This window comes from Nocardioides sp. NPDC006273 (genome assembly GCF_040613495.1).
Lineage (GTDB): Bacteria > Actinomycetota > Actinomycetes > Propionibacteriales > Nocardioidaceae > Nocardioides.
Window position 1 is genome coordinate 1 of sequence record NZ_JBEXSD010000047.1, and the last position, 47,656, is coordinate 47,656.

The window sequence follows — 47,656 nt, forward strand, 5'->3', positions numbered from 1 at the left end:
GCACGCCAGTTCTGGCGCCTCTTCGGAATCTGGCTGCTGGCCAGCATCATCGTCGCGGGCGTCTCGGCCCGCGCCCGGCGGCCGGGTGCTCAGCGCCGGGTCAGGCGGTATCCGCCGTGGTGGAGGACACCGTCATCGAACTCACCGAACGCCCAGAACCCGAGGTCGTCCAAATACTCGATGTGGTTGCCGGTGATCCAGTAGCGGCCTTGGTAGGCGTGCGGACGGCCGTCGCGCGTCTCGTCGTAGCGCCCGTCGGCAAGCAGTTCCTGGTGCAGGAAGCCGGTGTCGTCGATCCACATGCCCACCCAGGGGTGCTCGGTGTCGCCGGCCGCCTCGGTCGCGGGTGCCGCCTCGCCGAGCGGTGCGCCGTTCCACACCGTGACCTTCCCGTCGATCAGCACGATGTCCCGGTGTGAGGGACGGTTGATGACAGGCCCTGCCGGAACACCGGGAGCGTCGGCGATCCGGAAGATCGCAAGGTCGGCGGCCACACCCGAGGTGAGGGTGCCCGGCCCGGTCCCGGCCGGTGCGCCGAAGTCGGGGCGGGCCGGCATGACGACGCACCCCGAGCAGTCGACCACGAGCATGTTGTCGTCCTCGGCGGCGGTGAGCAGACCCGGCCCGACACCGACGATCCGCGAGCCGCCGAGCAGCACGTCAGCCTGCTCCCAGTCGCCCATCATCGGGTTCCGAGAGATGACGGCGCCCCCGCTGAGCAGGATCGGCTGCGGCTCTGAGGTGGTGGCTCGGATGACGGCCTCGAGAGTCGCGCCATCGCGTCCGTTGTCGTTCGACATTGGGGTTCTCGCATTCTGGTCTTCGACCCCCCACGGTCGGGGAGTCATCTGCGATCAGCCTCGTGCGGATGTCGGCGTCGGGGGAGACCGCGGCTGTCCCGGGACTGGGGCTCGTAGGTGTCGCACACCCGCCCATCCCGACCGGGTCGCCTTCCTGGACCAGGTCTGGACCGTGGGAGCCGACGGTGACGCCGTGTTCGTCGAGACTCGTGGGGCCATCACGTCGTCGGAGGAGGAGCTGGACTACCGCAGCCGAGCGCCTGAAGTCGGCACGGCTCCGGGAGCATCGCCGGGCCGGTCAGGGGTACCGGTCGGATCATGAGTGGAGAACAGCTTCAGCCAGAGGACACCCTCGACGACCGTGGCGTGGACGACGTCCTGGACGAGGGCTATTCGCCGCCCGAGCGGCCCCGGGGGGTCACCGCGAAGGGTGTCACGCCTCGAGAGGAGATCGAGGGCGAGACCATCGATGAGCGACTCGCTCAGGAGGAGCCCGAGGTCTGGGAGGACGCGGAGGCGGAAGCCGATGCCGACATCCTGGACGGACCGGTGTCCGGAGAGGTGGGGGAGGCCCGGTCCGGTCGGCTCACCAGCCCCGACATGGGTATGGGCGAGGACGACGAGAGTCAGCTCATCGGACACGACGAGGGGATCGACGGAGCCGGCGCGTCTGCCGAGGAGGCGGCCGTGCACGTCGTCGTGGATGACGTCGTCGTTGAAGACGTCGACTGAGCAGGTGCCTTCACGGGTACTGGTGCAGAGCTGGATCCCTTTCAAACGTAGAGGAGAGCTGTTGTGTCCGAAGACGTGACCGACCTGATCATGCAGGACCATCGGGAGGTGGAGAGTCTGTTCGAGAAGCTTCAGCGCGAGCCGGAGGTACGTGCCGGGCTGACCCCCGTCCTGGTGACGCTCCTGGCCGCCCACAGCCGGGCCGAGGAGGCCGAGGTCTACCCGGCCGCCCGCGACGAGGCGGGTGAGAAGGACGATGTCGCGCACAGTCAGGAGGAGCACCTGCTGGCCGATCGCCTCCTCGGCGAGCTCTCCGAGTGCGATCCCTTCTCAGTGGCCTACGAGAACAAGCTGACCGAGGTCGTCGACGCGGTGAGCCACCATGTCAAGGAAGAGGAGGAGACCGTGCTCCCGGGTCTTCGCGACCGCCTCGACCACGAGCGTCGCGCCGAGCTGGGCAAGGCTTTCCTGAGCAGCCGTCAGGAGCACCTCGGCGAGATGCCGCAGGACATCACCCGCGACGAGATGCGCCGTCAAGCCGCCAATGCGGACATCCCGGTCGGCGACAAGGACAAGCAGGCCCTACGCGAGGAGCTGGACCAGCACGCCGACAGCTGATCGTTCCCAGGGTCAGCCGACCGGCGGCCCGACGACGAGGGCGACGACCGTCAGCCCGGCGACGCTCGCCAGGCCCGCGGCCAGGCCGCGCGCCGGGTTGTGGAGCAGCCAGGCCAGCGGACGCTCGAGCGGGCGGGCCGGCGACTCGTCGAGCAGTCGCCACCTCGGGGCGAGCAGGCCGCGGCGCGCCGCGTAGCGCTCGAACCAGAGGGTGAGGAACGGCGGGATCGAGGACGCGAGACCAGCGATGAGTCGACCGGTCGACCATCGCTGGTCGATCGCGACCACGGTCGTGGTCACGCAGTAGGCGATGAACACGATCCCGTGCAGCATGCCGAAGACGCTGACCCCCAGCTCCGTGGTCTCGGTGACGTACTTCAGGAACATGCCGCCGAGCAGTCCGGCCCAGGTCACCGCCTCGGCGGTGGCTACGATCCGATAGAAGCGTGACGGCGAGCTGAGGAGTGGGGACACGCGGCAAGTTTATTCGCGCCGGTGCCCAGGGCATCAATCGAGTCGCCAGGGGTACCGATCTCGACATGACGAACGACAAGCTGCACTACACGATCCCTGGCCTGGACGAGGACGCCGCCCGGAAGACCATCGACCTGCTGCAGTCTCGCCTTCACGCCACCAACGACCTCCAGCTCACCCTCAAGCACGTGCACTGGAACGTCGTGGGCCCGCACTTCATCGCCGTGCACCAGATGATCGACCCCCAGGTCGAGGCGGTACGCGGGATGGCCGACGCCCTCGCCGAGCGCATCGCGACCCTCGGTGGCGCCCCGCGAGGCACCCCGGGTGCGCTCGTCGAGGAGCGCACGTGGAACGACTACAGCATCGGCAGGGCCACCACCCAGGAGCATCTCGCCGCGCTCGACGTCACCTACCAGGGCGTGATCGTCTCCTACCGAGAGGCGATCAAGACCCTCGAGGACCTCGACGTCGTGACCCAGGACGTCTTGATCGGCCAGGTCGAGCAGCTCGAGCTCTTCCACTGGTTCGTCCGCGCTCACCTGGAGGACCAGGGCGGCCAGCTGCAGACCAGCGGCGAGTCCACGGAGGCGGGCGCGGCACGCGCCGCCCACGACTGAGGGCGCTACCCGGGGCTCGGCGGGGAGTCAGCGGTCCTGCGCCAGCAGACGCAGGACCGCACGCTCCGCCGCGGCCTGACGCGCCTGCGGGTCGTCGCTCGCTCCTCTGCGTACCTGGATCGTCCGCCCCTGCTCGTGCAGTTCGAGCACGCGCGGGTCGACGTAGGAGCTTCGGGCCACCGCGGGAGTGTTGCCGAGGTACTCCGCGACCTCCTTGATCGCGACGACCTGCTGCTTGCGGCGGGATCTGGCCGTCGGGGTCGCCCGCTTCGCGGCTTCCGGGTCCTCGGACAGCGCGAGTGCGGCTAGCACGGTGGCGTGCCACGTGCGGAAGTCCTTCGCCGACACCTCCAAGCCGCTCACCTCGCGCATGTAGTCATTGACCAAAGCCGGGGTCAGCCGCTGCCACCGCCGACCCTGCTGGTAGGCGAGGATCTCATCGAAGCCGGCACGGCGGCGGCGCAGCTGGGCGATCGCCTCCACCGAGAGCGGGTCGTCGATGGTGATGGTGTGGTGGACACCGGACTTCCCGGTGAAGTCGAAGACGTAGGAGTCGCCTCGCCTGCGTACGTGGCGACGCCCCAGCGTCGTCAGGCCGAAGCCGCCGTTGTCGTCGGCGTAGGCGTCGCTGCCGATCCGGAAGCACCCCAGGTCCAGCAGCCGCAGCGCGAGTGCGGACGCCCGGTCGAGGCTCATCCCGGTGGTGGCGAGGTCCCGTTCCGTCCGCCGGCGTACGCGGGGGAGGACGGCGCCGAGCTCCAGCACCCGGTCGAACTTCTCCTGGTCGCGTTTGGCCCGCCAGTCGGGGTGGTAGAGGTACTGCCGGCGTCCGGCCGCGTCGGTCCCGACGGCCTGGAGGTGCCCGTTCTCGCGGGGACAGATCCAGACGTCCTCCCAGGCCGGCGGGATGGCGAGGGCGCGGACGCGTTCGATCGCATCATCAGACAACCGGGTGCCGGACTCGTCGAGGTACACGAAGCCCCGGCCCGCCCGGCGGCGGGTCCATCCCGGCTCCTCCGCCGAGACCCGACGAAGCCGAACCACCTCAGGCGCCCGTCAGTCGGTGGCCTCGTCGCCGTCACGCGCGGCCGCGGCCAGCAGTCGGTGCGTACCGTCACACCACGGCTTGACCGCCGACCGGCCGCACATGCAGACAGCGCTGACCGGCCGGACCGTGTGGTGGATCTTCCCGTCGGCGTCCTGGATCTCGTGCTTCCCACGCAGCAGCATCGGCCCCGCCGGGCACATCACGATCGAAGCGTGCTCGAAGTCCGTCATGACACATCCCATCGGATGAGCATCGCCTGGGCGTAGCGTGCCTCCAGATCGAGACAGGTGAAGGCGCCGAGGAGCAGATGGTCACGCTCGAACGGCTCCTCGTCCAAGAAGGCTCCGCAGACGTCGCGCACGGCGACCTGCTCGTGGGCGGCGTCGGCCTCGACGTGCTCGTCGTAGTAGGCAGCCATCTCCGCCGGGAAGTCCAGGCGACGCAACCCCTGGGCCAGCTGACGTGAGGGCACCGAGCTCGTCGACTCGAACGCGGCGAAGTGGCCGAGGGCTGCTGCCCGGAGCCGACGGTGCAGTCCGAACAGTGACAGCGCGTTGTTCATCGCGAGGATCTCGACCGGCGCCTCGTCGACGTAGCAGGCGTGATCGGAACGAAGCCCGGCCGCCTCCAGGCCTCGACGGAACAGATGGTGATGCAGCCGGTTGGGGTCCCCGTCGCCGTACTCGTCGAACAGGATCTCCATCAACGGGGCCTTGGCCCGGGTCTCGAGCCGGGGGACGACCCAGCTGGTGGGGTCGGCCTCCTTGAGGTGGTAGAGGGAGCGGTGCTGAAGGAGCTCGAGCACCTGCTCCCGGTCGGCCCGGCGCTGTACGAACCGCGCCAACGAGGGCCCGTCGTGCTTGTCTACCAGGTCGGTCAGGCCCAGCTCGCCGTCCTCACGCAAGGGGCTCTGCTCCCAGCGCCGACGTAGCTCGGCCTCGAACGACCTCTCCAGACCACGGCGCACACGCAGCAGGTCCGGGTCCCACTCCAGGTCGGGATCGACTTCGTCGAAACCGCGGTAGTGGAGCTCATAGAGAGCCCACAGCGCGATCTGCGCGTCCTCTTCGGACTCCGGAGCCGACTCCAGGCCCTCGGCCGCGCCGCTCTGCAGCGCGGTGAAAACTGCAGCACTCAACGTGCCGCGCGACTTCGGCAGCATCTCCACCCACCTTCCCCTCAGGCCGTTCGGTACCCGGCGTCCGCGCCGGCTATGCTCGCCGCCCGGGTGAGGTGGACGAGCACTCCTTCTCCCGGCGAGTCACGGACCTCCTGGATCGACAGACCGCTGCGCTGGACCATGTCCGACAGGCGATCGGCCTGCTCGGTCGTGCCGAGCTGGAGGACGGCCGAGCCGCCGGGGGAGAGGTGTCGGGCGATCGCCGCCAGGCACGTCTCGGCGACGAGCATCCCGTCCGCCCCGCCATCGATGGCCGTTCGTGGGTCCTCGGGGTAGCGCTCGACCTGCGCCGTCGGGACCCACGGCGGATCGGCTATCACCAGGCAGTAGCGCTCGTCCGGGTCGAGCGCGTTCTCGATGCTGCCCTCGCGTACCTCGACCAGATGGCTCAACCCGGCGCGGTCGGCGTTGGCCCGGTTGAACGCGCATGCGGCCGGGTTCGCGTCGACGCACACCAGTGGGCGCCCGGCCATCGCGGCCGCGAGCAGGCCGATCTGGCCGGCGCCGGAGCAGAGCTCGAGCATCGGCCCGTCCGGCAGGGCAGCCGACAGCTCGGCCGCCCATTCGGACTGACGGACGGTCCAGGTACGCGGGGTGAGCACGCGGTCGTCGTAGTCGATGTCGAGATGGCCGAAACGGATCATGACGGCGGGTACCTCCTGTAGGTTCGGGATCGAGGGTCAGGAGAGCTCGGCCATCCGGACGACGGCGCCGGGGAGCTCGCCCTCCTCGGCGAGGATCCTGCGCTGGGTCGAGGAGCCGGTGCCGCGGGTGAAGATCCGATCGATGCCGGTCTCGACCCGGGCGAGGTCCCCGGTCTCACGCAACGCCGGGGCGATGTGCTCGACCAGGCTCTCGACCACCTCACGAGCAGGCCGCGGCCGGTGGGTCCGCGGGTCGAGGAGATCACCGGTGATCCCGTGCTTGCCCGCCTGCCACATGGCCAGGCGGAGCACCGCGACCGAGACCGGATCGGCGGGCTGACCCTGAGCCCACTCCTTGGCCGCGGTATCGACCAGCGCCCGCGCCAGCGCCGCGATGAGGACGGTGTCGCGAGGGTCCAGACAGACGTCGGCGACCCGTACCTCGAGGGTCGGGTAGTGCCGGGACGGGCGGGCATCGAAGTAGGCCATCCCCTCGTCCAGCGGAACTCCGGTATCGACGAGCTGCCGCAGGTGGTCGAGGTAGGCCTGGCCGCTGCCGAAGATCTCGGTCGGTCCAGTGGTCGGCCAACGTGACATCGCCTGGGACCGGTAGCTCTGGTAGCCCGAGTCCTCGCCGTGCCAGAACGGTGAGTTGGCGCTCACCGCGAGCAGCACGGGCAGCCAGGTGCGGATTCGGTCGAGGGCCCCCACCGCCTCGTCGTCGGAGTCGACCGAGACGTGCACGTGGCAGCCACAGGTGAGCTGCTCGCTGGCAGTCAGCCCGAACTGCTCGGTGATCGCCGCGTAGCGCTCGTCGTCGAAGGTCTGGGGGCGCGCCGGCAGCGGGGTAGTGCCGCTGGCCAGGATCAGCGCGCCCACCTCGGCCGCGGCGGCGCGGGTCTTGTCGCGCCACTGCCGCAGATCCATCTCGAGCAACCCGAGATGCTCCTCTGGAGGAGTGTCGGTCTCGATCTGCTGCTCCTGCAGCTCCGGTCCCACCGAACCGCCGGCCTCGCCGGCATCGACCTCGGTGTCACCCCTCCGCCGGGCCACCCGCAACACCTCGCTGGCCACCGATCGCGGGACGCCGGTCTGGGCGTCGACGAGGAGGAGCTCCTCCTCGACTCCGACTGTCCGGACCTGGTCATGGGTACTGCTCGAAGAGCGTGTATCCACCGCTCGCACCTTTCTCTGGAAGGAGTAACCAGACGATGTGTCGTCTTTTCGGATACGTGTCCGACTCGCCCTGTGCCGTCGCCGATCTGCTGGGAGAGGAGGGGCTGGACGCGTTCACCTCGCTCACCGCCGTACATTCCGACGGTTGGGGGATGGCGTGGCACACGCCCGAGGGCACGTGCACGACGAGCTCGCCGCGGTCGGCGGATGTTGACCCGACCTACCGCAGGCTTGTCGCGGCCCCGCTCTCTCACGCCGGCTTCGTGCACCTGCGCTGGGCGACCGGTGGGCTCGACGTACGTCCGGAGAACACCCACCCCTTCTTGACCGACGGGGCCGCGTTCGCGCACAACGGCCACGTCTCCCCGATCGCCGATCTCGAGGCGCTGCTCACCCCGGAGTCCCGGGCGAGGCTGCGGGGCGACACCGACAGCGAGCGTTACTTCCATTTCGTGCACCAGAACGTAGAGGAGTGCGGCGACGAGGCCGAGGGTGTCACCCGGGCGCTGGCCACGCTGGTCCAGAAGTTCCCGCGATGCAGCCTGAATGCGCTGATGCTCACCCGGACACACATGTTCGCGATCCACATCAACTCGCGCGCCGACTCCCCGCTGCGGGCGTTGCGTGAGCTCTTCGACGACGAGGGCGAGATCCCGCCGCGACACACCACGGAGTATTTCGCGATGGACTACCGCAGGACCGACCACGGTCTCGAGATCGTCTCCAGCGGACTCGGACAACCTGGATGGACCCCGGTCCCCCCGGACACCGCGGTGATGGTCGATCTGGCCACCCGGGAGGTCACCAGTTTGGATCCGATCGCGCAGCTCGGCGCCGACGCGTCCCGAGCCCAAGGCTGACGACGAGGCATCGACCGCCTTCTGCTGGGCGAGTGCGGGGGCTTCGGCCATGCCTCGCAGTACCCCATCGGGCACGGCTTCATTCCGAGAGGCGGGGTCTTTCCCAGCCAGCTGATCTTCAGGTGGTCGATCCGCCCTCGCGGTGGGCGCTGAGTCCGTTGTCGCCGGGGGAGACCGAGTCGTGGAGCCTGATCGTGTGGTCGTAATGGGTCTCGGACATGGGCAGGTAGTCGATCCGAGGCTCCGCCATCACGCCCTCGAGGCGTACCCGCAGCTCCTCTTCGGTCCGGGCCATGGCCTGGGCGTCGAGGTCGTCGGCGGTAGTGATCAGGTGCGGGCGCAGCGGATCCATGCCGGTGTACCAGAAGGTGCCGTGCAGCAGCGGCCACAGGACGTCCTCGATGTCGCCGCTGATCCCGCGGGGCCCGAGGGTCGCGGCCCGGTCACCGGCGGTGACCACGGTCAGCGCGCGTTTGCCGGCCAGGCCGCCCCTGCCGTACTTGAGCGGCTTGCCGGTCTCCGGATCCGGTACGTCGAAGGCGAACCCCGACTCGAAGACCCGATCGATCCAGCCCTTGAGAATGGCCGGCACCGAGTACCACCACAGCGGGAACTGGACGACCAGGAGATCGGCTCGTCTTAGGCGCTCCTGGTGGCGACGTACGTCGGCCTCGCCCCGCTCCACCAGGAGCGGATTGAAACCTTCACGATAGAGATCGATCTCGTCGATGCTCCAGCCAGCCGCGCCGAGCGCGCTCACGCCCACCTCCCGCAGCCGACCGTTGAGCGATGACGCGTGCGGATGTGCCCATACCCAGAGTGCGTGCATGGGCCTCTCAACGCTGCCTGACGCGGTGAGATTCCCCTCCGACGGTGGGCCGCCGATCCCGCGGCCCGAGGGCGAAGTCGAAACCTTGCTCAAATTAGCGGCCGAAGAGTGTTGACGTATGTGATTGCCATCACTAGCGTAAACCAGGCTTGAAACCTTTCAATTCGAGGAGCTGCCCATGCCGGACACACCCGCCGCACTGGAGCTGCGGGACGTGGCCAAGTCGTTCGGCCCCGTACGCGCCCTCCGGTCCGGAAGTCTCCGGGTCGACGCCGGATCCATCCACGCGCTCGTGGGGGAGAACGGTGCCGGGAAGTCGACCCTGGTGAAGATCGTCGCCGGGCTCTACCGTCGCGACGCCGGCGACTACCTGCTCGCCGGGGAGCAGGTCGACTTCCGCAACACCGCAGACGCCAAGCAGGCCGGCGTCGCGGTCATCTACCAGGAGCCGACCCTCTTCCCCGACCTCTCGGTCACCGAGAACATCTTCATGGGGCGCCAGCCGACCAACCGCTGGGGCAAGATCGACCGCGCCGCGATGCGCACCGAGGTCGTCGAGCTCTTCGCCAGGCTCGGTGTCCCGATCGAGCCCGACCGCCCGACCGAGGGCCTCTCGATCGCCGACCAGCAGCTGATCGAGATCGCCAAGGCGCTCTCGCTCGATGCCAAGGTCCTGATCATGGACGAGCCGACCGCGGCGCTGTCCGGCAACGAGGTCGACCGGCTGATGACCGTGGCCCGCACGCTGCGCGACCAGGGCTGCGCAGTCGTCTTCATCTCGCACCGGTTCGACGAGGTGTTCGCGCTGTGCGACACGATCACGGTGATGCGCGACGGCGCCTACATCTCCACCGACCCGATCTCCGAGGTCACCGAGGACGAGATCGTCCAGCGGCTGGTCGGGCGCGAGGTCTCCGACCTCTATCCGAAGCTCGAGGCCACCGTCGGCAAGCCGCTGCTCGAGGTCAAGGGCCTCACCAGCACCGGCCTGTTCCACGACATCAGTCTCACCGTCCGCGAAGGTGAGATCGTCGGCCTGGCCGGCCTCGTCGGCGCCGGACGCAGCGAGGTCGCGCAGGCGATCTTCGGTGTCGACCCCTACGACAGCGGCGAGGTCACCCTCGACGGCCGCCCGGTCCCGCCGGGCGACCCGAGACGGGCGATCGAGATGGGGCTGGCGTTCGTCCCCGAGGACCGCCGTCAGCATGGTCTCGTCCTGGAGGCGCCGATCTCGCGCAACATCACTCTGCCGACGAGCGGCCGGCTCGCCCGCACCGGGCTGATCAGCAGCGGCATCGAGAACCGTTCGGCCGCCGACTGGGCCGCCCGGCTCGAGGTCAAGGCCGCGACGCTGGACACGCTGGCCGGCACCCTCTCGGGTGGCAACCAGCAGAAGGTGGTCCTGGCCAAGTGGCTCTCGACCCAGCCGAAGGTGCTGATCATCGACGAGCCCACCCGAGGCATCGACGTCGGCACCAAGTCCGAGGTCCACCGGCTCCTGTCGACGCTGGCCCAAGAGGGCCTCGCGATCCTGATGATCTCCTCCGAGCTCCCCGAAGTGCTCGGTATGGCCGACCGCGTGATCGTCCTCAGCGAGGGCCATCAGACGGCCGAGCTGAGCCGGGATGAGGCGACCCCCGAGGCCGTCATGCGCGCGGCGACGGCCCATCACTCCACCACCCTGAACGTCAGCGAGGCATCATGACCACCACGCTCGACGCGCCTGCCCCGGCCGCGCCGCAGCCAAGCCACCGAGCAGCCAGCCGGCTGACCTGGCTCCTGAAGCAGCGCGAGACCGGCATCGCCGTCGCCTTCATCGCGCTGCTCGTGGTGACCACGGCGGTGAACCCCAACTTCCTGTTCAGCACGGACGGTTGGCGCGACCTCACCCTGACCCCCGCGATCCTGGTGTGCCTGGCGATCGGCCAGGCGATGGTGATCGTCACCCGCAACGTCGACCTCAGCGTCGGCTCGACCCTGGGCCTCACGGCCTACCTGGCCGGGCGGCTCTTCCTCGACACCGGGCTCCCGGTGATCCTGGTCGTCCTGATCGCGGTCGCCGCCGGCGCGGTGCTCGGCCTGATCAACGGGGCGCTGGTCGCCTTCGCCAAGGTGCCGGCGCTGGTCATCACCCTCGGCACGCTCTACGTCTACCGCGGGATCATGCTCGAGTGGGCCGGCAGCGACCGGATCAACGCCTCCGACATCCCGCCCGGGCTGCTCGACTTCGGCACCGGATCCTTCCTGTTCATCCCCAACCTCGCCTGGATCTCGTTCGCGCTGCTGGCCGTCGCGATCTACCTGATGCGCTCCACCCGCGTGGGCCGCGAGTTCTACGCGATCGGCTCCGACCCCGCCGCCGCCACCCTCTACGGGCTGCGTGACAAGCGCCGGGTCCTGCAGGCGTTCGCCACCTCGGGTGCGCTCGCCGGCCTCGCCGGGATCCTGTACGTCTCCCGCTACGGCACCATCAGCTCCGGTGTCGGCCAGGGCATCGAGCTCGAGGCCGTCGGCGCGGCCGTCGTGGGTGGCGTGGCCATCTTCGGCGGCAGCGGCACCGTCCTCGGGGCAGCCCTCGGGGCGTACCTCCTCGTCACCATCAACCGGGCGCTGCCGATCCTCGGCATCCCCGACTTCTGGCAGCAGGCCGTCGTCGGTGCGCTGATCATCGGCGCGATCGTCCTGGACCGCTACTTCGCCCGCCGTCAGCACGACAAGCTCCTTGCGGAGAGGGAAGAATCATGAGTGAGCGCCAGCGAACGACAATAGGCCTCAGGCCGCCACATCCGTACGCTTCGATCTCCTCAACGGAGGTGGCGGCATGAGTCTGCTCGCCGAGAAGACCGAGATGAGGACCTACGCCGCTCACGCCAAGCCGTGGTGGCAGCGCACCCTGATGACCCGGGACGCGGCGATCATCGCCCTGCTCGTGGTCGTGTGGACGTACGCCTCGATCGTGATCCTCAACTTCTCCGACCCGATCACGGTCTACTTCCTGGTCCTCGACGTCACGCCGATCCTGCTGATCGCGCTGCCGATGACGCTCATCATCATCACCGGCGAGATCGACCTCTCGGTGGCGAGCGTCGTCGGGCTCTCCAGCGTCCTGTTCGGGGTGCTGCACCGCGAGGGTGTGCCGATGGTCGCCGCGATGGTGCTCGCCCTGCTCGCCTGCGCGGTCGCGGGAGCGTTCAACGGGGTGCTCGTCACCCGCTTCGGGCTGCCGTCGCTGGCCGTCACGATCGGCACGATGGCGCTCTTCCGCGGCATCGCCGTCGGCGCGCTCGGCACCACGGCGATCACCGACTGGCCCGACTACTGGGGCGACCTCGTACAGGCTCGGATCGGCGACAGCCAGATCCCGCTGATGACGGTTCCCCTGGTCGCCCTGATCGTGGTCTTCGCCGTGGTCCTGCACTTCACGCCCTTCGGCCGCGGCATCTTCGCCGCCGGTCTCAGCAAGGACGCGGCTCGCTTCTCGGGCGTCAACGTCGACCGTACGAAGCTGATCCTGTTCACTCTCAGCGGGCTGGTCTCGGGGCTGGCGGGCATCTACTTCACGCTGCGCTACGGCAGTGCGCGTGGCGACAACGCCACCGGTCTGGAGCTCCAGGTCGTGGCGGCGGTGCTGCTCGGCGGGGTGTCCATCTTCGGCGGCCGCGGGGCCATCCCCGGGGTCATCGCCGGTGTCGTCCTGATCGGGACGATCGGCAGCGCGCTACGCCTGGACGGACTCAGCGCCAACATCATCCAGATCATCACCGGCGTACTTCTCATCGCAGCGGTCATCGCGGCCAGCGTTCTCGGTTGGACCGGTCGCATCGTCGGCACCTATCGCCAGCCCAAAGAACGTGGCGACCACAGCTCGGACGAACCATCTTCAAAGCCATCCTTATAGAAACTGGAGTGAGAGACATGACCAGCAAGTTCCGACGCGCAGGCAGTGCTGTCGCCATCGTTGCGGCCCTCGGCCTCGCCCTGTCCGCCTGTGGCGGCGGGAGCGACACCGGCAGCGATGGAGAGGGTGGCGACACCAGCAGCATCACCTTCATCCCCAAGAACCTCGGCAACCCCTACTTCGACGCCTCCGACACCGGTGGAAAGAAGGCCGCCGACGAGATCGGCACCACGTGGAAGCAGGTGGGCCCCACCGAGTCGACTCCCGACTCCCAGGTCAGCTTCATCAACACCGCGACCCAGCAGCGCGCCGGCGCCCTCGTGGTCTCGGCCAACGACCCGACCGCCATCGGTGACGCGCTCGAGGAGGCCCGCAACGCCGGCACCAAGGTCGTCACGATGGACTCCGACACCGAGCCGCAGTTCCGTGACATCTTCGTCAGCCAAGCCGACGCCGCCGGCATCGCCAAGAGCCAGGTCGACCTGATCGCCGAGCAGATCGGTGGAAAGGGCGAGATCGCGGTCCTCTCCGCGGCGGCCAACGCCACCAACCAGAACGAGTGGATCAAGCTGATGGAGGAGGAGCTGGCCGCCAACCACCCCGACATCAAGCTCGTCCAGACCGTCTACGGGGACGACGACGACCAGAAGTCGTTCGACAAGACCGCCGGTCTGCTGCAGTCCCACCCGAACCTCAAGGGCATCATCAGCCCGACCACGGTGGGCATCGCTGCGGCCGCGCGCTACCTGTCCGACTCGCAGTACAAGGGCAAGGTCGCGCTGACCGGTCTCGGCACCCCGAACCAGATGCGGGAGTACATCAAGGACGGCACCGTCAAGGCCTTCGCGCTGTGGAACCCCGAGCAGCTCGGCTACCTGTCCGCGTTCGCCGCCGACGCGCTCGCCTCGGGTGACATCGAGGGCAAGGAGGGCGACACCTTCGAGGCCGGTGACCTGGGTGAATACACCGTAGGTGCCGACGGCGTCGTCGTCTTGGGTGAGCCGACAGTCTTCGACGCGTCGAACATCGACGACTTCGACTTCTGAGCGATCCCACCACGTGTAACACGCTGTTCGTAGGTCTACTCGCCCGTTATAACGACCGGATAGTCCTACGAACGACGTGTTACACGCAGGTGCCGCCGAGCTGTGAGAGCAGCTCGGCGGCGCTTCTCTCACAGATGAGGCAGCACGAGGTCGCGGTAGCGCTGCACCATCGTGGCGAGCACCTCGTCGGGGTCGCCGGCCCAGATCGCCTCGTTGAAGATCTCGACCTCGACGTCGCCGGTGTAGCCGGTCGCGGCGACCATCCGGGTGATCGGTGCGAAGTCGATGACCCCGTCGCCCATCATCCCGCGCGCCAGCAGCGCGTCGGAGGGGATCGGCAGGTTGAAGTCGCAGACCTGGTACGCCGCGACCCGGCCCTCCGCGCCGGCCCGCTCGATCTGGGTCGCGAGGTCGGGGTCCCAGAAGACGTGGAAGGTGTCGACGACGACCGCGACCGCGTCGACCGGGTGCGGTGCGGCCAGATCGAGCGCCTGACCGAGGGTCGAGATGACTGCCCGGTCGGCGACGTACATCGGGTGCAGCGCCTCCAGGACGAGCTTCACGCCGTGCTCGCGGGCGTAGGGGGCCAGCTCCGCGAGCCGCTCGGCGACCCGCTCCCGGGCACCGGCCAGATCCACCTCGCCATCGGGGAGGCCACCGACCACCATCACCAGCGCGTCGGTGCCCAGCGTGGCGGCCTCGTCGACCGCCCGCTTGTTGTCCTCGAGGGCGCCGGCGATCCCGGCCTCGTCGGAGGCAGTCAGGAAGCCGCCGCGGCAGAGCGAGGAGACGCGCAGCCCGGCGACGCGTACGAGCTTGGCGGCCTTCTCCACCCCGGCCTCGTGCACGCGGTCACGCCACAGCCCCAGGGCGGGGATGCCGGCACGAGCCGCACCGTCGACGGCCTCGCCGAGGGTCCAGGAGTTGGTGGTCTTGGTGTTGAGCGAGAGGCGTTCCAACCCGGTGATGCTGTCGGTCACTGGTCGACTCCTTGCACGGTGAGGAAGGCGCGCATGCGTGCGGCCGCGAGGTCCGGGCTGGTCAGCAGGCCGGCCGCGTCGGCCAGCCGGAAGACCTCGGCCAGATGGGGCACCGAGCGACCGGCGTGGAGGCCGCCGGCCATCGAGAACCCGGGCTGGTGGCCGTTGAGCCAGGACAGGAACGCGATCCCGGTCTTGTAGTAGTAGGTCGGCGCCTCGAAGATCTTCCGGCCGAGCGCCTGGGTGCTCTCCAGCAGCTCGCGCGCGCCCTCGGGATCTCCGTCGTCGAGCGCCTGCAGCGCGGCCGAGGCGGCCGGGTAGATGGCGGCGAAGATGCCGAGCAGCGCGTGCGAGAACTCGCCCTCCCGGGTTCCCTCGCCGACGATCAGCTCGGGATAGTTGAAGTCGTCTCCCGTGTAGAGCCGTACGCCGCCGGGCAGCGCCCGGCGCAGCCCGACCTCGTGCTCGGCGTCGAGGAGCGAGACCTTGACCCCGTCCACCTTGCGGGCGCGGGCGCGGATGACGTCGAGGAAGGTCTCGGTCGCCTCCGCGACCGAGGAGGAGCCCCAGTAGCCCGCCAGCGCCGGGTCGAACATGTCGCCCAGCCAGTGCAGGATCACCGGGCTCTCGGCCTCGTCGAGAATGGTCGCGTAGACCTCGGCATAGTCCTCGGCATGCCGGGCGACCCGGGCGAGTGCGCGCGAGGCCATCACGATCGTGGTCGCGCCGGTGTCGGCGACGACCTTCATCTGCTCCCGGTAGGCGTCGATGACGGTGGCCAGACCGGCCCTGCCCTCGGGGACGGCGTCGAGGGTGAGCTGGTCGGTGCCGGCGCCGCAGGCGATCGACCCGCCGACGGTGGCCGCCTCGGTGGCCGAGCGGCGGATCAGCTCGGCCGCGGCGGTCCAGTCGAGCCCCATCCCGCGCTGCGCGGTGTCCATCGCCTCGGCGACGCCGAGACCGTAGGACCACAGCTCGTGCCGGTAGGCCAGGGTGCGGTCCCAGTCGATGTCCGCGGGGGCGCCGGGCACGTTCTCCGCCAGCGTGCGGGGGACGACGTGGGCGGCGGCGTAGGCGGTTCGGGAGGTGAACGGCGCCCTCGGCTTCGTCCACTCCCTGGGGGCCGCGAGCGTGTGGAGCTCGGTGCCGCCGTCGGGCAGGGGGAGGCGTACGGAGATCACAGCTGGATCTCTCCCAGCTCGATCCGGCGACCCTCGGCCGAGGAGGTGAGACCGGCCTCGGCGAGCCTCACGCCGCGGACGCCGGCCATGAAGTCGTAGGGGTGGTCGCCGTCGCCCTCGACGTAGCGGATGAACTGCTCCCACTGGGCCTTGAAGCCGTTGTCGAAGGGCTGGTTGTCGGGCACCTCGTTCCACAGCTCCCGGAACTGGATCGACTCGACCAGGTCGGGGTTCCAGACCGGCTTCGGGGTCAGGTTGCGGTCCTGGGTCACGCAGTGGTGCAGGCCGGCGACGGCGGAGCCGTGGGTGCCGTCGACGTGGAACTCCACCAGCTCGCCGCGGTTGACCCGGGTCGCCCACGAGGAGTTGATCTGCGCGACGATCCCGCCCTCGAGCTCGAAGATGCCGTACGCGGAGTCGTCGGCGGTGGCGGCGTACGCGTTGCCCTTCTCGTCCCAGCGCTCGGGGATGTGGGTGACGACCTTGGCGGTGACGGCCTCGACCTCGCCGAAGAGGTTCTCCAGGACGTAGTTCCAGTGGGGGAACATGTCGGTGGTGATGCCGCCGCCGTCCTCTTTGCGGTAGTTCCAGCTCGGCCGCTGCGAGGGCTGCAGGTCGCCCTCGAAGACCCAGTAGCCGAACTCGCCGCGCACGCTGAGGATACGGCCGAAGAACCCCGACTCGACCAGACGGCGGAGCTTGAGCAGGCCCGGGAGGTAGAGCTTGTCGTGGACGACGCCGCTCTTCACGCCCGCGTCGGCCGCCAGGCGGGCCAGGCGCAGCGAGCCCTCGACGTCGTCGGCGATCGGCTTCTCGGTGTAGACGTGCTTGCCGGCCGCGACCGCCTTGGTGATGGCGGACTCGCGGACGCCGGTCAGCTGGGAGTCGAAGTAGACGGTGTCCTCGGCGTTGGCGAGGGCCTCGTCGAGGTCGGTGGTCCAACGGTCCAGGCCATGCTCCTTGGCGATGTCCTGGAGCTTCTCGGCATTGCGCCCGACGAGGATCGGGTCGGGCTGGACACGGGTGCCGTCGGAGAGCTCGACGCCGCCCTGCTCCTGGATCGCCAGGATGCTGCGCACCAGGTGCTGGCGGTAGCCCATGCGTCCGGTGACGCCGTTCATGATGATGCCGAGCCGTCGTGTGGCCATGTGAGGGTTCCTCGTCTGCTGGAGAGCCATGGGGAAAGCGCTTTCCAATACGGTAGGACAGATGTGACGCCCGTCGCAAGAGCGTGTTCCGCCATGCCGGGCCTCAAGTCGATCGAGTCGGCACGTTCTGACCCGGAATCTGGCCGAGTCGTCGCATCCTGACCGAGAAATCTGCCGAGTCGGCTCGTTATGACGCGCCGACTCGGCGCGATATCTCGTCAGTTGCGCCGACTCGGCGCCGATTCTTGGGACGGTTGCGCCGAGTCGAGCTGGTGTCAGACGCGCGGGGGAGTGCTCTCCCGCAGCACGACCTCGCCGTGGACGGACCGCTTGCGAAGCTCCGCCGAGGGCTCGCCGAGGACGAGCTCGAGCGCCAGCCGGCCGATGTCGGCCAGTGGAAGACGTACGGTGGTCAGCCCCGGGGTCACGTCGCGCAGCGTGGCGATGTCGTCGAAGCCGGCGACGGCCAGCTCGGGTCCCACCTCGATACCGGCCTGTCGGCACGCGGCCAGGGCACCGAGCGCCATGAGGTCGTTGACCGCGAAGACGCAGTCCACCTCTGAGGCGTTGTTCCGGCCGTTCTCGAGCAGCCGGGTCATCGCCCGGCGTCCGCCGTCACGGCTGAACTCGTCGGAGACGTACGCCGGCGCCGAGCCGGTCGCCTCCAGCCACCCTTCCGCGAAGCCGGCGTGACGTTCGGCCGAGACCAGCAGGTCCTCGGGTCCGGTGAGCACAGCGGCGCGGCGGTAGCCGAGGCCGGCCAGGCGCTCGGCCAGCGCCTTGGCGCCGCCGTGGTTGTCGATCACCACGGTGTCGACCGGCAGACGCGGCTGGCTGATCGCGGCCACCCGGCCGCCACCGTCCAGGTAGGACGTCAGCAGGTCGGCGACCTCGCTGGTGTGGCGTACGCCGGCCGTATCGCTTCCCGACAGCACGATCGCGCGGCTGCGCTGGCGCCGCAGCGCGGCCAGGAACTTCTGTTCGCGCTCGGGCTGGCCGCCGGTGTTGCAGAGCATCACCAGCAGGCCGTGCTTCTCGGCCTCGTCGGCCAGGCCGCCGGCGATGGTGGAGAAGTAGGGGTCGGAGATGTCCTTCACCAGGAGGCCGACGGTCTCGGTCGAGCCGCGTGCCATCGCCTGGGCGTTGGCGTTCGGCGTGTAGCCGAGCTTGTCCGCCGCCGCCAGGACGCGCTCCTGCAGCTCGGGGCGCACCACCCGGTCGCTCCCGTTCAGCGCGCGTGACGCGGTGGCCAGCGAGACCCCTGCTTCGCGGGCGACGTCGCTCAGCGTCGCTGCGCGTTCTCCGGCCAACTGACCCTCCTTCGGCTTCCGCTCCTGGAGCCTAAGGCATCCACTGAAGACGTACGCCCGCTCCTGCTCCGGCCGACTCGGCGCATCTGTCCCGCAGTGCCCCGTCCACTCGGCGCGTCTGTCCCAAGTTCTCGAGACAGTTGCGCCGAGTCGGCGGTCAGCGGCGTCCCAGGGTGGAGGCGCGGGCGACGAGCTCGGGGGTGAAGACGACCTGCTCGTGCTGGTGGGCGGGGTTGCCGACCTCGTCGAGCAGCAGCTCGGCAGCTCGCCGGCCGAGGTCGTGACGGGGCTGACGCACGGAGGTGAGCGGCACGGCCGCGGCGGCGGCGAACTCGATGTCGTCGTAGCCGACGATCGCGAGGTCGCCGGGCACGGTCCGGCCGCTGGAGATCGTCTGCTGGAGCAGCCCGAGCGCGATCAGGTCGTTGGCGCAGAACGCAGCGGTGGGACGGCGTCGCGCGGGCAGTCCGACGAGCCGCTCTCCGGCGGCACGACCGCTGGCGACGGTGGGGGCCTCGCAGGAGAGCGTCACCAGGTCCTCGGGAGGGAGTCCGGCCTCGGCCCAGGCCTGCCGGGCGCCCTCACCACGGTCGCGGACCTGTCCGATCGACTCCGGCCCACCGACGTACGCCACCCGTCGGTGTCCGACCTCGATGAGGTGCTCGACGGCGAGCCGCCCGCCGAGAACGTCGTCGACGGCGACGGAGCAGAAGGAGGAGCCCGCACGTGTGCGGTCGACGATGACGACCGGGGTGCCGCGCTCGATCAGCTGGTCGATCTGCGGATCGTCGGGGTCGACAGGGGTGATCAAGATGCCCTGGACGCGCTGCTGCTGCAAATGGGCCAGGTGGGCGCCCTCGCGGGCCGAGCGGCCATCGCTGTTGCAGAGGAACAGCGAGAGCCCGGCCGTCTCGGCGGCCAGCTCGATGCCACGTGCCACGTCGGTGAAGAACGGGTTGCCGGCGTCGAGCATGACGTAGGCCAGCGAATGGGTGCTGCCGGTGCGCAACGACCGGGCGGACTCGTTGCGCACGAATCCGAGGTCTGCCATCGCACGCTCCACCCGCTCGCGCGTGGTTCGACTGACCCGATCGGGGCGGTTGAGCACGTTGGACACGGTGCCGAGGGAGACGCCGGCGGTGGCCGCGACATCCTTGACCGAGGCGCTGCGAGATGAGCCCGCAGCCGGGGTGATCGCCACCTGGGCTCCTTCCTGAAACGTTCAATCGCAGCATAGAGCCTGGCTGGCACTGTGACGAGGAAGCGCGGCATGCCGATTGACCAATTTTGGCATGCTCACTAGCGTCCGTTCCTAAATCGTTTCATCGGAGGTCGTCATGGAGCGCGTCTGCTTCCAGCTGCAGGTCAAGCCCGAGCGCATCGAGGAGTACAAGCAGCGCCATGCGGCCGTCTGGCCGGACATGCTGCGAGCGCTCGCGGAGACCGGGTGGCACAACTACTCGCTGTTCCTCCGCCCCGACGGGCTGCTCATCGGCTATGTCGAGACGCCCTCCATCGAGGCCGCCCGGACCGGGATGGCGGCGACCGAGGTCAATGCCCGCTGGCAGGCGGAGATGGCGGAGTTCTTCGAGAATCTCGACGGTGTCGCGCCCGACGAGGGCTTCCTGCGCCTCGAGGAGATCTTCCACCTCGAGGACCAGCTCGGCCGCTGACGCCGAAGCGTCGGTTCTCGAGCCCGAGGAGTCAGTTCTTCACGCCGAGGGGTCAGTTTCTGACCTCGAGGTCTCGAACCCCGTACGTGGAATGGGCTCGTGGCCAGCAACTGACGTCTCGCGGCCAGCAGCTGACCTCTCGCGCGGTGGGCGATGAAACGCAACGAACCCCGCTGTCCTCTTGACGCACGTGACGTGCGCCACTAACGTCGGATCCGCGCTTTGAAACCTTTCAACCGCACACCAGAGAGGCTCACCGATGACGACGTTCGACCAGATCTCGGGCGACCTGGCCGCTCTCGAGATCGAGGTCCCCTCATGGGCCTACGGAAACTCGGGGACCCGGTTCAAGGTCTTCGGCACCCCCGGAACTCCGCGCACCCCTGAGGAGAAGGTCGCCGACGCGGCCGCCGTGCACCGTTTCACCGGTCTGGCACCGAGCGTGGCGCTGCACATCCCATGGGACCGGGTCGATGACTACGCGGCGCTGCGTAGCTTTGCCGAGGACCAGGGGATCGCGCTCGGCACGATCAACTCCAACACCTTCCAGGACGACGACTACAAGCTCGGTGCGCTGACCCACACCGACGCGAAGATCCGGCAGAAGGCGATCGACCATCACTTCGAGTGCATCGAGGTGATGGACGCGACGGGCTCGCGCGACCTGAAGATCTGGCTCGCCGAGGGGTCCAACTACCCGGGACAGGCCGACATGCGCGGCCGCCAGGACCGGCTCGCCGAGTCGTTGGCGACCATCTATGAGCGCATCGGTGCGGACCAGCGCCTGGTGCTGGAGTACAAGTTCTTCGAGCCGGCGTTCTACCACACCGACGTCCCGGACTGGGGCACGTCGTTCGCCCAGGTCAGCGCGCTCGGTGAGCGCGCGGTGGTCTGCCTCGACACCGGCCACCACGCACCCGGCACCAACATCGAGTTCATCGTGATGCAGCTGCTGCGGCTCGGGAAGCTCGGCTCCTTCGACTTCAACAGCCGCTTCTACGCCGACGACGACCTGATCGTCGGGGCGGCCGACCCGTTCCAGCTCTTCCGGATCATCGTCGAGGTGGTCCGTGGGGGCGGTTTCAAACCGGTGAAGGATGGCGGCGTCGCCTTCATGCTCGACCAGTGCCACAACATCGAGAAGAAGATCCCGGGCCAGATCCGGTCGGTGCTCAACGTCCAAGAGATGTCCGCGCGGGCGCTCCTGCTCGACACCGATGCTCTCGCCGAGGCACAGAAGGACGGCGACGTACTCCTGGCCAACGAGATCTTCATGGACGCCTTCTACACAGACGTACGCGCCGACCTCGGCGGGTGGCGTGAGGACCGTGGCCTGGCCGCGGACCCGATGCGCGCCTACCTCGCCAGCGGCTACCAGGAACAGATCGAGACCGCCCGAGTCGGCGGCACACAGGCAGGATGGCAGTGAACAAGGACATGGGGACCACCGCAGAAGAACTGATCGCGCGCTCGAACCGGCTCGGCGCCGACCCCAAGAACACCAACTACGCCGGCGGCAACACCTCCGCCAAGGGCACCGCGACCGACCCCGTGACGGGGGAGGACGTCGAGCTGCTCTGGGTGAAGGGCTCGGGCGGTGACCTGGGAACGCTCAAGGAGAGCGGCCTCGCCGTCCTCCGCCTCGACCGGATGCGTGCCCTCGTCGACGTCTACCCGGGCGTCGAGCGCGAGGACGAGATGGTCGCCGCGTTCGACTACTGCCTGCACGGCAAGGGCGGCGCGGCGCCGTCGATCGACACCGCGATGCACGGGCTCGTGGAAGCCGCCCACGTCGACCACCTCCACCCCGACAGCGGCATCGCCATCGCGACCGCCGCCGACGGCGAGAACCTCACCAAGGAGATCTTCGGCGACCAGGTCGTCTGGGTGCCCTGGCGCCGCCCCGGTTTCCAGCTCGGCCTCGACATCGCCGAGATCAAGGCGAAGAACAGCCAAGCCGTCGGCTGCGTCCTCGGCGGTCACGGCATCACCGCGTGGGGCGACACCTCCGAGGAGGCCGAGAAGAACTCGCTCTGGATCATCGACACGGCCGCCGCCTACATCGAGAAGCACAGCAGGGCGGAGCCGTTCGGTCCCGCCCTCGACGGCTATCAGCCCCTGCCGGAGGGGGAGCGGCGTACGAAGGCAGCTGCTCTCGCTCCCACGATCCGTGGCATCGCATCCGCGGACCAGCCGATGGTCGGCCACTTCGACGACTCCGAGGTGGTCCTCGACTTCCTCGCGAGCGAGGACCACCCGCGCTTGGCCGAGCTCGGCACTTCCTGCCCCGACCACTTCCTGCGCACCAAGGTCAAGCCGTTGGTCCTCGACCTCCCGGCCACGGCCTCCGTCGAGGAGAGCATCGCCAGGCTGAAGGAGCTCGCGGTCGGCTACCGCGAGGACTACCAGGCCTACTACGACCGGCACGCGGACGAGGCCAGCCCCGCGATCCGCGGCAAGGACCCGCTCATCGTCCTGGTGCCCGGAGTCGGGATGTTCTCCTTCGGGAAGAACAAGCAGACCGCGCGCGTGGCGGGGGAGTTCTACCTCAACGCGATCAACGTGATGCGCGGTGCTGAGGGGCTCTCGACGTACGCCCCGATCGAGGAGTCGGAGAAGTTCCGGATCGAGTACTGGGCGCTCGAGGAGGCCAAGCTTCAGCGGATGCCGGCGCCCAAGCCGCTCGCGACCCGGGTCGCCCTGGTCACCGGCGCGGCCTCTGGCATCGGCAAGGCGACCGCGAAGCGGCTCGCCGCCGAGGGCGCCTGCGTCGTGATCGCCGACCTCGACCTCGCCAAGGCCGAGGCGACCGCAGCCGAGATCGGCGGCCCTGACGTCGCCGTCGGTCTCGCCGCCGACGTCTCCGACGAGGCGGCCGTGCAGGCGATGTTCGACGCGGCGGTGCTCGCCTTCGGCGGCGTCGACCTGGTCGTCAACAACGCCGGCCTGTCGCTGTCCAAGTCCCTGCTGGAGACCACCGAGCGCGACTGGGACCTCCAGCACGACGTGATGGCCAAGGGCTCGTTCCTGGTCTCCAAGGCGGCTGCGAAGGTGCTGATCGAGCAGGAGATGGGCGGCGACATCGTCTACATCTCCTCGAAGAACTCGCTCTTCGCCGGCCCCAACAACGTCGCGTACGGCGCTGCCAAGGCCGACCAGGCACACCAGGTCCGCCTGCTGGCCGCCGAGCTCGGTGCGTACGGGATCAAGGTCAACGGCATCAACCCCGACGGTGTGGTCCAGGGATCCGGCATCTTCGCCGGCGGCTGGGGCGCCAAGCGGGCCGAGGTCTACGGGGTCCCGGAGGAGGAGCTCGGCAAGTTCTACGCCCAGCGCACCCTGCTCAAGCGCGAGGTGCTGCCGGAGAACATCGCCAACGCCGTCTTCGTGCTCTGCGGCCCCGACCTGACCCACACCACCGGACTGCATGTGCCCGTCGACGCAGGCGTGGCCGCCGCCTTCTTGCGATGAGCCCTGTTGTCAGGGTCGCGGCGGTCGACCTGGGTGCCACCTCCGGCCGGGTGATGTCCGGCCGGATCGGTGGCGGCCGGGTCGAGATCGACGAGATGCACCGCTTCCCCAACGGGGCGGTACGTGTGCGCGGCTCGCTCTTCTGGGACGTGCTCGGCATCCACCGCGAGGTGCTCACCGGCATCCGTGAGGTGGCCGGGACCGGGCCGCTGCACGGCATCGGGATCGACTCCTGGGCCATCGACCACGGGCTGCTGGACCACGACGGCCAGCTCCTCGGCCAGGTCTTCAGCCACCGCGACACCCGCGTCGAGGGGGTCGCGGAGAAGGTCCTCGCCCAGATCGGCGCGGCCACGCTCTACGGCACCACCGGCATCCAGCAGCTCCCGTTCAACACGCTCTACCAGCTGGTGGCGGCCCGCGGCACCGCCGCCCTCGCCGCCGCCGAGACGATGCTGCTGCTGCCGGACCTGCTCGGCTACTGGCTCACCGGTGCGATCGGCGCGGAGCGCACCAACGCCTCGACCACCCAGCTCTACGACGTCCGTCAGGGCACTTGGGCGGTCGACCTGTGCCGGGAGCTCGGGCTTCCCGAGGGGGTCCTCCCGCCCCTTCGGGACCCGGGCTCTCTCCTCGGCCCGCTGCTGCCAGATGTCGCCCAGGACCTGGGCGTCTCCGCCGACGTGCCCGTGGTCGCGGTGGGCTCGCACGACACCGCCTCGGCGGTCGTCGGCGTCCCCGCCGAGGCCCGCGACTTCGCCTACATCTCGTCCGGGACCTGGTCGCTGGTCGGCCTCGAGCTCGACCGGCCGGTGCTGACCGAGGAGGCCCGGCTCGCCGACTTCACCAACGAGGTCGGCATCGACAAGACCATCCGGTTCCTCAAGAACGTGATGGGCCTGTGGGTCCTGTCCGAGTCGCTGCGCGCCTGGAGCGAGCGGCGCTACCAGGCCGCCGAGCTGGACCCGCTGCTCGCTGCCGCGGCCGAGCTCGAGCCGCTGCGTACGGTGGTCGACATCAACGACCCGCGGCTGCTCTCGCCGGGCACGTCCGCGGACCCGATGCCGGAGCGGATCGCCGCGCTGGCCGCGGAGTCCGGGGAGGCGATCCCGCACTCGCCGGCCGCGATCACCCGCTGCATCCTCGACAGTCTCGCCGTCGCGTACCGACGCCACGTCCGCACCGCGGCCGCCCTCGCGGGCACCTCGCCCGAGGTCGTCCACGTCGTCGGCGGCGGCTCGCAGAACGAGCTGCTCTGCCAGCTCACCGCCGACGCCTGCGGTCTGCCGGTCCTCGCCGGGCCGGTCGAGGCGGCCGCGCTCGGCAACGTCCTGGTCCAGGGCCGCGTCCTCGGGGCCGACCTGCCCGACCTGCCCGCGATGCGCGACCTCGTCCGCCGCTCCTACGACGTACGCCGCTTCGAGCCGCGCGACGGCCTCGACTGGGCCGCCGCCGAGGCCCGGCTGCCGTCCTGACCATCGTCCGAAACCGCCCGGAAGGCCCCCACATGACCGACTCGCTCCCCGACCCCCGGCTCGACCGGCGTACGTTGTTCGGCGCTGCCGCGGCGACGCTCGGCGCCGCCACCGTCCTCGGCAGCCCTTTCGTGGTCTCCGCGGCGGCCGCCCCCGGCTCGGCCGGCCTGCCGGACCAGCTCGTCAAGGCGTTCCGCCGACCGGGCACGGCCACCGCGGCGGGCTTCCGCTGGTGGTGGCCGCACGGCCTCGTCGACCCGGCCGAGATCGTCCGTGAGGTCGACCAGGTCGCCGACGCCGGATTCGGGGTCCTCGAGATCGCCGACGTCACGCACAGCCTCCGCGCCCGCGGCATCGACATCGACGTCGCGACGCACGGGTGGGGGACCGCTCCGTGGGTGGCCGGCGTCAAGGCCGCCCTCGCGCAGGCGGCCAGGCGGGACGTCCGTGTCGACGTGACGGTCGGTCCCTCGTGGCCGGCGGCGGTCCCGACGATCACGCCGGACGACGAGGCGGCCTGCACCGAGCTGGTGCACGGGCAGGCGACGGTCACCGCCGGGTCGACCTACGACGACGCCCTGCCCGAGCCCGTCGTGGAGGCGGCGGCCGGAGCGACCCGCGCGGAGCTGGTGACCGTCCAGGCGCACCGGGTCACGGGCTACGTACGCGACCGCAACAACAACATCACCAGCGCGATCCTCGACCCGACCTCCCACCGCGACCTCAGCGCAGACGTCGAGGGCGAGCACCTCACCTGGACCGCTCCGGCAGACCCGGCCGGTGCCACCTGGGTGCTGCTGGCGACCTGGCAGCGCGGCTCGGGCCAGGAGCCCGAGGCGGGTCCGCACACCTCGCCCCGCTCCTACGTCGTCGACCATTTCAGCCGCCGGGGTGCCCAGAAGGTCATCGACCTGTGGCACGACCGGGTGCTCGACGGTGAGCTGCGTACGCTGCTGCGCGCCGCGGGCGGCTACCTCTTCGAGGACTCCCTCGAGATCGAGACCGAGGCGACGGTCTGGACCCGGGACCTGCTCGACGAGTTCCAGGCGAAGCACGGCTACGACCTGCGGCCGTGGCTGCCGTACGTGCTCGAGAAGGACGAGAAGTACCAGTTCTCGATCGCGGCGGCTGACCCCGCCACGGCCGACACCCTGCGGACCAACGAGGTCCGCGACGACTTCAACATCGTGCTCTCCGACCTCTACCGCGACCAGCACCTGCGCCCGATGCAGGAGTTCGCCAAGACGCTCGGCATGGGCATCCGGATCCAGCCCTACGGCCTGGAGACCGACACCATGCAGCACTCCGCGGTGGTCGACGTGCCGGAGACGGAGTCGCTCGGCTTCAAGAACCTCGACGACTACCGGGTGATGGCCGCTGGCCGCGACCTGGCCGGCCACAAGGTCCTGTCCTGCGAGGCGATCTGCTACAACGGCGCCGCCTACAACACGACCTGGGGCGCGAACAGCACGAGCCCGACCGCGCAGAACCAGGCGCTCTTCACGATCAACAGCATCTTCGCCGCCGGCGTGAACCAGCTGATGATCCACGGCTTCCCCTACGCGAAGGCGCCCGACGTCACCTGGCCCGGCTTCGCCGCCTTCTCGCCGTACTACAACAACGCCATCGGCTTCGGTGAGGCGTGGGGCCCGCGCACGCCGCAGTGGCAGCACGTCCCGGGCATCGCCGCCTACCTCGCCCGTACGCAGCTGGTGCTCCAGACCGGCGCCCCGAAGTACGACATCGCGTTCTGGGGCCACAAGGGCTGGGCCTCGACCGGCGTAGGCCCGCATTGGATCACCAACAACGGCACCAAGCTCGGCTGGTCGCACTCCTTCGTCAGTGCCTCGCTGCTCGCGCTCGACGGCGTCGACGTCGCGAACGGCCGGTTGGCACCCCAGGGTCCGGCCTACAAGGCCGTCGTCGTCGGCCCGGACAAGCTGCGCAGCAACGCGTTCACGATGGAGATCGACGGCGCGAAGCGGCTGCTCGCCCTCGGCCGCAAGGGCCTGCCGATCGTGCTCATCGGCGACTGGTCGCAGGCGACCGCGGCCGGTCGCGACGACGCCGCGGCGACCGCCGAGGTCCGCTCGCTGATGGCCGAGGTCGGCGCGCTGGCCACCACCCGCACCGTCCTCGAGGCGGAGGTCGGCGACGCGCTGGCAGCCCTCGGCGTCGTACGCGACGTCGAGCACGCCGACTCCACGGTGATGCACGTGCGCCGCAGCGCGGGCAAGGTCGATCTCTACTACCTGGCCAACGCCCGGCACGCCGAGAACCGGCGGCTCAGCCCGGTGCAGCAGGACGTCTGGCTGACCGCCGCCGACCGTGCCGCCGTCCCGTGGCTCCTGGACGCGTGGACCGGGAAGATCACCCGGATCGCCGCCTACGAGCGCGCCGGCGACCGGGTCCGGGTCCGTGTCGACCTCGTTCCCGGTCAGTCCACCGTGGTCGCCCTGGCGGCCCCGGGCGCGGGCGTCGCGCGCTCCGTACTCCCCGTCGCCACCGCTGGTCAGACCGTGGTGGCGCGGGGCGCCAACGTCGCGCTGCGCACGACGACGGCCGGTGCGTTCGAGCTCGCCAAGGCCGACGGCCGGACGGCGAAGGTCGTCGTCGACCGCGTCCGCGAGCCCGTCGTGCCGCAGTCGTGGAGCCTCGAGCTCGAGGACTGGAAGCCCGCGAACCCGGCAGACCCGAAAGACCTCGCGACGACCAAGGAGAGCGCCACCCGCGATCTTGCCTCGCTCCAGGCCTGGTCGAAGATCTCCGGCTTCGAGGACGCCTCCGGAATCGGCCGCTACCGCACCAGCGTCGACCTCGGCACCGACTGGACCGCGGACGACGGCGCCTACCTGGAGCTCGGCGAGGTCAACGACACCTTCCGGGTGCGTGTGAACGGCGAGCTCCTGCCCGCGCTCGACCCGATGGACCCGGTCGTCGACCTCGGCCACGCCCTGGTGCCCGGAGCCAACACGATCGAGATCGAGGTGGCCTCGACGCTGCTCAACCGGCTGCGCACCGTCACCCCGTCGGTCTACGGCGTAGCGACCAGGCAGAGCTATGGGCTCGCGGGGCCGGTGCGTCTGGTGCCCTACGTCGAGAAGGTGGTGACCGGATGAGCTCGATGTCGTCCCGAGCGCGAACCAGTCACGCACCCGCCCTCCGGCCCGCCTACCAGTCGGCGTCATGCTGAGACAGGAGTGAATCGTGGCAGCCTCGGGCGATGCACGACCGTCCGCCTCGACCGACCTTCCGTCGGACGAGGTGGAGGTGCTGGCACTGTTCGCCCGGGGCTACACGATCGAGCGGATCGCGCGTGCGCTGGGGATCTCCGAGCGCACCGTACGGCGCCGGCTGCGGGCGGCCGCCGACTCGCTGGGGGCGGGGACGAGTGTGGAAGCGGTCGTGAGGGCCGTACGCACGGGTCTGATCTGAACTGATTTGATGAACAAGACAGAGACGAAGGAGGCATGCCGGATGCGAGTCGCGCTGATGGTCACGTGCATCAACGACGCGCTCTACCCGAGCACGGGCCAGGCCGTCGTACGCCTCCTGCGCCGGCTCGGCGTCGAGGTCGAGTTCCCGCAGGCGCAGACGTGCTGTGGGCAGCCGATGGTCAACACCGGCTATCTGGACGAGGCGGTCCCGGTGCTGCGTACGTTCGTGGACGCCTTCGCCGGCTATGACGCCGTCGTCACCCCGTCCGGATCCTGCGCCGGGTCGGCCCGTCACCAGCACTCGATCGTGGCCGGCCGCTCGGGCGACGAGGCCCTCCAGGAGGCCGTCGCGAAGCTCGCGCCCAACGTCTACGAGCTCTCCGAGTTCCTCGTCGACGTGCTCGGCGTGACGGACGTCGGCGCCTACTACCCGCACCGGGTGACCTACCACCCGACGTGTCACTCGCTGCGGATGCTGGGCGTGGGGGACAGGCCGCAGCGGCTGCTGGAGGCGGTGCGGGGGATCCGGCTGGTCGACCTGCCTGGCGCCGACCAGTGCTGCGGCTTCGGTGGCACCTTCGCGGTCAAGAACGCCGACACCTCGATCGCGATGGGGGCCGACAAGGCCCGTCACATCCGGGAGACCGGCGCCGAGATCGTGGTCGCCGGCGACAACTCCTGCCTCACCCACATCGGCGGCGTGCTCTCCCGGCAGCGCTCGGGCGTACGCACCGTCCATCTCGCCGAGATCCTCGCCTCGACCGAGGAGGTGACCCGATGAGCGGGACGTTCGTCGGGATGCCGGCCTTCCCGGAGGCCGCGCGCGAGGCGCTGGCCGACTCCCAGCTGCGCCACAACCTCGCCCACGCGACCAGCACCATCCGTGCCAAGCGGGCCAAGGTCGTCGCCGAGGTCCCTGACTGGGAGGACCTGCGCCTGGCCGGTGCCGCGGTCAAGGAGCGTGCGCTGCTCGACCTCGAGACCCAGCTCGTACGCCTCGAGGAGACCCTCACCGCCAACGGCGCGACCGTCCACTGGGCGCGTGACGCCGCGGAGGCCAACGCGATCGTCGCCGGCATCGCGAAGGCGCACGCCGCGAAGGAGGTCGTGAAGGTCAAGTCGATGGTGACCCAGGAGATCGGCCTCAACGAGGCGTTGGCCGAGGAGGGCATCGCGGCCTGGGAGACCGACCTGGCCGAGCTGATCGTGCAGCTCGGCGACGACCTGCCATCGCACATTCTCGTGCCCGCGATCCACCGCAACCGAGCCGAGATCCGGGACATCTTCCGCACCAAGATGGCGGCCGCGGGCCGACCGGCGCCCGACGACCTCACCGACGAGCCGGCCGTCCTCGCGGCCGCCGCCCGGGAGCACCTGCGCGAGAAGTTCCTGCGTGCCAAGGTCGGGGTCTCCGGCGCCAACTTCGCGGTCGCCGAGACGGGCACCCTCGTCGTCGTCGAGTCGGAGGGCAACGGCCGGATGTGCCTGACCCTGCCCGAGGTGCTCGTCTCGGTGGTCGGCATCGAGAAGGTCGTCGCCCTCTGGGAGGACCTCGACCCGATGCTCCGGCTCCTGCCGCGGTCCTCGACCGGCGAGCGGATGAACCCCTACACCTCGATGTGGAGCGGGATCGCCCCCGGCGACGGCCCCCAGGAGGTGCACGTCGTGCTCCTCGACAACGGCCGCACCCGTGCGCTCGCCGACGAGGTCGGCCGGCAGGCGCTGCGCTGCATCCGCTGCTCGGCCTGCCTCAACGTCTGCCCGGTCTACGAGCGCACCGGCGGCCATGCGTACGGCTCGGTCTACCCGGGTCCGATCGGCGCCATTCTCAACCCGCTGCTGAAGGGTGCCGGGCACGACGAGCAGACCGACTCGCTGCCCTATGCCTCGACGCTGTGCGGAGCCTGCTTCGAGGTCTGCCCGGTACGCATCGACATCCCCTCGGTCCTGGTCGACCAGCGCGCCCAGGTCGTCGACGCCCACCGCGGTGGCGTGCCGAAGCCGGAGGCGATGGCGATGAAGGGAGCGGCGTACGTCCTGGGGCGCTCGCGCCGCCTCTCCGCCGTCGAGCGTCTCACCGGTCTCGGCATGCGCTTCGCGCGCCGCTTCGGACCCACCGCCTGGACCGGCGCCCGCGACCTGCCCGAAGCGCCGGGGGAGAGCTTCCGGGACTGGTGGGCGCGCACCGATGGCGGGCGCACGGACGGCGGCCGCAACGATGACCAGAAAGGGTGACGATGCCTGACGCACGCACCGAGATCCTCGCCCGAGTCCGCGAAGCGCTCGTCGGCTCGGCGATCGATCCTGTCGAGACCGTCTCCCCGCGGGAGGGGATCGCCGTCGCGACCCCTGAGCTCGTCGACCTCTTCGCCGAGCGGGTGGCCGACTATCGAGCCGTGGTCGAACGCTGCTCGGCCGAAGACCTCGAGGACCGGATCGCCGCAGCGCTCCCCGCCGGCGGGGTCATCGTCCCGCCCGCCCTGTCGTTGCGGGTCGCGGACGCCGTCGTCGACGACGGCACCCTCACCGCCGCGGAGCTGGACCTGATCGCGGCGGTCGTCACCGAGGCCCGGGTCGGCATCGCCGAGACCGGCACGATCGTCCTCGACCACACCCCCGACCAAGGCCGTCGGGCCATCTCCCTGGTCCCCGACACCCACATCTGCATCGTCCGCGAGGACCAGGTCGTCGCCGACGTACCCGACGCCATCGCCCTCCTCGACCCCGCCCGCCCTCAGACCTGGATCAGCGGTCCGTCAGCGACCAGCGACATCGAGCTGGACCGCGTCGAAGGCGTCCACGGCCCCCGCACCCTCCACGTCCTGGTGGTCGCCGTCGCGCGATGACCGGATCCGGCCACTCTCCGGCCCTTCCGTCGGTGTGACGGACGCCATAGTCTTCGGCTAGCAGTGAAACGTATCAATCACGCTCCGGAGGACCCCATGAAGCTCCGTCTGGCCGCGGTCGTCATCAGTGCCCTCGCCGTCGTGGCACCCGCCCCGGCCGTTGCGGTCGACGGCGCGGCAGCCACCCACCTCACCGTCTCGCAGCTGTCCTCGCCGCGGGACGTGGAGGACCTCACCTCGCCACTGCTCGCCTGGCACGTTCCGTTCGCCGAGCAGAGCGCCTACCGCGTGCAAGTTGCCCGGATCGGCGAAGGAATCGGTGCCGCCGGGGTGTGGGACTCCGGTCGCGTCACGTCCTCGGCGAGCACCAACGTGCCGTATGCCGGCCCTGAGCTCGAGCCGGAACAGACCTACCGGTGGCGCGTACGCACGTGGGACGGGCGGGGCAAGGGCTCCGACTGGTCGGCCGCCTCCACCTTCACCACCGGTCCTGGCCAGGAGTGGGGTCAGGCGAAGCCCATCTGGCTCGCCCCGGCCCGCACGACCGCCTGGGGTGACGTCACCATCGACACCACCTTCCGGATCACCACCCAGAACGCCACCATCGCCTTCCGGGCCGCGGACGCCAGCAACTACTACATGTGGCAGTTCCGCGGAGACGGGGTGAACACCTTTGCTCCCCACAAACGAGTCAACGGCACCTTCACCCAGCTGGCCTCGGTGCCGCTGCCGCAGGCGCTTGTCCGCGGGACGTCCTACCGACTGCGTATCCAGGCGGAGGGGTCGACCATCCGCACCTGGCTCGACGAGACCCTCATCGACACCAGGACCCTCACCGACTTCGCTGCCGGCTCGGTCGGCTTCCGCACGGGCGGATCCGAGCGCAACGCGTGGGACGATCTGAGCGTCACCTCCGCCTCCGGCGAGGTGCTCTACGCCAACGACTTCTCCGCCGGCAGTGACTTCGCCTGCGGAGCCGTGGTGGGCGGCTGGCTCGAGGTCGGCACGAACGCCAACTGCGTCTACGGTGTCGAGTCGCAGGATTGGGCCTTCCTCCGGCACGAGTTCACCTTGCCCGACAAGCCGATCGCGGCCGCCACCTTCTACGCGACCGCATCCTCGACCGCGCCGGGCAGGCAGTACGTCTACAAGGCATGGCTCAACGGCGAGTTCGTCGGTCTCGGCCCGACGCAGCCGATCCGCGGCGAGGCCCGCTACGACGGCTTCGACGTGACCGCCGCACTGCGGCCGGGAGCAGACAACGCGATCGGGGTGCTCGGCTGGACGAGCAGCGACCGGCGCTTCCTCGGGCGGCTCGTCGTGGAGTACGCCGATGGCACCCGTGACGCGATCGTGAGTGGTCCCCAGTGGCGGACCCGTGCCGGCGCGAACGTCTTCCCTGCGGCCGGCAGCATCGGGACCGGCTACTTCGCGGCACCGAAGGAGAACCTGCAGGCCGCCGAGTGGCCGGAGGGCTTCGCCGAGCCGGGCTTCGACGACTCCACCTGGCGCGATGCGGCGGCACACCCTGCCTTCGAAGACCTCCGCGCCGCTCCGGCAGCGAAGGTGGAACAGCAGCTGAAGGCGCCGGCCAGCGTGGTGGAGAAGGCTCCGGGCCACTACTTCATCGACTACGGCCGGACGTGGATCGGCGGTCTCTCCCTCGACATCGACGGCACAGCGGGCCAGGTGCTCGACCTCCGGTTCGGTGAAGAGCTCTCCGCGCCCCAGACGGTGCGGTACGCCATGCGGACGGGCAACACCTACCAGGACAAGTGGACGTTGCGCGCCGGGGAGCAGCACCTGGAGACCTGGGGAATGAGGGTCTTCCGCTACGTCGAGGTCATCGGCGCCCCGACGGGGTTGGGCACCGAAGACTTCCCTGCTCTTGCGCAGATCTATCCCTTCGACACCGACGAGGCGATCTTCGACTCCGCCGACGACAGCCTCAACCGCGTGTGGACGCTCTCGCGCAACACGATCGAGGCGACCAACCACAACCTCTACGTCGACTCCTGGACCCGGGAGCGCGACGCTTACGAGGCCGACAGCTACCTGCAGATGATGGCCAACTTCTTCGTCTCGAGCGACCCCACACTGGGGAACTACTCGCTGGAGTACCTGCTCACCGACCGTACCTGGCCGACTGAGTGGCCGATGTACACCATCTTGGCCTTTCACGACTCCTGGCAGCAGACCGGCGACACCGACGCCCTCGCCCGCAACTACAGCGCCCTGCAGGAGAAGCTGCCGCTGGAGTGGGTCGAGCCGTCCACCGGACTCATCCGCAAGAACACCGGATCCAACGGCGCCAGCTCCTGCACCGACTGCGACATCGTCGACTGGCCGGCATCGGAGCGCGACGGCTACGTCTTCCGCCCCTACAACACCGTCATCAACGCGATCGGGCACCGGTCCTTCCGTGACATGGCGGAGATCGCGACGGCGCTGGGCCACGACGCTGACGCGGCGACGTACGCCGCCATCGCCGACCGGCTTCGGAACGCGGCCAACGACAGGCTGTGGGACCCGGCCAAGGGCGCCTTCCGCGACGGTCTCGACGCCGACGGCACCCCGATCCAGCACTGGGCGATCCAGGCGAGCGTCTTCGCCACGGCGTTCGGGCTTGCCAGAGGTGAGGTTGCGCAACGCGCCGCGGACTACATCGGCACCCGTGGCATGGCCTGCAGCGTCTACTGCGCCGCCTTCGTCCTCGAGGCCCTCTACGACGGCGACCGGAGCGATGTCGCGCACCAGATGTTGACGAGCACCGGGCTCCGCAGCTGGCTCAACATGATCGAGAAGGGAGCCGGTGCCACCGCCGAGGCCTGGGACACCTCGCTGAAGTCCAACATGACGTGGTCGCACCCCTGGGCGGCGTCACCGGCCTACAACGTGCCTCAAGGCATGTTCGGCATCGAGCCGCTTGTGCCGGGCTACGAGGAGTTCCGCGTCCGGCCACAGTTCGCCGGGGTCCCGTGGGCACACGTCACCCTGCCTACCCTTCGCGGACGCATCGGCGCGGCGTACGCCACGACCGACCGCGGCATCGACGTCGGCGTGAGTGTCCCGGGCAACTCTCGGGCCGAGGTCCTCGTGCCTTCACAGTCCGGAGACCAGGTGTACCTCGACGGTCGCCCGGTGCCCGCGGCGCGGGAGGGCTCCTACCTGGTGATCCAGGACGTGCCCTCCGGATGCCATGTGATCAGCACGAGCCCGGGGGAGAGCCCGGCGGCCGATCGGCTTCGCGCAGTCTGCTGAACCTGAAGGCTGTGGCCGGATCCGGCCACAGAAACGTATCAACTCGCTCGGAGGACCCCATGAAGCTCCGCCTCGCCGCGATCGTCACCAGCGCCCTCGTCGTCACCAGCCTCGCTGCGGCCGTGACCCCGACCGGGGCGGCGACCGCGAACACCGCGCCTGCCGTCCCCGCCGCTCTGACCGTCGACGACCTCACCCATCCGCTCAACACGGATCTGACGCCACGGTTCGGCTGGCTGCCTCAGGACAGCGACGCCAACGAGGTGCAGTCCGCCTACAAGATCGAGGTACGCGACGCGGCCGGCGAGCTCGTCTGGGACTCCGACAAGGTGTCCTCTGCGCAGCAGGCCTACATCGACTACGCCGGCGAGACCCTCGAGCCCGGCAGCCGCTACACCTGGCGGGTCAAGACCTGGGACCGCGGCAAGCTGCCGTCGCGCTGGTCGGCCAGTGCTGCCTTCGAGACCGGTCTCGACGACACCGACTGGGGCGGAGCCAGCTGGATCCGGCGCCCACCGGGCACTGCGGAGAACCCGGCCCAGGAGCGCGACGAGTGGACCCTGGCGCGCACCGAGGTCGAGGTCCCGGCCGGCAAGATCGTCAGCGCCCGCAGCTACCTGTCGGCCAGCCACACCGCCGAGCTCTACCTCGGCGGCGAGCAGGCCGACCGGATGAGCAACTTCGGCTACCCGAGCGAGGGTTACTACCAGGCCGCGGACGTCACCGACCTGATCACACCGGGGGAGACCCTCTCCCTCGGCGTCAAGCTGCACTGGTTCAGCGGCGGCCAGGGCCGCGCCGCGGGCATCCCCGGCGTACTCCTGAAGCTCGACCTCACCTACGCCGACGGCCAGACGACCACGATCGTCACCGACGGCTCGTGGAAGGTCCGCCGTGCTCCGTACGTCATCGTCGGCACCCGCAACGGCGAAGGGCTGTGGATCGAGCACCTCGACGGCCAGGCCGCCCAGGCGATCGGCGACTGGACCGCGCCCGGCTACGACGACTCGCAGTGGTCCGGCGCCGTGGTCACCGGAAAGCATCCAGTGGCGCCGTTCACCCGCCTCGAAGGCCAGCAGACAAGGCTCGAGGAGACCGTCGTCCGCCCCGAACGCATGCTCCGCGCCGCTGACGGCACCCCGGTCGCCGACTTCGGCACGATCATCCCGGCACGACCGGGTGTGCACTTCGAGAACGGCACGGCCGGTCGACAGGTCATGATCCGGGCCGGCTACGAGCTCGCCGACACCGGCCGGGTCTCCACCACCGGCCTCTCGACGCAGAGCACCAACATGTCCTTCCCCTACACCCAGGCCGCGGGAGAGCAGGACTATCTGGCCGTCGGCCACCTGGGATTCCGCTACCTCGAGATCCCGGGCGCGGGGGAGGAGATCACCACCGAGGACGTGACCGCGACCGTCGTCCACAGTGCCTACGACGAGGACGGCGCCGCCACCTTCGAGAGCTCCGACGCGACCCTCGACGACGTGTGGGACCTGATGGACCGCTCGCTGCGCTACTCCGTCCAGGAGACCTTCGTCGACACCCCGACGCGCGAGCAGGGCCAGTTCCTGCACGACACCGCCAACATCTCGATCGGCCTGATGTCCTCCCAGCGCGAGCGGGTCGCCTCTCGCCAGGCGATCCGGGAGTTCCTGCTCAGCCAGGAGCGCTACTGGACCACCGGCAACGACGCCGGCCGCTACAACGCGGTCTACCCCAACGGCGACGGCAAGCGCGACATCCCCGACTTCACCGAGGTCGTCCCCGACTGGATCTGGCGCTACTACCTCGAGACCGGCGACAAGGCCGTCCTCGAGGACGCCTACGACAACCTCACCGCCACCGCCGGCTACATCCGCCGCCACATCGCCACCAGCGGCCCGACCCAGGGCCTGGTCACCAACCTCTCCGGTGGCTCCGGCCAGTACCGCTACGGCATCGTCGACTGGCCCGCCCACGGCCGCTTCGGCTACGACATGAGCACCGCAGCCAGGACCACGGTCAACGCGCTCGGCGTCGACGTCCTGCGCAACGTCGCCCTGGCCGGTGAGGAGCTGGGCCGGCCGGCCGCCGAGGTCGCCGCGCTGCGCTCCGACGCCGACGCGCTCGCGGCGCAGATGAACCAGAAGCTGCGCAGGACCGACGGGACCTACGTCGACGGCCTCCTCGCCGACGGCACGCAGTCGGCCCACGCGGGACAGCACGCGACCTCGTACGCGGTCACCTTCGGCATCGCTCCGAAGCAGGACGTCCCCGCGCTCGGCGAGCGGCTCGCCGCCCAGGGGATGAAGCAGGGGCCGATGACCGCGCACGTGCTGCTCGAGGCACTGGCCGAGGCGGGCGCCGGTGATGGCGTGCTGAACCTGCTCACCAACGAGGACGACTACGGCTGGGCCGGCTGGCTCGCGAGCGGTGGCACCTTCACCCCCGAGGCATGGGAGCTGAGCGGCTCTGCCAACAGCGCCTCCCACGGCTGGGGTTCGCGAGGGATCCTCGACATCACCGAGTCGGTCCTCGGGATCCGCACCACCGCGCCGGGCGCGGCCGAGGTCGAGATCAGCGTCCCGGCCACCGGCCTGGCCCACGCCAAGGGTTCGGTCGCGACGCAGCGTGGCCGGGTCGCTTCCTCCTGGACCCGCGGCGAGGAGGGCGTCTCCCTCCGTGCCACGGTCCCGGTCAACGTCACCGCGGTCGTACGCCTCCCCGAAGGCTCCTACCTGGCCACCGGTCCCGGCCGGGCCGCCCCGGAGAGCCTCGGCACGGAGAACGGCATCACCTCGTACCGGATCGGCTCCGGTGAGTGGACCTTCGAGGAAGGGGAGCGACCGTGAGCAGGCAGCGTCTGCGGGGCGACAGAGACAAGAGTTCACCGGTTCGTGACCTCGGGAGCCCCCATCCGGACACCCTAGGTAGCAGAATTACCGACCGTCCGTAACGCACACTCAGGAGGATTCATGTCCGGGAAGAACCGCTCCGTGCTCACGATGATCAAGCTGCTCCTCGCAGCCCTCGTCGCCACCACCGGCCTGCTCGCCGGCAGCGTCGCGCTGGCGCCCGCCGCCCAGGCCGACTGGTACGAGAGCTGCACCCACAAGGGCTGCGCCGAGGCCCTCGACTCCAACCGGGTCTGGGCCTCGCTCGGCTACCCGTCCAACCGGGGCTGGCACACCTGGCCGCCGACCGGCACGTGCAACTTCTCCGGCGGCACCTACCGCAACTATGAGGGCGAGCTGCCCGCTGGCCACGCCTACCTCGAGTTCGACGTGACCCCCCGCGAGTGTGGCGCCCAGCGCCAGTCGTACCGGCTCGTGGTGGACACCACAACGGGCGATGTCTACTTCACCCCCGACCACTACAGCACCTTCTACCGTCTGGTCTGAAAACTCGAGTAAACGGGCCTCTGACCTGGGCAGACACGGCGTCGCCAGCCCGGGTCAGAGGCCCGTTCGTACGTCCGCGGCACCCTGAGGCCGGGCTGTGACCAGGCTGTGGGCCGGCTGAGACACCCCGGAAACCGGGTCGAGGATCGCGAAGTGCCTGGGAGCCCGCCGTACTCTGGGAACGCTTGTGACCACGGGGGAAGGGAACATCTTGAGCTGGCAGGGCAATCCGCCTTACACACCCATTCCGACGCCGACGCCGAAGAAGGAGCGGGCGAAGAAGATCTTGAAGACCTTCTTCGTCGTGATCCTGGTGGGTGCGCTGATCAGCGCCCTGGGCTTGATCGTGGCCTACAACGCCATCCAGATCCCCAACGCCAACGCGGCCTACGAGAAGGAGACCTCCTTCGTCTACTACCGCGGCGGCAAGGACGAGATCGGCCGTTACATCGCCGACTCGCAGGACCGCGACTCGCTTCCCTATGAGGAGATCCCGCAGCTGATGCGGGACGCCGCGGTCGCCGCCGAGGACCGCACGTTCTGGGAGAACAGCGGCATCGACGTCAAGGGCATCCTGCGCGCGGTGGTCAACAACAACACCGGCGGCGCCCAGTCCGGTGCCTCGACGATCACCCAGCAGTACGTCAAGAACCTCTACCTCACCCAGGAGCGCACCTACACCCGAAAGGTGAAGGAGGCGATCATCTCGTTGAAGATCAGCCGGCAGAAGTCCAAGGAGGACATCCTGGCGGGCTACCTCAACACCATCTACTTCGGCCGCGGCGCCTACGGCGTCGAGGCCGCGTCGAACGCCTACTTCGGCAAGCCGGCCGCGGACATCAACCTCCGTGAGGCCGCAACCCTGGCCGCGATCCTCAACGACCCCAACGACCTGGACCCGAGCAACGGCGAGGAGGCGGTCGCCGAGCTGGACGGCCGCTACCGCTACGTCATCAACTCGATGGTCAAGATGGGCATGGTCGACCAGGCCGAGGGTGACAAGGCCAAGGAGTCGCTGCCGAAGTTCAAGAAGCCGCGCTCCGACAGCCGCTACGGCGGCCAGAAGGGTCACGCGCTCAAGATGGTCCGCGACGAGCTCCTCCGGCTCAAGGACGAGCAGGGCAACCCGCTGGTGTCCGAGGACGAGATCAACGGAGGCGGTCTGCGGATCACCACCACACTGACCAAGAAGACGATGAAGACCGCCCGGGAGGCGGTCGAGGACGTACGCCCCGAGGACAAGTTGGCCTTCGACCCGGGCAACGAGAAGGACGAGCTCCACGTCGGCGCGGCCACGGTCGATGTGAAGAGCGGCGCGCTGCGTGGTTTCTACGGCGGTCAGGACTACCTCGACTCGCAGATCAACTGGGCCTCGACCGGTGCGATGGCCGGCTCGACGATGAAGGCGTTCACGATGGCCGCCGCGCTGAAGTCGGGCTACTCGCTCAAGGACTCCTGGAACGGCAACTCGCCGATGCAGTTCCCGGGCGTGAGCGTGCGCAACTCGGGCCAGAGCGCCGCCGACCCGTACGGGCACAGCTACGGCGCCAACGTCAGCAGCCTGAAGGCGATGGAGGACTCGATCAACACCGCCTTCGTCGACATGTCCGACTCGTTGCCCAACGGGAGCGAGGACGTCTACGACATGGCGCTCGCCGCGGGCCTCCCGCCGAAGGAAGCCGATGCGAAGCACCCCGGGATCGGGATGACGACGCGCGACTTCGAGCCCGACGACTTCCTGCTCACGCTCGGCAAGAACCGGACCAGTCCGATCAACATGGCCAACGCCTACGCCACCATCGCCAACGGCGGAACGCACAACGACGTCCACGTCGTCTCCAAGGTGGTCGACGCCGACGGCACCGTCATCTATGAGCGCGACGACAAGGGCAACGGCGAGCGGGTGATGGACGAGGACGTCGCTGCCGACACCTCGTACTCCCTCCAGCAGGTCGTCTCCAGCGGCACCGGCCAGGCGGCCGGCGCGGTCGTCCAGCCGGCCGCGGGCAAGACCGGCACCGCGACCAACGACAAGGACGAGGTCTCCTCGGCCTGGTTCGTCGGCTACACGCCTCAGCTGGCGACCGCGGTCGCCTACACCCGAGGCGACGGCGACGACGCCCTCGACGGCTGGCTCGACACCTTCTTCGGTGCCGACTACCCGGCCGACACCTGGGTCGCGATCATGGGCCCGCTGACCGACGAGCTCGAGCGCGAGGAGTTCCCGCCCCCGGCCTGGCTCGACGGCGACGCTCCGGAGGAGGGCCACGCCCCCTACGTCCCGCCCGCGCCCGACCCCGAGCCCACCAAGGAGCCGGAGCCGACGAAGAAGCCGTCTCCGTCCAAGGAGCCGGAGCCGACGCCCACACCGACTCCGCCACCCACGCCGACTCCGACGACCGATCCGCCCGACCCGGAGCTACCGACGCCGTCTGAGCCGGAGGAGACCGACGAAGGGGCGCCGAACCCGCCGGGTCCCCGCTGAGACGGTTGATCAGGGGCTGCGGGGGACCTCATTTCCCTCGGCTTTGCCTGACACGGTTAGATAGTGCCCGTGTCTGTGATCGCGCCCGTCGACGTCCACGATGACACCGCTCTGAAGGCCTGGTACGCCGTGGAGGCGGCATCGATGGCCTTCGATCGACCCTACGCGTCGCACCGCACCTTCGAGGCGCTGGCAAACTCCGTGCGCACCCCGCACGACCACGGCCGCCGCATCCTCCTCGCCGCGAAGGAGCAGGGGGAGACGATCGGCATCGCCGAGCTCGATCTCCCCGAGGAGGAGCGCAGCCACATCGTCGAACTCGGCATCCATGTCCTGCCCGTGCACCGCTGGCGCGGCGTCGGCACCGAGCTGTGGCGGGCCGCCGACGACGTACGCCGCACCAGCGGCCGCACCCTGACGACCGCGGAGGTGACCATCCCCCCGAAGTCGTCCCTGGCCTTCGCCCGGGCGCTGGGCTTCAGGTCCGTACGCCGCGAGGACCACCTCGCCGCCGACCTCCCGCTGCGCCACAAGCCCTTCAACGTGCTCGGCTACGAGATCCTGATGTGGGAGGACCGCACCCCCGAGGACCTGCTCGCCCAGTTCGTCGGCCTGCGCAACCAGATGGGCAAGGAGATGCCTGGCAAGTCCGAGGACGACGTGGTCGCTCACACTGCCGACCGCATCCGCTCGGCCGAGAAGAGCACCGCCCGCTCCTACGACCGCATCACCGCCGCCGCCCGCGAGATCCTCACCGGCGAGCTGGTCGGCTACTCGGTCATCTTCCTGGCCCATGGCAGCGTCGAGGCCATCCAGGACGACACCTTCGTCAAGACCGCCCACCGCGGCAACAAGCTGGGTCTGGCCCTCAAGGTCGCCACCCTCGCCGCCGTCCAGCGGGACCACCCCGAGCGCACCAGCATCCACACCTGGACCGACCCTTCCAACGACGTGATGCAGCGCATCAACAGGCAGTTCGGCTTCCGCAAGATCGAGCTCATGCACGAGGTCCAGCGCACCGATCGCTGGTAGGCGGGATATACCGCACGGTGCTGAAGGGGTGCCCCTCAGTAACCTCCGCACATGCTTCGTCGATTCGCAACGATCATGGTCACTTCTCCTCTCATCCTCGCTTCCGGATGCTCCGGAACAACAGGAAGCGCAGAGGTGCACCCAGAGGACCTCTCCTTCAGGTACACCGCTTCGACTGAGATCGGGACCATGTCCCAGCTGGTAGAGATCAGCAATGACGGCGGCAGTGCGGTCGTCATGGACGCCGAGTTCATCCCGCTCGATTCGAGCGGTCAACCGATCAGTGGCGTCGAGGCAGTGGGCAACTTCGGCTCCGAACGTGGCCAGATGGTCATCTGGCCGGGCGACTCGGTAGACGTCATACGGTTCAGCGGCGCTGACGTGCAAGTTGATGACCTTCGGGTCATCGTCGACGCGGTCGAAATCGTGAAGGACCCGCTAGCGCCGGAGTATGTCGAGGCGACCCCGATCGACGATTCTGGAGACGAAACCGTCCCGGGCGAAGCCGTAGAATTCGTGTTGGAGAATCCGAACCAAGCGTCCGCAACAGTGGGGCTGATCTGCTTGGTCTGGGACAATCCTCCACTCGGTCGGTCTCAGCAGGCCGAAATCGTCTTGCCGATCGCCACATCTGTATCGGTTCCGGCCGGTGCTGAGGTGACGATCGCCCCAGAAGCGAAGCATTCGGACAGCCTGCGACAACGCGCCCTCACCAATGCCGTGAGTTGCAAGACGTATCCAGTTCCGAGGCCCGCGCACTCGAGCGAATCAAGCTGACCGACTTCGGGCGCAACCTGATCAGGACCTGGCTTGGCGCCTGGCTTCCATCGATTCTGCGCTCAGGTGAGTCTGAGGTGGACATCATCGCCCGGGCGAACGAATTTTCGTTCGCCCTGTTCGGTCACCGGTCTTGCTAGGTACATGCCCATTCGTCTCTTTCGTCAGGGCCGCTCACCGCCTCCGGGCGTACCAACCTTCAGCGCTCCGAGCGCCGATAGCATCTCGCCGTGCACGATGAACCTCTTACCCTCACGGTCCTCGGATCCGCGACGCCCTACCCGAGCGTGGACAACCCATGCTCGGGCTACCTGGTGTCGAACGCAGGCGCGCGGATCTGGGTGGACGCCGGCAGTGGCACGCTCGGCCCGCTCCAGCAGTACGCCAGGCTGGACGAGCTCGACGCGATCTGGATCTCCCACCTGCACGCCGACCACAGCGCCGACCTGCTCACCGCCTACTACGGCGCCCTGTACGCCGACATCCGCCTGACCGCTCCCATCCCTCTCTACGGGCCGCCCGGCATCGCCGAGCGGCTGGCGGGATTCCTCACCAACTCATCCGTGCGAAGCCCGATCGAGTCCGCCTTCGCCGTCACCGAGCTGAGCGACGGGCACCAGGTCAACATCGGCTCCCTCCGGATGACCACCCGGGCAGTGGTGCACGACGTCCCCGCCTTCGCCGTACGCATCGAGGCGGCCGGCCGCTCGTTGGTCTACTCCGGAGACACCGCCCCCTGCCCGAGCCTCACTGAGCTGGCCGAGGGGTGCGACGTACTGCTGTGCGAGGCCGAGAGCGCACACGCGCCCGACGAGGGGGAGCAGGTGCACCACACCCCCGAAGACGCAGGCGACACCGCAACCGCCGCCCGAGTCGGCCGGTTGATCGTCACGCACGTCGGCCGCTCCCTGACGCCGCAAGAGGCGGTGGCACGCGCCGCGGCCCGGTTCGAAGGCCACGTCGCCCATGCCGACCCCCGCGCCAACTTCACGATCGGCGAGGCGCCGACACCCACGGATCCCGATGTCGGCAGCCCGACCCCTCTCGTAGGCCGTGCGGGACTTGAACCCGCGACCCAGGGATTATGAGTCCCCTGCTCTAACCAACTGAGCTAACGGCCCGCCCAGAGCCTAGCGGGGGGACGTCCGTTGTTGCGCACAGGTCATCCGATCCGGAACCAGGATCAGTACGTCTACGCCATCTAGCAGTTCGGTCACTGCCGGCGCAGGGCTTCTGTCCCCCGTGCGAGCTACCTGCGAGTGTCCACCGTGCGGTGATGATTCCGGGACGGGCGGATCAATATCGTCGAGGTAGTCCGCGGCGCTCCCGCCGCGGCTTCTCACAGAGGAGTCCTCGTGCGTCTGGTATGGCAGCTCTTAGCGGTTTCGGCGGTCTGGATCCTCGGCATTCTGGGCACTACAGCGGTGAAGGACAACCCCTGGCTGGCGCTCGTCGCCGGCCTGCTGACGGCCGTCGTCGGCGTCCTGGTCTACGGCTGGGTGGTGCGGCGAACCGAGCACCGGGTTCCCGTCGAGGTCTCGCTGGAGGGAGCAGGTGCCGGGGTCGGCTGGGGCACGTTGCTCGGCATCGTGCTGTTCGGGGCAGTCATCGCGAGCATCGCCTTCTTCGGTGAATACACGATCAACGGCCTGGGTACGCCGGCGAGCGCCGTCGCGCTGCTCGGCATCATGGCTGGTGCCGCCGTGACCGAGGAGCTGGTCTTCCGAGGTGTCCTCTTCCGGAACGTCGAGCTCTGGACCGGAACCTGGATCGCGCTCGTACTGACCGGCTCACTGTTCGGCCTGATCCACCTGCTCAACCCGAACGCCACCCTGTGGGGTGCCGTCGCCATCGCCATCGAGGCAGGCGGGATGCTGACCGCGGCATACATCGCCACCCGCAAGCTGTGGGTGCCGATCGGTCTGCACTTCGGCTGGAACATCGCCGGAAGTGCCATCTTCAGCACCGAGGTGTCCGGCAGCAACACCGCTCAGGGTCTGCTGGACGCGACGATGTCAGGCCCCGCCCTGGTCACGGGCGGCAGCTTCGGACCGGAGGGCAGCATCTACGCAGTGGTGCTCGGCGTACTGGCCACCGGCGTCTTCATGTGGCTGGCCTATCGGCGTGGTCACGTGGTCCCCGTCCGCCGCTCGGCCCGGACGGACCTGGCCGCTACGCTCTCCCGGTGACCGAACTCCGTCGGGTCCTGGACCGGTGGCGTCAGCTCGACGTCACGGTCCGGGACCTGCCGCTCGCGCTGCCGCTGGCGGTCGCATCGCTCGTGCCGGCGTACCACGGCCTGGGGACGGAGGTCGGCGCGCTGCCGACACGTCCCTTCGACGCGCTGGCCGTCGTCGCGATCGTCCTCCAGTCCTTCCCGCTCGCCCTTCGCCGGCGCTGGCCGGCCGCCTGCCTCCTCTTGGTGTCACTCGGCTTCGTCCTCGACCAGCTCCGGGGCTACCACACGTTGTCGGGGGCCGGGCTCGTCATCGCGCTGCTGAGCGCGGGTGCCTACCTGGAACACCGTCGCCGCACGATCGCGATCCTCCTCTCGGGTGCCTACGTGCTGCTGGCGCTCGCGCTCGACCTGCTCGGCGGGGCCGAGCGGGCGGTCGGGTACCTGACGTTCTACCTGGTGCTGGCCCTCGTGTGGGCCGCCGGCTCCTGGCTGCGCTCCACCCGGGCCGCCGAGACCGAACGGCGCCTCCGGGTCGCCGAGGAGACCCGCACCGCGGAACGCACCCGGATCGCCCGCGAGCTGCATGACGTCGTGACGCACCACGTGACGGCGATGGTCGTGCAGACGGAGGCCGCCAGGTACCTGACAGGCGCACCCGACCGGCTCGACGAGACGCTGAATGCGGTCACCGACACGGGCCGGCGGGCGATCGGCGACCTCCGGAATCTGCTGGACCTGCTCGACCCGCGAGGCGACCCGCCTGATAGCCGGCGCCGGGGTGGCGCACCCCGTCAAGGTGCTTGTGGTGACGACGTTCAATCTCGACGAGTACGTCTACGAGGCGCTGCGCGCCGGGGCCAGTGGCTTCCTGCTCAAGGACGCACCGACGCCGCAGCTGCTGCATGGCATCCGCACGGTCGCAGCCGGGGCGGCGCTGCTGGCGCCCGAGGTGACGCGGAAGCTCGTCGGCAAGTACGCGGCTCGGATCCCGCCCCGCCGAGAGCGCGGCCGCCGACACCGCGCTGACGCCGCGAGAGCTCGAGGTGCTGCGCCTGATCGCCGACGGCCTGTCGAACAGCGAGATCGCCGAGACGCTGGTGATCAGCCAGGAGACCGTCAAGACGTACGTGTCGCGCATCCTGACCAAGCTCGACCTGCGGGACCGCGTCCAGGCCGTGATCCATGCCTACCGCAGCGGCCTCGTGACCTGAAGATGACGCACGGCGAGGCGTGGGCGGAGCTCGGTGCGACGAGGCCCTTACCCTCAGATGACGGGCCCGTCAGCTGACGGGAAGTAGTGACCGTTGTCCAGATCGGCGAGCAGGCCGGGCTGCGCCGGTTCCCAGCCCAGGGTCCGGCGCGTGATGAGGTTCGACGCCGGGTAGTTCTGCGTGACGACGTTCGCGAGGAACCCGAAGTATCCCGGCAGCATCAGTTCGTCCAGCGGCACGCTCACGGCAGGCAGGCCCAGGCGGCTGCCGATGGCCTCGGCGATCTCGCGGACTGGGATGCCTCCGTCGCCTACGGCGTGCCAGTACTTGCCGGCCGGACTCTTCTCCAACGCCCGGCGGAACAAGGCGGCGGCGTCACGGGCGTGCACGGCGTTCCACTGGTTCGTGCCGTCTCCGGGGTAGCCGGCGAAGCCCTTCTCCTTCGCCAGGGCGATCAGCGTGGGGAGAAATCCTGCCCGGTCGGTGGTGCTGTGTGCGATGTTGGCGATCCGCACGACGGACGATCGCACGCCCTGCTCGGCGAGGCCGATGACTGCGGTCTCGACCACGTTGCGGGCTCGGAGGGTGCCCTTGTGCTCATACCCGACGGGAAGAGCCGGATCGTCCTCGGTGGCCGGCCGGCCCAGGTTCCGACCCCCGTTGCCGGGCGAGCCGATGCTCCCCGCAACGACCAGCGGCTTTCCGGTCCCCGCCAGCGCCTCGCCGTACGCGAGCATGATCGGGAGCTCGGCGGCGGCCACGGCGTCGATCCCGCCGGACGGCAGCAGATCCTGCCGGTGCGCGACGTGGATGACGCCGTCCGAGCCCGCCGCCGCCTCCTTGAGCCCGTCGAGGTCCTCGAGGTCGCCGCGGCGCGTCTTCGCACCGAGCGCGGACAGCGCCGTGGCGGCCGTGTCCGATCGGGCCAGGCCGGTGACCTCGTGCCCGGCGGCGACGAGCTCGGGAATGATGTGCGAACCGGTATGGCCGGTCCCGCCAGTGACGAAGATGTGCACGTTGCTACTCCTTGTTGGTGATGCGGCGGAAGATGGTTGTGCGAGTGCGCTCAGCCGGGGAAGTCGAAGCTGAGGGCGACGTCGAAGGTCCCGGCGCCGTTGCGGGCCAGGCCCATCAGCAGCGGCCCGACCGCCTCCAGCCAGCGAGCCATCTCCAGGCCACCGATATCGAGGGGACGCAGTCCGAGGCTCTCGATGAACGCCGACACGGCTTCCTTGGCCTGCGCGTCATCTCCGGCGAAGAGCACATCCAGCAGACGCTCTTGGACCAGGACGTGGCCGAAGACGGTGTTGAACGCCTTCACGACGTGCGCGCTCGCCGGGGCCGCCTTGGCGAGCTCCTGCGCACCGGACGTGCCGTCGGGGGTGACCAGCGCGGTGGCGTCGGCGTTGAAGGTGTTGGTGATGTCGATGATGACCTTGCCGGCCAGTGCGTCCCCGTACTGGGCGACGACCGGCACAGCGCTGGCGTACGGCACGGCCAGGACGACGATGTCGCCCACCGGGATGGTGCCGAATGTCCCCGCTGTGGCCCCGGCGCCGAGTTCGGCGGCCAGGCCCTTGGCCTTGACCGGGTCGCGGCCGATGAGTTCGACCGAATGGCCGCTCGCGACCGCGCGTGCGGCGATGGCGTGAGCCATCCCGCCCAGTCCGATGAAACTGATGCTGCTCATGATGAGTGCTCTCTTCCTTGGGTGGTGGTCGTTTCTTGGCCCCTTCCAGCGGCAGTGACCGGTGACGTACGCCCATCACGACCCCGTCCTCGGAACGGTGATCACGCTGTCGAACAGCACGTATGCGGGGGCCGGGGCGACCGCGATGGCCGCGCTGCGCTCGCTGGTCTCGGACGAGCTCGCCGGTGGTGG

Annotated in this window: 41 protein-coding genes, 1 tRNA gene and 2 pseudogenes; 27 read left to right on the forward strand and 17 right to left on the reverse strand. The window is 69.4% G+C overall.

The window, feature by feature from the left end; genetic code table 11:
- Positions 1-89 precede the first annotated feature (89 nt).
- Positions 90-800 (reverse strand): Atu4866 domain-containing protein, encoded by a 711-nt coding sequence (locus tag ABZZ22_RS19125; RefSeq protein ID WP_354934266.1) that lies wholly within the window; start codon positions 798-800, stop codon positions 90-92.
- Positions 801-1,118: 318 nt separating this feature from the next.
- Here ABZZ22_RS19125 and ABZZ22_RS19130 point away from each other — a divergent pair, with 318 nt between their 5' ends.
- Positions 1,119-1,532: a DUF5709 domain-containing protein gene (locus ABZZ22_RS19130; protein ID WP_354934269.1), complete on the forward strand. Its 414-nt coding sequence runs from the start codon at positions 1,119-1,121 to the stop codon at positions 1,530-1,532.
- 63 nt (positions 1,533-1,595) lie between these two features.
- The gene (locus ABZZ22_RS19135; RefSeq protein ID WP_354934272.1) at positions 1,596-2,150 is read left to right on the forward strand and encodes a hemerythrin domain-containing protein; all 555 of its coding nucleotides are present in this window, start codon (positions 1,596-1,598) and stop codon (positions 2,148-2,150) included.
- Between the two features lie 12 nt (positions 2,151-2,162).
- On the opposite strand, the gene ABZZ22_RS19140 is transcribed toward ABZZ22_RS19135, so the two are convergent.
- Positions 2,163-2,624 (reverse strand): DUF3817 domain-containing protein, encoded by a 462-nt coding sequence (locus ABZZ22_RS19140; protein WP_354934275.1) that lies wholly within the window; start codon positions 2,622-2,624, stop codon positions 2,163-2,165.
- Positions 2,625-2,689: 65 nt separating this feature from the next.
- Between ABZZ22_RS19140 and ABZZ22_RS19145 the strand changes: the two genes are divergently transcribed.
- The gene (locus tag ABZZ22_RS19145; protein WP_354934278.1) at positions 2,690-3,244 is read left to right on the forward strand and encodes a DNA starvation/stationary phase protection protein; all 555 of its coding nucleotides are present in this window, start codon (positions 2,690-2,692) and stop codon (positions 3,242-3,244) included.
- Between the two features lie 27 nt (positions 3,245-3,271).
- On the opposite strand, the gene ABZZ22_RS19150 is transcribed toward ABZZ22_RS19145, so the two are convergent.
- Genes ABZZ22_RS19150 through ABZZ22_RS19170 form a run of 5 tightly spaced genes read right to left on the reverse strand, consistent with a single transcriptional unit; the run spans position 3,272 to position 7,292 of the window.
- Complete coding sequence (locus ABZZ22_RS19150; protein WP_354934281.1) at positions 3,272-4,288, reverse strand: DNA topoisomerase IB; 1,017 nt, start codon at positions 4,286-4,288, stop codon at positions 3,272-3,274.
- 12 nt (positions 4,289-4,300) lie between these two features.
- Positions 4,301-4,522: a CDGSH iron-sulfur domain-containing protein gene (locus ABZZ22_RS19155; protein WP_354934284.1), complete on the reverse strand. Its 222-nt coding sequence runs from the start codon at positions 4,520-4,522 to the stop codon at positions 4,301-4,303.
- On the reverse strand, positions 4,519-5,454 hold the full coding sequence (locus tag ABZZ22_RS19160) for an iron-containing redox enzyme family protein (protein WP_354934287.1): 936 nt from the start codon (positions 5,452-5,454) through the stop codon (positions 4,519-4,521). Before ABZZ22_RS19160 ends, ABZZ22_RS19155 begins: the two co-directional genes overlap by 4 nt.
- A 17-nt stretch (positions 5,455-5,471) precedes the next feature.
- On the reverse strand, positions 5,472-6,116 hold the full coding sequence (locus ABZZ22_RS19165; RefSeq protein ID WP_354934290.1) for a class I SAM-dependent methyltransferase: 645 nt from the start codon (positions 6,114-6,116) through the stop codon (positions 5,472-5,474).
- Between the two features lie 36 nt (positions 6,117-6,152).
- Positions 6,153-7,292: a glutamate--cysteine ligase gene (locus ABZZ22_RS19170; RefSeq protein ID WP_354934293.1), complete on the reverse strand. Its 1,140-nt coding sequence runs from the start codon at positions 7,290-7,292 to the stop codon at positions 6,153-6,155.
- Between the two features lie 35 nt (positions 7,293-7,327).
- Here ABZZ22_RS19170 and ABZZ22_RS19175 point away from each other — a divergent pair, with 35 nt between their 5' ends.
- Entirely contained in the window at positions 7,328-8,152 is an 825-nt protein-coding gene (locus ABZZ22_RS19175) for a class II glutamine amidotransferase (protein WP_354934296.1), read from the forward strand.
- Positions 8,153-8,270: 118 nt separating this feature from the next.
- On the opposite strand, the gene ABZZ22_RS19180 is transcribed toward ABZZ22_RS19175, so the two are convergent.
- On the reverse strand, positions 8,271-8,981 hold the full coding sequence (locus tag ABZZ22_RS19180) for an NAD(P)H-dependent oxidoreductase (RefSeq protein ID WP_354934299.1): 711 nt from the start codon (positions 8,979-8,981) through the stop codon (positions 8,271-8,273).
- A gap of 178 nt (positions 8,982-9,159) precedes the next feature.
- Between ABZZ22_RS19180 and ABZZ22_RS19185 the strand changes: the two genes are divergently transcribed.
- The 4 genes from ABZZ22_RS19185 (at position 9,160) to rhaS (ending at position 13,925) form a co-directional block, all read left to right on the forward strand.
- The gene (locus ABZZ22_RS19185) at positions 9,160-10,686 is read left to right on the forward strand and encodes a sugar ABC transporter ATP-binding protein (protein WP_354934302.1); all 1,527 of its coding nucleotides are present in this window, start codon (positions 9,160-9,162) and stop codon (positions 10,684-10,686) included.
- Positions 10,683-11,726 carry an ABC transporter permease gene (locus ABZZ22_RS19190; RefSeq protein WP_354934305.1) on the forward strand — a complete coding sequence of 348 codons (1,044 nt, stop codon included), beginning with the start codon at positions 10,683-10,685 and terminating at the stop codon, positions 11,724-11,726. Before ABZZ22_RS19185 ends, ABZZ22_RS19190 begins: the two co-directional genes overlap by 4 nt.
- Before the next feature lie 76 nt (positions 11,727-11,802).
- A complete protein-coding gene (locus tag ABZZ22_RS19195; RefSeq protein WP_354934309.1) occupies positions 11,803-12,879 on the forward strand; it encodes an ABC transporter permease in 1,077 nt (358 codons plus the stop codon).
- Positions 12,880-12,896: 17 nt separating this feature from the next.
- Positions 12,897-13,925 carry a rhamnose ABC transporter substrate-binding protein gene (rhaS, locus tag ABZZ22_RS19200; RefSeq protein WP_354934312.1) on the forward strand — a complete coding sequence of 343 codons (1,029 nt, stop codon included), beginning with the start codon at positions 12,897-12,899 and terminating at the stop codon, positions 13,923-13,925.
- 128 nt (positions 13,926-14,053) lie between these two features.
- Here the strand turns inward: rhaS and ABZZ22_RS19205 are convergent, their stop codons facing one another.
- From ABZZ22_RS19205 to ABZZ22_RS19225, 5 genes are all read right to left on the reverse strand, one after another.
- Entirely contained in the window at positions 14,054-14,905 is an 852-nt protein-coding gene (locus ABZZ22_RS19205; protein ID WP_354934315.1) for a sugar phosphate isomerase/epimerase family protein, read from the reverse strand.
- Entirely contained in the window at positions 14,902-16,086 is a 1,185-nt protein-coding gene (locus ABZZ22_RS19210) for a dihydrodipicolinate synthase family protein (RefSeq protein WP_354934318.1), read from the reverse strand. Before ABZZ22_RS19210 ends, ABZZ22_RS19205 begins: the two co-directional genes overlap by 4 nt.
- Positions 16,083-17,234 carry a Gfo/Idh/MocA family oxidoreductase gene (locus tag ABZZ22_RS19215; protein WP_354934321.1) on the reverse strand — a complete coding sequence of 384 codons (1,152 nt, stop codon included), beginning with the start codon at positions 17,232-17,234 and terminating at the stop codon, positions 16,083-16,085. Before ABZZ22_RS19215 ends, ABZZ22_RS19210 begins: the two co-directional genes overlap by 4 nt.
- Positions 17,235-17,509: 275 nt before the next feature.
- On the reverse strand, positions 17,510-18,544 hold the full coding sequence (locus tag ABZZ22_RS19220; protein WP_354934324.1) for a LacI family DNA-binding transcriptional regulator: 1,035 nt from the start codon (positions 18,542-18,544) through the stop codon (positions 17,510-17,512).
- A 157-nt stretch (positions 18,545-18,701) separates the two neighbouring features.
- A complete protein-coding gene (locus ABZZ22_RS19225) occupies positions 18,702-19,745 on the reverse strand; it encodes a LacI family DNA-binding transcriptional regulator (RefSeq protein ID WP_354934327.1) in 1,044 nt (347 codons plus the stop codon).
- A 136-nt stretch (positions 19,746-19,881) separates the two neighbouring features.
- Here ABZZ22_RS19225 and ABZZ22_RS19230 point away from each other — a divergent pair, with 136 nt between their 5' ends.
- From ABZZ22_RS19230 to ABZZ22_RS19305, 16 genes are all read left to right on the forward strand, one after another.
- Complete coding sequence (locus ABZZ22_RS19230; RefSeq protein ID WP_354934330.1) at positions 19,882-20,217, forward strand: L-rhamnose mutarotase; 336 nt, start codon at positions 19,882-19,884, stop codon at positions 20,215-20,217.
- Between the two features lie 259 nt (positions 20,218-20,476).
- Positions 20,477-21,646 (forward strand): L-rhamnose isomerase, encoded by a 1,170-nt coding sequence (gene rhaI / locus ABZZ22_RS19235; RefSeq protein WP_354934333.1) that lies wholly within the window; start codon positions 20,477-20,479, stop codon positions 21,644-21,646.
- Positions 21,637-23,688: a bifunctional aldolase/short-chain dehydrogenase gene (locus tag ABZZ22_RS19240; RefSeq protein ID WP_354934336.1), complete on the forward strand. Its 2,052-nt coding sequence runs from the start codon at positions 21,637-21,639 to the stop codon at positions 23,686-23,688. The genes rhaI and ABZZ22_RS19240 overlap by 10 nt, the downstream gene beginning before the upstream one ends.
- Positions 23,685-25,163, forward strand: a complete 1,479-nt coding sequence (locus ABZZ22_RS19245; protein WP_354934339.1) for a rhamnulokinase family protein — start codon at positions 23,685-23,687, stop codon at positions 25,161-25,163. The genes ABZZ22_RS19240 and ABZZ22_RS19245 overlap by 4 nt, the downstream gene beginning before the upstream one ends.
- 32 nt (positions 25,164-25,195) lie before the next feature.
- Positions 25,196-28,282, forward strand: a complete 3,087-nt coding sequence (locus tag ABZZ22_RS19250; RefSeq protein ID WP_354934342.1) for a glycosyl hydrolase — start codon at positions 25,196-25,198, stop codon at positions 28,280-28,282.
- Positions 28,283-28,370: 88 nt separating this feature from the next.
- The gene (locus ABZZ22_RS19255) at positions 28,371-28,598 is read left to right on the forward strand and encodes a helix-turn-helix domain-containing protein (RefSeq protein WP_354934345.1); all 228 of its coding nucleotides are present in this window, start codon (positions 28,371-28,373) and stop codon (positions 28,596-28,598) included.
- Positions 28,599-28,607: 9 nt separating this feature from the next.
- Positions 28,608-29,381, forward strand: coding sequence for a (Fe-S)-binding protein (locus ABZZ22_RS19260; RefSeq protein WP_354934348.1), 774 nt, complete (start codon positions 28,608-28,610; stop codon positions 29,379-29,381).
- Positions 29,378-30,835 carry a lactate utilization protein B gene (locus ABZZ22_RS19265; protein ID WP_354934351.1) on the forward strand — a complete coding sequence of 486 codons (1,458 nt, stop codon included), beginning with the start codon at positions 29,378-29,380 and terminating at the stop codon, positions 30,833-30,835. The genes ABZZ22_RS19260 and ABZZ22_RS19265 overlap by 4 nt, the downstream gene beginning before the upstream one ends.
- Before the next feature lie 2 nt (positions 30,836-30,837).
- The gene (locus tag ABZZ22_RS19270) at positions 30,838-31,446 is read left to right on the forward strand and encodes a lactate utilization protein C (RefSeq protein ID WP_354934354.1); all 609 of its coding nucleotides are present in this window, start codon (positions 30,838-30,840) and stop codon (positions 31,444-31,446) included.
- Positions 31,447-31,542: 96 nt separating this feature from the next.
- Positions 31,543-34,707 carry a family 78 glycoside hydrolase catalytic domain gene (locus ABZZ22_RS19275; RefSeq protein ID WP_354934357.1) on the forward strand — a complete coding sequence of 1,055 codons (3,165 nt, stop codon included), beginning with the start codon at positions 31,543-31,545 and terminating at the stop codon, positions 34,705-34,707.
- Between the two features lie 59 nt (positions 34,708-34,766).
- Positions 34,767-37,541 carry a family 78 glycoside hydrolase catalytic domain gene (locus tag ABZZ22_RS19280; RefSeq protein ID WP_354934360.1) on the forward strand — a complete coding sequence of 925 codons (2,775 nt, stop codon included), beginning with the start codon at positions 34,767-34,769 and terminating at the stop codon, positions 37,539-37,541.
- Between the two features lie 123 nt (positions 37,542-37,664).
- Complete coding sequence (locus ABZZ22_RS19285; RefSeq protein WP_354934363.1) at positions 37,665-38,090, forward strand: ribonuclease domain-containing protein; 426 nt, start codon at positions 37,665-37,667, stop codon at positions 38,088-38,090.
- Positions 38,091-38,277: 187 nt separating this feature from the next.
- A complete protein-coding gene (locus ABZZ22_RS19290; RefSeq protein WP_354934366.1) occupies positions 38,278-40,575 on the forward strand; it encodes a transglycosylase domain-containing protein in 2,298 nt (765 codons plus the stop codon).
- A 69-nt stretch (positions 40,576-40,644) separates the two neighbouring features.
- Positions 40,645-41,607: a GNAT family N-acetyltransferase gene (locus ABZZ22_RS19295; RefSeq protein ID WP_354934369.1), complete on the forward strand. Its 963-nt coding sequence runs from the start codon at positions 40,645-40,647 to the stop codon at positions 41,605-41,607.
- Between the two features lie 189 nt (positions 41,608-41,796).
- On the forward strand, positions 41,797-42,384 hold the full coding sequence (locus ABZZ22_RS19300) for a hypothetical protein (RefSeq protein ID WP_354934372.1): 588 nt from the start codon (positions 41,797-41,799) through the stop codon (positions 42,382-42,384).
- Positions 42,385-42,725: 341 nt separating this feature from the next.
- Positions 42,726-43,472, forward strand: coding sequence for an MBL fold metallo-hydrolase (locus ABZZ22_RS19305; protein WP_354934383.1), 747 nt, complete (start codon positions 42,726-42,728; stop codon positions 43,470-43,472).
- On the opposite strand, the gene ABZZ22_RS19310 is transcribed toward ABZZ22_RS19305, so the two are convergent.
- Positions 43,432-43,505: transfer RNA gene (locus ABZZ22_RS19310), tRNA-Ile, on the reverse strand. The two genes, ABZZ22_RS19305 and ABZZ22_RS19310, sit on opposite strands and share 41 nt — an antisense overlap.
- A gap of 303 nt (positions 43,506-43,808) precedes the next feature.
- On the opposite strand from ABZZ22_RS19310, the gene ABZZ22_RS19315 reads away from it, so the two are divergent.
- The gene (locus ABZZ22_RS19315) at positions 43,809-44,573 is read left to right on the forward strand and encodes a CPBP family intramembrane glutamic endopeptidase (protein WP_354934375.1); all 765 of its coding nucleotides are present in this window, start codon (positions 43,809-43,811) and stop codon (positions 44,571-44,573) included.
- 236 nt (positions 44,574-44,809) lie between these two features.
- On the opposite strand, the gene ABZZ22_RS19320 is transcribed toward ABZZ22_RS19315, so the two are convergent.
- Entirely contained in the window at positions 44,810-45,163 is a 354-nt protein-coding gene (locus tag ABZZ22_RS19320; RefSeq protein WP_354934377.1) for a hypothetical protein, read from the reverse strand.
- A 12-nt stretch (positions 45,164-45,175) separates the two neighbouring features.
- Here ABZZ22_RS19320 and ABZZ22_RS19325 point away from each other — a divergent pair.
- Positions 45,176-45,253: pseudogene (locus tag ABZZ22_RS19325) on the forward strand (hypothetical protein); the annotation flags it as partial.
- A 58-nt stretch (positions 45,254-45,311) separates the two neighbouring features.
- Positions 45,312-45,774, forward strand: a pseudogene (locus ABZZ22_RS19330) (response regulator transcription factor); the annotation flags it as partial.
- A gap of 53 nt (positions 45,775-45,827) precedes the next feature.
- On the opposite strand, the gene ABZZ22_RS19335 reads toward ABZZ22_RS19330, so the two are convergent.
- Positions 45,828-46,790: an SDR family oxidoreductase gene (locus tag ABZZ22_RS19335; protein WP_354934379.1), complete on the reverse strand. Its 963-nt coding sequence runs from the start codon at positions 46,788-46,790 to the stop codon at positions 45,828-45,830.
- A 50-nt stretch (positions 46,791-46,840) separates the two neighbouring features.
- Positions 46,841-47,464, reverse strand: coding sequence for an NAD(P)-binding domain-containing protein (locus ABZZ22_RS19340; protein WP_354934381.1), 624 nt, complete (start codon positions 47,462-47,464; stop codon positions 46,841-46,843).
- Between the last annotated feature and the right edge of the window lie 192 nt (positions 47,465-47,656).

Coding starts and splice junctions, on each gene's coding strand:
- ABZZ22_RS19125 (WP_354934266.1), bottom strand. CDS start 800: ATGTCGAACGACAACGGACGCGATGGCGCGACTCTCGAGGCCGTCATC.
- ABZZ22_RS19130 (WP_354934269.1), top strand. CDS start 1,119: ATGAGTGGAGAACAGCTTCAGCCAGAGGACACCCTCGACGACCGTGGC.
- ABZZ22_RS19145 (WP_354934278.1), top strand. CDS start 2,690: ATGACGAACGACAAGCTGCACTACACGATCCCTGGCCTGGACGAGGAC.
- ABZZ22_RS19155 (WP_354934284.1), bottom strand. CDS start 4,522: ATGACGGACTTCGAGCACGCTTCGATCGTGATGTGCCCGGCGGGGCCG.
- ABZZ22_RS19160 (WP_354934287.1), bottom strand. CDS start 5,454: ATGCTGCCGAAGTCGCGCGGCACGTTGAGTGCTGCAGTTTTCACCGCG.
- ABZZ22_RS19165 (WP_354934290.1), bottom strand. CDS start 6,116: ATGATCCGTTTCGGCCATCTCGACATCGACTACGACGACCGCGTGCTC.
- ABZZ22_RS19175 (WP_354934296.1), top strand. CDS start 7,328: ATGTGTCGTCTTTTCGGATACGTGTCCGACTCGCCCTGTGCCGTCGCC.
- ABZZ22_RS19180 (WP_354934299.1), bottom strand. CDS start 8,981: ATGCACGCACTCTGGGTATGGGCACATCCGCACGCGTCATCGCTCAAC.
- ABZZ22_RS19185 (WP_354934302.1), top strand. CDS start 9,160: ATGCCGGACACACCCGCCGCACTGGAGCTGCGGGACGTGGCCAAGTCG.
- ABZZ22_RS19190 (WP_354934305.1), top strand. CDS start 10,683: ATGACCACCACGCTCGACGCGCCTGCCCCGGCCGCGCCGCAGCCAAGC.
- ABZZ22_RS19195 (WP_354934309.1), top strand. CDS start 11,803: ATGAGTCTGCTCGCCGAGAAGACCGAGATGAGGACCTACGCCGCTCAC.
- rhaS (WP_354934312.1), top strand. CDS start 12,897: ATGACCAGCAAGTTCCGACGCGCAGGCAGTGCTGTCGCCATCGTTGCG.
- ABZZ22_RS19215 (WP_354934321.1), bottom strand. CDS start 17,234: ATGGCCACACGACGGCTCGGCATCATCATGAACGGCGTCACCGGACGC.
- ABZZ22_RS19230 (WP_354934330.1), top strand. CDS start 19,882: ATGGAGCGCGTCTGCTTCCAGCTGCAGGTCAAGCCCGAGCGCATCGAG.
- rhaI (WP_354934333.1), top strand. CDS start 20,477: ATGACGACGTTCGACCAGATCTCGGGCGACCTGGCCGCTCTCGAGATC.
- ABZZ22_RS19240 (WP_354934336.1), top strand. CDS start 21,637: ATGGCAGTGAACAAGGACATGGGGACCACCGCAGAAGAACTGATCGCG.
- ABZZ22_RS19245 (WP_354934339.1), top strand. CDS start 23,685: ATGAGCCCTGTTGTCAGGGTCGCGGCGGTCGACCTGGGTGCCACCTCC.
- ABZZ22_RS19250 (WP_354934342.1), top strand. CDS start 25,196: ATGACCGACTCGCTCCCCGACCCCCGGCTCGACCGGCGTACGTTGTTC.
- ABZZ22_RS19260 (WP_354934348.1), top strand. CDS start 28,608: ATGAACAAGACAGAGACGAAGGAGGCATGCCGGATGCGAGTCGCGCTG.
- ABZZ22_RS19265 (WP_354934351.1), top strand. CDS start 29,378: ATGAGCGGGACGTTCGTCGGGATGCCGGCCTTCCCGGAGGCCGCGCGC.
- ABZZ22_RS19270 (WP_354934354.1), top strand. CDS start 30,838: ATGCCTGACGCACGCACCGAGATCCTCGCCCGAGTCCGCGAAGCGCTC.
- ABZZ22_RS19275 (WP_354934357.1), top strand. CDS start 31,543: ATGAAGCTCCGTCTGGCCGCGGTCGTCATCAGTGCCCTCGCCGTCGTG.
- ABZZ22_RS19280 (WP_354934360.1), top strand. CDS start 34,767: ATGAAGCTCCGCCTCGCCGCGATCGTCACCAGCGCCCTCGTCGTCACC.
- ABZZ22_RS19285 (WP_354934363.1), top strand. CDS start 37,665: ATGTCCGGGAAGAACCGCTCCGTGCTCACGATGATCAAGCTGCTCCTC.
- ABZZ22_RS19300 (WP_354934372.1), top strand. CDS start 41,797: ATGTCCCAGCTGGTAGAGATCAGCAATGACGGCGGCAGTGCGGTCGTC.
- ABZZ22_RS19340 (WP_354934381.1), bottom strand. CDS start 47,464: ATGAGCAGCATCAGTTTCATCGGACTGGGCGGGATGGCTCACGCCATC.